47 protein-coding genes, 1 tRNA gene and 1 other RNA gene are annotated in these 44309 nt (G+C 71.9%); 16 read left to right on the top strand and 33 right to left on the bottom strand.

What is annotated here, in order from left to right; all coding sequences use genetic code 11:
- Together AOK03_RS13570 and ffs are read right to left on the bottom strand one after the other, a co-directional pair.
- Positions 1-1374: DNA polymerase III subunit gamma and tau (locus AOK03_RS13570; RefSeq protein ID WP_157868940.1), on the bottom strand; the 1374-nt coding region annotated here is incomplete at its 3' end.
- Positions 1375-1418: 44 nt separating this feature from the next.
- Positions 1419-1517, bottom strand: an RNA gene (ffs, locus tag AOK03_RS40280) — signal recognition particle sRNA small type.
- Positions 1518-1637: 120 nt separating this feature from the next.
- Here ffs and AOK03_RS13565 point away from each other — a divergent pair.
- Positions 1638-1722, top strand: a tRNA-Ser gene (locus tag AOK03_RS13565).
- A gap of 82 nt (positions 1723-1804) precedes the next feature.
- On the opposite strand, the gene AOK03_RS13560 is transcribed toward AOK03_RS13565, so the two are convergent.
- Positions 1805-2185 (bottom strand): STAS domain-containing protein, encoded by a 381-nt coding sequence (locus AOK03_RS13560; protein WP_055565484.1) that lies wholly within the window; start codon positions 2183-2185, stop codon positions 1805-1807.
- A 293-nt stretch (positions 2186-2478) separates the two neighbouring features.
- Here AOK03_RS13560 and AOK03_RS13555 point away from each other — a divergent pair, with 293 nt between their 5' ends.
- Positions 2479-2988 carry a phage tail sheath protein gene (locus AOK03_RS13555; protein WP_055565483.1) on the top strand — a complete coding sequence of 170 codons (510 nt, stop codon included), beginning with the start codon at positions 2479-2481 and terminating at the stop codon, positions 2986-2988.
- A 113-nt stretch (positions 2989-3101) separates the two neighbouring features.
- Positions 3102-4877, top strand: a complete 1776-nt coding sequence (locus AOK03_RS13550; protein WP_055565482.1) for a SulP family inorganic anion transporter — start codon at positions 3102-3104, stop codon at positions 4875-4877.
- A gap of 23 nt (positions 4878-4900) precedes the next feature.
- Here AOK03_RS13550 and AOK03_RS13545 read toward each other — a convergent pair whose 3' ends face one another.
- A complete protein-coding gene (locus AOK03_RS13545; protein WP_055565481.1) occupies positions 4901-5278 on the bottom strand; it encodes an SHOCT domain-containing protein in 378 nt (125 codons plus the stop codon).
- 185 nt (positions 5279-5463) lie between these two features.
- Between AOK03_RS13545 and AOK03_RS13540 the strand changes: the two genes are divergently transcribed.
- The gene (locus AOK03_RS13540) at positions 5464-6294 is read left to right on the top strand and encodes a YhjD/YihY/BrkB family envelope integrity protein (RefSeq protein WP_055565480.1); all 831 of its coding nucleotides are present in this window, start codon (positions 5464-5466) and stop codon (positions 6292-6294) included.
- Here the strand turns inward: AOK03_RS13540 and AOK03_RS13535 are convergent.
- Positions 6272-7678, bottom strand: coding sequence for a DUF2252 domain-containing protein (locus AOK03_RS13535; protein ID WP_055565479.1), 1407 nt, complete (start codon positions 7676-7678; stop codon positions 6272-6274). The two genes, AOK03_RS13540 and AOK03_RS13535, sit on opposite strands and share 23 nt — an antisense overlap.
- Before the next feature lie 194 nt (positions 7679-7872).
- Here AOK03_RS13535 and AOK03_RS13530 point away from each other — a divergent pair, with 194 nt between their 5' ends.
- Complete coding sequence (locus AOK03_RS13530) at positions 7873-9297, top strand: diacylglycerol/lipid kinase family protein (protein ID WP_341845802.1); 1425 nt, start codon at positions 7873-7875, stop codon at positions 9295-9297.
- On the opposite strand, the gene AOK03_RS13525 is transcribed toward AOK03_RS13530, so the two are convergent.
- Positions 9200-9637 (bottom strand): DUF7144 family membrane protein, encoded by a 438-nt coding sequence (locus AOK03_RS13525; protein ID WP_055565478.1) that lies wholly within the window; start codon positions 9635-9637, stop codon positions 9200-9202. The two genes, AOK03_RS13530 and AOK03_RS13525, sit on opposite strands and share 98 nt — an antisense overlap.
- A gap of 188 nt (positions 9638-9825) precedes the next feature.
- On the opposite strand from AOK03_RS13525, the gene AOK03_RS13520 reads away from it, so the two are divergent.
- A complete protein-coding gene (locus AOK03_RS13520; RefSeq protein WP_055565477.1) occupies positions 9826-10107 on the top strand; it encodes a hypothetical protein in 282 nt (93 codons plus the stop codon).
- A gap of 77 nt (positions 10108-10184) precedes the next feature.
- Complete coding sequence (locus AOK03_RS13515; protein WP_055565476.1) at positions 10185-10718, top strand: helix-turn-helix transcriptional regulator; 534 nt, start codon at positions 10185-10187, stop codon at positions 10716-10718.
- 22 nt (positions 10719-10740) lie between these two features.
- Here the strand turns inward: AOK03_RS13515 and AOK03_RS13510 are convergent, their stop codons facing one another.
- The 3 genes from AOK03_RS13510 to AOK03_RS13500 form a co-directional block, all read right to left on the bottom strand.
- On the bottom strand, positions 10741-13053 hold the full coding sequence (locus AOK03_RS13510) for a winged helix-turn-helix domain-containing protein (protein ID WP_079074694.1): 2313 nt from the start codon (positions 13051-13053) through the stop codon (positions 10741-10743).
- Between the two features lie 166 nt (positions 13054-13219).
- Positions 13220-13705, bottom strand: coding sequence for a DUF1269 domain-containing protein (locus AOK03_RS13505; protein WP_055565475.1), 486 nt, complete (start codon positions 13703-13705; stop codon positions 13220-13222).
- Positions 13705-14304 carry a hypothetical protein gene (locus AOK03_RS13500; protein WP_063792498.1) on the bottom strand — a complete coding sequence of 200 codons (600 nt, stop codon included), beginning with the start codon at positions 14302-14304 and terminating at the stop codon, positions 13705-13707. Before AOK03_RS13500 ends, AOK03_RS13505 begins: the two co-directional genes overlap by 1 nt.
- 131 nt (positions 14305-14435) lie before the next feature.
- Here AOK03_RS13500 and AOK03_RS13495 point away from each other — a divergent pair, with 131 nt between their 5' ends.
- From AOK03_RS13495 to AOK03_RS13480, 4 genes are read left to right on the top strand one after another with little or no spacing between them, the layout of a single operon-like run.
- Positions 14436-15920, top strand: coding sequence for a hypothetical protein (locus AOK03_RS13495; protein ID WP_055565474.1), 1485 nt, complete (start codon positions 14436-14438; stop codon positions 15918-15920).
- Positions 15917-18631: an MGH1-like glycoside hydrolase domain-containing protein gene (locus tag AOK03_RS13490; RefSeq protein WP_055565473.1), complete on the top strand. Its 2715-nt coding sequence runs from the start codon at positions 15917-15919 to the stop codon at positions 18629-18631. Before AOK03_RS13495 ends, AOK03_RS13490 begins: the two co-directional genes overlap by 4 nt.
- Complete coding sequence (locus AOK03_RS13485; protein ID WP_055565472.1) at positions 18628-20115, top strand: alpha-amylase family protein; 1488 nt, start codon at positions 18628-18630, stop codon at positions 20113-20115. The genes AOK03_RS13490 and AOK03_RS13485 overlap by 4 nt, the downstream gene beginning before the upstream one ends.
- Positions 20116-20132: 17 nt before the next feature.
- The gene (locus tag AOK03_RS13480; RefSeq protein ID WP_055565471.1) at positions 20133-21548 is read left to right on the top strand and encodes an MFS transporter; all 1416 of its coding nucleotides are present in this window, start codon (positions 20133-20135) and stop codon (positions 21546-21548) included.
- A 163-nt stretch (positions 21549-21711) separates the two neighbouring features.
- Here AOK03_RS13480 and AOK03_RS13475 read toward each other — a convergent pair whose 3' ends face one another.
- From AOK03_RS13475 to AOK03_RS13410, 15 genes are all read right to left on the bottom strand, one after another.
- Complete coding sequence (locus AOK03_RS13475) at positions 21712-22305, bottom strand: RDD family protein (protein ID WP_063792497.1); 594 nt, start codon at positions 22303-22305, stop codon at positions 21712-21714.
- Positions 22302-22862 carry a hypothetical protein gene (locus tag AOK03_RS13470; protein ID WP_055565470.1) on the bottom strand — a complete coding sequence of 187 codons (561 nt, stop codon included), beginning with the start codon at positions 22860-22862 and terminating at the stop codon, positions 22302-22304. The genes AOK03_RS13475 and AOK03_RS13470 overlap by 4 nt, the downstream gene beginning before the upstream one ends.
- A gap of 79 nt (positions 22863-22941) precedes the next feature.
- Positions 22942-23409 carry a DUF7144 family membrane protein gene (locus AOK03_RS13465; RefSeq protein WP_055565469.1) on the bottom strand — a complete coding sequence of 156 codons (468 nt, stop codon included), beginning with the start codon at positions 23407-23409 and terminating at the stop codon, positions 22942-22944.
- 83 nt (positions 23410-23492) lie between these two features.
- Entirely contained in the window at positions 23493-26228 is a 2736-nt protein-coding gene (locus tag AOK03_RS13460; RefSeq protein WP_055565468.1) for a cation-translocating P-type ATPase, read from the bottom strand.
- The gene (locus tag AOK03_RS13455) at positions 26225-27280 is read right to left on the bottom strand and encodes a polyphosphate kinase 2 family protein (protein WP_055565467.1); all 1056 of its coding nucleotides are present in this window, start codon (positions 27278-27280) and stop codon (positions 26225-26227) included. The genes AOK03_RS13460 and AOK03_RS13455 overlap by 4 nt, the downstream gene beginning before the upstream one ends.
- A 57-nt stretch (positions 27281-27337) precedes the next feature.
- Entirely contained in the window at positions 27338-27757 is a 420-nt protein-coding gene (locus tag AOK03_RS13450; protein WP_055565466.1) for a DUF7144 family membrane protein, read from the bottom strand.
- Between the two features lie 179 nt (positions 27758-27936).
- The gene (locus AOK03_RS13445) at positions 27937-28191 is read right to left on the bottom strand and encodes a hypothetical protein (protein WP_055565465.1); all 255 of its coding nucleotides are present in this window, start codon (positions 28189-28191) and stop codon (positions 27937-27939) included.
- Positions 28178-28405, bottom strand: a complete 228-nt coding sequence (locus tag AOK03_RS13440; RefSeq protein WP_055565464.1) for a hypothetical protein — start codon at positions 28403-28405, stop codon at positions 28178-28180. Before AOK03_RS13440 ends, AOK03_RS13445 begins: the two co-directional genes overlap by 14 nt.
- 43 nt (positions 28406-28448) lie before the next feature.
- Positions 28449-29303, bottom strand: a complete 855-nt coding sequence (locus tag AOK03_RS13435) for a peptidoglycan-binding protein (RefSeq protein ID WP_055565463.1) — start codon at positions 29301-29303, stop codon at positions 28449-28451.
- A 25-nt stretch (positions 29304-29328) separates the two neighbouring features.
- Complete coding sequence (locus AOK03_RS13430) at positions 29329-29964, bottom strand: hypothetical protein (RefSeq protein ID WP_055565462.1); 636 nt, start codon at positions 29962-29964, stop codon at positions 29329-29331.
- Positions 29965-30014: 50 nt separating this feature from the next.
- Positions 30015-30188, bottom strand: coding sequence for a hypothetical protein (locus AOK03_RS42530; RefSeq protein WP_157868939.1), 174 nt, complete (start codon positions 30186-30188; stop codon positions 30015-30017).
- Positions 30185-32560 carry a hypothetical protein gene (locus AOK03_RS13425; protein WP_055565461.1) on the bottom strand — a complete coding sequence of 792 codons (2376 nt, stop codon included), beginning with the start codon at positions 32558-32560 and terminating at the stop codon, positions 30185-30187. The genes AOK03_RS42530 and AOK03_RS13425 overlap by 4 nt, the downstream gene beginning before the upstream one ends.
- Positions 32547-33365, bottom strand: coding sequence for a hypothetical protein (locus tag AOK03_RS13420; protein ID WP_055565460.1), 819 nt, complete (start codon positions 33363-33365; stop codon positions 32547-32549). The genes AOK03_RS13425 and AOK03_RS13420 overlap by 14 nt, the downstream gene beginning before the upstream one ends.
- A 39-nt stretch (positions 33366-33404) precedes the next feature.
- Positions 33405-34517 carry a hypothetical protein gene (locus AOK03_RS13415; RefSeq protein WP_055565459.1) on the bottom strand — a complete coding sequence of 371 codons (1113 nt, stop codon included), beginning with the start codon at positions 34515-34517 and terminating at the stop codon, positions 33405-33407.
- A gap of 41 nt (positions 34518-34558) precedes the next feature.
- A complete protein-coding gene (locus tag AOK03_RS13410) occupies positions 34559-35113 on the bottom strand; it encodes a hypothetical protein (RefSeq protein ID WP_055565458.1) in 555 nt (184 codons plus the stop codon).
- Positions 35114-35140: 27 nt separating this feature from the next.
- On the opposite strand from AOK03_RS13410, the gene AOK03_RS42525 reads away from it, so the two are divergent.
- Complete coding sequence (locus tag AOK03_RS42525; RefSeq protein ID WP_157868938.1) at positions 35141-35719, top strand: hypothetical protein; 579 nt, start codon at positions 35141-35143, stop codon at positions 35717-35719.
- A 14-nt stretch (positions 35720-35733) separates the two neighbouring features.
- Here AOK03_RS42525 and AOK03_RS13400 read toward each other — a convergent pair whose 3' ends face one another.
- The 7 genes from AOK03_RS13400 to AOK03_RS40805 all read right to left on the bottom strand — a co-directional run bounded on the left by AOK03_RS13400 (position 35734) and on the right by AOK03_RS40805 (position 38950).
- A complete protein-coding gene (locus AOK03_RS13400) occupies positions 35734-36132 on the bottom strand; it encodes a hypothetical protein (protein ID WP_244177599.1) in 399 nt (132 codons plus the stop codon).
- Positions 36133-36140: 8 nt separating this feature from the next.
- Complete coding sequence (locus AOK03_RS13395; RefSeq protein WP_055565456.1) at positions 36141-36431, bottom strand: hypothetical protein; 291 nt, start codon at positions 36429-36431, stop codon at positions 36141-36143.
- A 121-nt stretch (positions 36432-36552) separates the two neighbouring features.
- Positions 36553-37161 (bottom strand): phage tail tube protein, encoded by a 609-nt coding sequence (locus tag AOK03_RS13390; protein ID WP_055565455.1) that lies wholly within the window; start codon positions 37159-37161, stop codon positions 36553-36555.
- Positions 37162-37264: 103 nt separating this feature from the next.
- A complete protein-coding gene (locus AOK03_RS13385; protein ID WP_055565454.1) occupies positions 37265-37666 on the bottom strand; it encodes a hypothetical protein in 402 nt (133 codons plus the stop codon).
- A 245-nt stretch (positions 37667-37911) separates the two neighbouring features.
- Entirely contained in the window at positions 37912-38094 is a 183-nt protein-coding gene (locus tag AOK03_RS13380; protein WP_107097993.1) for a helix-turn-helix domain-containing protein, read from the bottom strand.
- Between the two features lie 20 nt (positions 38095-38114).
- The gene (locus AOK03_RS13375; protein WP_055565453.1) at positions 38115-38630 is read right to left on the bottom strand and encodes a hypothetical protein; all 516 of its coding nucleotides are present in this window, start codon (positions 38628-38630) and stop codon (positions 38115-38117) included.
- Complete coding sequence (locus tag AOK03_RS40805) at positions 38630-38950, bottom strand: WhiB family transcriptional regulator (protein WP_107097992.1); 321 nt, start codon at positions 38948-38950, stop codon at positions 38630-38632. Before AOK03_RS40805 ends, AOK03_RS13375 begins: the two co-directional genes overlap by 1 nt.
- A gap of 405 nt (positions 38951-39355) precedes the next feature.
- Between AOK03_RS40805 and AOK03_RS13370 the strand changes: the two genes are divergently transcribed.
- From AOK03_RS13370 to AOK03_RS13355, 4 genes are all read left to right on the top strand, one after another.
- Positions 39356-39712, top strand: a complete 357-nt coding sequence (locus tag AOK03_RS13370; RefSeq protein WP_055565485.1) for a transcriptional regulator — start codon at positions 39356-39358, stop codon at positions 39710-39712.
- Positions 39713-39766: 54 nt separating this feature from the next.
- Positions 39767-40258, top strand: coding sequence for a hypothetical protein (locus tag AOK03_RS13365; protein WP_055565452.1), 492 nt, complete (start codon positions 39767-39769; stop codon positions 40256-40258).
- A gap of 207 nt (positions 40259-40465) precedes the next feature.
- A complete protein-coding gene (locus AOK03_RS13360; protein WP_055565451.1) occupies positions 40466-41200 on the top strand; it encodes a hypothetical protein in 735 nt (244 codons plus the stop codon).
- A complete protein-coding gene (locus AOK03_RS13355; RefSeq protein ID WP_055565450.1) occupies positions 41136-41882 on the top strand; it encodes an ankyrin repeat domain-containing protein in 747 nt (248 codons plus the stop codon). The genes AOK03_RS13360 and AOK03_RS13355 overlap by 65 nt, the downstream gene beginning before the upstream one ends.
- Positions 41883-41904: 22 nt before the next feature.
- Here the strand turns inward: AOK03_RS13355 and AOK03_RS13350 are convergent, their stop codons facing one another.
- Both AOK03_RS13350 and AOK03_RS13345 read right to left on the bottom strand, forming a co-directional pair.
- On the bottom strand, positions 41905-42462 hold the full coding sequence (locus AOK03_RS13350; RefSeq protein ID WP_055565449.1) for a GNAT family N-acetyltransferase: 558 nt from the start codon (positions 42460-42462) through the stop codon (positions 41905-41907).
- A gap of 93 nt (positions 42463-42555) precedes the next feature.
- Positions 42556-44157, bottom strand: a complete 1602-nt coding sequence (locus tag AOK03_RS13345; RefSeq protein WP_055565448.1) for an ABC-F family ATP-binding cassette domain-containing protein — start codon at positions 44155-44157, stop codon at positions 42556-42558.
- Positions 44158-44309 lie beyond the last annotated feature (152 nt).

Genomic DNA, 44309 nt, shown 5'->3' with positions numbered 1-44309 from the left:
CTGCTGGGGTGTGGGTGCGCCCGCGCCCCGTACCGCCGCACGCGCCGCCGCCGGGCCCCCACCGGGAGGTACCGGCGGCCCTTGCGGGGCGTGTGGGGCCTGCGCGGGTCCGCCCTGCGGCATGGGCGCCCCGGGCTGCTGCACGCCCGCGTGGGCCTCGGGCCCGGGGACGTAACCCATCGCAGGACCGGGGCCCTGGCCGCCGGGCACGAAGTTCCCGCCGCGCTCCAGGCGGTCGAGGCGGGCCATGACCGAGCGCTCGTCGTCGTACGCCGCGGGGAGCAGCACGCGCGCGCAGATCAGCTCCAGCTGGAGCCGCGGGGACGTGGCGCCGCGCATCTCCGTCAGGCCCTCGTTCACGAGGTCGGCCGCGCGGCTGAGCTCGGCGCCGCCGAAGACACCGGCCTGCGCCTGCATCCGCTCGACGACGTCGGCCGGGGCGTCGATGAGCCCCTTCTCGGCGGCGTCCGGCACCGCGGCGAGGATCACGAGGTCCCGCAGCCGCTCCAGGAGGTCGGCGACGAAGCGGCGCGGGTCGTTGCCGCCCTCGATGACGCGGTCCACGACCTCGAAGGCCGCGGCCCCGTCCCCGGAGGCGAAGGCCTCGATGACGGAGTCGAGCAGCGAGCCGTCCGTGTACCCGAGGAGGGACGTCGCCATGGCATACGTCACACCGTCCTCGCGCGCACCGGCGAGGAGCTGGTCCATGACGGACATGGAGTCACGCACGGAACCGGCACCGGCCCGCACGACCAGCGGGAACACCCCGTCCTCGACGGCCATGTCCTCGCGGCCGCAGACCTCGGCGAGATAGTCCCGGAGGGTGCCGGGGGGCACCAGCCGGAAGGGGTAGTGGTGGGTGCGCGACCGGATCGTGCCGATGACCTTCTCGGGCTCGGTCGTCGCGAAGATGAACTTGAGGTGCTCCGGGGGCTCCTCGACCACCTTCAGGAGGGCGTTGAAGCCCGCCGAGGTGACCATGTGGGCCTCATCGATGATGTAGATCTTGTAGCGACTGCTCGCCGGGCCGAAGAAGGCCTTTTCGCGCAGGTCACGGGCGTCGTCCACACCACCGTGCGACGCCGCGTCGATCTCGATGACGTCGATCGAACCCGGCCCGTTCCGCGCCAGGTCGCGGCAGGACTGGCACTCGCCGCAGGGCGTGGGAGTGGGACCTTGCTCACAGTTGAGACAGCGGGCCAGAATGCGCGCGCTGGTCGTCTTGCCGCAGCCGCGCGGGCCACTGAACAGGTAGGCATGGTTGACCCGGTTGTTCCGCAGCGCCTGCTGCAGCGGGTCGGTCACATGCTCCTGCCCGATGACCTCGGCGAACGACTCCGGGCGATAGCGGCGATACAAGGCGAGAGACGACACGCATACGAGGTTATAGGCGACCACCGACAACCAGGACCGCCCCAACGCAAAGCGCCCCCCACGCACCCGCCAGAGCCGACCTACCCTTGCTGCCTTCCGGCCCTGGGGGAGTTCAGTCAGATAGCGCCACGTGAGGGGCTGGCCCCCACAGTAGCGGATCCCGGGGCGCGGAAGCGACGCCGGGAGGAACCGTTCCGACCTCGGGAGCCCGCCGAGCCGATCGTGTTCGCGAGCACTCCCCAACGTCTTGTATTGTTTGCGGCGGAGGATTCGCCTAGTGGCCTAGGGCGCACGCTTGGAAAGCGTGTTGGGGGCAACCCCTCACGAGTTCGAATCTCGTATCCTCCGCACCCGCCCGCAAGGGCAGACGAAGGCCCCCACCGGTTCGCCGGTGGGGGCCTTCGTCGTTCTCCGTCGCGGATGGCTCGGCTCAGCTCAGTTCACGGGCCGGTCGGCCGTCGCGCAGGGCGTCGGTCAGGGTCGGGGCCGGGCGGAACCGGGCGGTGAGGCCCAGGATGCGCAGCATCCGCAGGATGAGGGGCTGGGGGCAGACCAGGAGCAGTTCGCCGCGCCGTGCCTCCAGGCGGCTGCGGGCCCTGCAGAGCAGGGCCAGGCCGGAGCAGTCGAAGAAGGTGACCGGCGTGAGGTCGATGACGATCAGCGTCTCGTGCGGCGCGGTCGCAGCGTCCAGGACCGGCAGGATCGTCAGCGCCGCCGCGATGTCGATCTCGCCGTGGAACTCGATGACGGTGCGGCCGTGGGCCCGGTAGCTGCACAGATGCCCGGCAGGGGGCGGAACGCCGTGGTTCATGGCGGCATCCTCACTGCGAACGGCCCGCCTCCTGGGGGCAGGACGGACGGGTAGGACGGAGGGCCACCGGGGTCCCGGGCGACGATGTGGAGAGAACGAAGAGCACGCAGGGAGCAGAGGGGTGGAGCCGGAGGGGGAACCAAATCCGCGGGTGACGGGGCGAAGAAGCGGTTCCTACCGAGTGAGATGCCCCGATCGGGGTGATGTCCAACATAGCGCCTTGACAGAGCCTGGGAGCCAAGTCGGCACGCATGACGCCGAGTTGAGGCGCCGGAGTCTGCTGGGAGGACGCAATGGGACAGACGGTCCGGATCGAGGCACTGCCCCACGCCCGGAACTACGACGCCGAGCGGGCGGTGCCGGTCGAGGCGCTCTTCTCCCTGACGATGGAGACCCGGCGTCTTGAGGGCAGTTACCAGGCCGTGGGTGATACGGCCTGCGCGGTCCTGGCGATGGTCGGCGTCCCGGCCTGGCTGGTCAAACGCATGGGGGACGCGACCCGCGTGGCCGCGCACTACGTCATCGGGCACAGCAGCGCACCGAGCTACCGGCTGCACGTGACGGTCGACAGCACCAGCATCGACATCGTGGTCACCGACTTCGACGACCGGCCCGTGGCCGGGGCGCCCGCCTGGCTGCAGGTGGGGCGGGACAACACCCTGCAGGCCCCCGGGGCGCCACCCGGCACCGATTCGCTCACCGGCGAGCCGGGCGTCTCGGACGGGCTGCGCCTGCACCGCACTCCGGACGGCCACGTCCGGCTCGGCTGCCGGACGTCCTGGTACGGCCCGGCCGACGGGTGAGCCGCGGCTTCGCGTGCCGCCCCTCGGACCGGGCGGCGGCAACCACCCCTGCGGGGTGATCCCGTCCCCGCCGCCCTGGCCGACCCTGGGCGGAATTCGGCGGGAGGACACCCATGAGGGCAACCGGGCGCGGCGGTGGCGGGCGGCTCGTGTCGTTGGTCCAGCGCGTTCCCGGGGGCCGCGCGGTCATGACGTACCGACGCGAGTGGCTGACGAAGGACATCGTGGCGGGGGTCGTGCTCACGACGCTCCTCGTGCCGCAGGGCATGGCGTACGCCGAACTCGCCGGGCTGCCCGCCATCACCGGCCTCTACACGTCGATCCTGTGTCTGCTCGGCTATGCGGTGTGCGGGCCCTCGCGGGTCCTGGTGCTCGGTCCCGACTCCTCGCTCGGCCCGATGATCGCGGCGACGGTCCTCCCGCTCGTCGCCGCCGACGGCGATCCCGACCGGGCCGTCGCCCTGGCCTCGATGCTGGCGCTGATGGTCGCGGCCATCATGATCCTCGCGTCGATGGCGCGCCTCGGTTACGTCGCCGAGCTGATCTCCAAGCCCACGATGATCGGCTATATGAACGGCCTGGCCGTGACGATCCTGATCAGCCAGTTGCCGAAGCTCCTCGGGTTCAAGGTGGATGCCGACGGGCTGATCGACGAGTGCGTGGCCGTGGCCGAGGGGCTCGCGGACGGGAAGGCGGTCGGCGCGGCCGTCGCGATCGGGTGCGGCGGGCTCGTGCTGATCCTGGCGCTGCAGCGGTGGCTGCCGCGGGTGCCCGCCGTCCTCGTCATGGTGGTCCTGGCGATCGGCACGGTGGTCGCGTTCGACCTGGGGGACCACGGGGTGGCGCTCGTCGGTGTGCTGCCGGAGGGATTTCCGCCGCTGACGGTTCCGGACGTGGCGTTCGACGACTTCGGCCCGCTGCTCGCCGGTGCCCTCGGCATCGCCGTCGTCTCCCTCGCCGACACGATCTCCAACGCGTCGGCGTTCGCGTCCCGCACGGGGCAGGAGATCCGCGGCAACCAGGAGATGGCGGGCGTCGGCGCGGCGAACCTGGCCGCCGGGCTCTTCCAGGGCTTTCCGGTGAGTACGAGCGGGTCGCGTACGGCGGTGGCGGAGCGGGCGGGGGCGCGCACCCAGCTGACCGGTGTGGTCGGGGCGGCGCTGATCGTGCTCATGCTCGTCCTGGTGCCGGGGCTGTTCCGGCACCTGCCGCAGCCCGCGCTGGCGGCCGTGGTCATCACCGCGTCGCTCTCCCTGGCCGACGTCCCGGGCACGGTGCGGCTGTGGCGGCAGCGCAGGATCGAGTTCCTGCTGTGCGTCGCGGCGTTCCTCGGGGTCGCGCTGGTCGGGGTGTTGCAGGGGATCGCGGTGGCCGTGGCGCTCTCCGTGCTGAACGTGTTCCGCCGGGTCTGGCGGCCGTACGGGACGGTGCTCGGCCGGGTGGCGGGCCTGCCGGGCTATCACGACCTGCGCTCCTACCCCGGCGCCGAGCAGATCCCCGGAATGGTCGTCTACCGCTTCGACGCCCCCTTGATCTTCGCCAACGCCAAGACCTTCCGCGACGAGGTGACGCGGCTGTCGCGGTCGGACCGGGCGCCGGTCTGGATCGTGATCGCGGCCGAGCCCATGACCGACGTGGACACCACCGCGGCCGACGTGCTCGAAACGCTCGACGAGTCCCTCAACTCCCGCGGCGTGCATCTCGTCTTCGCGGAGCTGAAGGACCCGGTGCGGCGCAAGATCGAGCGGTACGAGCTCACGCGCACCATCGACGAGCGCCATCTGTTCCCCACGCTGGAGGCCGCCGTCGCCGCGTTCCGGGACCGGGTCGACGGTGAGGACGGCACCGCGGACCCGTCCGGTCCGGCCGGTCGGCCCGGCCCGCGGTGACGGCGGCAGGGGCCCGGCCCGGCCTACATGGGCAGGGCGTGGTGCTTGGCGCGGGCGTACTCCGCCTCGGTGAGCGCGCCGGACCGGTGCAGCTCCGCGAGCCGCTCCAGTTCCCCGGCGCTGGCGGCCGTCGACGACCCCATGGGGTGGTTGCCGAAGGCCGACATCCGGGTGGCGGTGTTGCGCCGGCCCATCCCGGAGCCCTGCGAGATGACGTAGACGAGCACACCGAACAGGGGCAGGACGAGCACGAGGAACAGCCACAGGGCCTTGCGCACGCCGCTGAGGTCGTCGTTGCGGAAGATGTCCACAACGATGTGGATCACGATGGCGAACCACATCACCCACAAGAAGAAGGCGAGCATGGTGAGGAAGACGTCAAACATCGGGTAGTCGTCCACGGCAACCCTCCCGTCGGTCCGATGGGAACCACCTTCGGGGGCGACGCCCGGGGCCGTATCACCCTTGCAGGGCGAACCGGTCGGGTGTCGCCCGTGTCGCCCGTAGTGGGCGACGTGCGGGGGCCCGCGCGGTGCCAGAGTGTCCCGCAGAGGGCCTGGCGTCACAGCTGCGAGGGGGCACCGTCATGCTGACCGCCGTGCGCGCCCGGCCGCTGCCGACCCGTGTCGTCCGGCAGCTCGCGGCCGTGAACATCCTGGACCTCGCCACCCGTCTCGCGGCGCAGGCCTTCCTCGCCGCGCTGCCGATGCTCATCGCGATCGCGTCCTTCTGCCCGCCCGGCTGGCGGCACGAACTGCGCAGGTCGCTGCGGTCCTTGTTCGGTTCGGACGGGGACCGGTCGGCGATGCTCGACCAGATCTACGCGGGCGAGCAGCAGGCGATGCACAGCTGGGGAGCGGTGAGCTTCCTGGTCGCGCTGCTCTCCGCCACCGCCTTCTCCAGGGCCCTGCAGCGGCTGTGCGAACGCTCCTGGCACCTGCCGCCGTCCGGCGTGCGGATCCTGCTCTGGCGCTGGGCCCTCTGGCTCTTCGTGTGGCTGACCGCCCTGTTCTTCCAGGGCCTGCTGCACGACGGGTTCGGCGCGGGTCCGATCCTCGGGATACCGCTGCAGGCCATCGGTGCGGTGCTGATGTGGTGGTGGACGCAGCACCTGCTGCTCGCCGGGCGCGTGCCGTGGCGTCCGTTGCTGCCCGGGGCCCTGCTCGCGGGCACGGGCGCGGTCGGGTTCTCACGGGTCGCGGCGTTGTGGCTGCCGGTGGCGCTGCAGCGCAGTGTGGAGCGGTACGGGCCGCTCGGCTCGGTCTTCACGCTCCTGTCCTGGCTGATCCTCTTCTTCACGATCGTCGCGCTCGGCATCGCCCTCGGCCAGGTGTTCGCCCAGGAGCCGCTGGTGCGGCGCGTGCTGCGGATCACCGCGGTGCCGTCGGACGGTGTCACGCCGTCGACGACGCGGTGACCCGGCCGTGGACCACCGCGTCGGCCAGGGCCCGGTGATCGCGTTCGTTCTGGTCCGCGTACCGCTCGGCGAACTCCGCGAGGGCGCGGTCGAACCGGTCGGAGCCGCCCAGGTACGCCGCGATGGCGATGCGGTCCCCGGAGCGGGCGTGGGCGCGGGCCAGGGTCGCCCCGGCCAGCCGTCCGAACATCCGCATGACCTTCGGCGTCATGCCCTCGGCCTTGGGGATGGCCTTCCAGTCGCGCAACTGCCGGATGTAGAAGTCCCGTTCCCGCCCGTCGAGGCCGGACACCCGCTCCCACCCGAGGAACATGTCGCTGGTGGCCTGCATCATGCGCTGCCCGGACACGACGCGCTCCCCCTGGTTCGGATAGGCGCTGGCCCCGCAGTACGGCGCGAGCGCGGACTCCTCGGCCTCCTTGGCCTGCAGGAACAGGGGGTCGTCGGCGTCCCGGCCGAGGAGCAGGAGCACCCAGCAGCGCGTTCCGACGCTGCCGACGCCGACCACCTTGCGTGCCATGTCGACCACCCGGTACTGCGTGAGGAGCGCGCGCCGGTCGGACGACAGCGTCAGGCTGTAGCGGTCGACGAGTTCCCTCAACTGCTGCTCCAGCTCGGAGCGTTCGACCTCCGGGAGGAGATCGGAGAGCGGCGTCACGAGCGGCGCGTCGGGAGCGATCCGCAGGTCGTCGCCGACCCGGTGGACGAGCTTGTCCAGGGACTGGAGGTGGTCGCGGCCCTTGGCCTTGGACAGGGTGCGCGACAGGCGGCGCTGGGCCCGGGGGCGCAGCTCCGCGGCGAGCCCGGCGTAGAGGTCGTCGGCGTCGATCCGGGCGTACCAGACGTCCAGGTTGCGCATGCGGGCGAAGCCGCGCATCGCCTCGCGGTAGGAGCGCACCGTCTCGCGGATCACCCGGGCCCGCTCCGGCGCGCTGAACCCGTTGGCGCGGCCCGCGATGGCGAGGCTGGCCGACAGCCGCTTGACGTCCCACTCCCAAGGGCCGGGGAGGGTCTCGTCGAAGTCGTTGACGTCGAACATGAGGTGGCGCTCCGGAGAGGCGAGCAGCCGGAAGTTCAGCATGTGCGCGTCCCCGCACAGCTGGGTGGTGATGCCGCTCGTCGCCGTCGTCGACAGGTCCATCGCCATCAGGGCGGCGGCCCCGCGGAAGAAGCGGAACGGCGATTCGAGCATCCGCCCGTACCTGATCGGCACCAACTCCTGGAGCCTGCGCGCGGACTGGCGCTCGATCACCTCGACCGGGTCGGTCCGGTCCGGTGCCGGGGCGAAGTCGGCGTGACCGGAGCGCGGCACCGTGGTGCGTGCGGCCCGGCCGCGGGCGGCGCGCTCGTGCGGCGTGGGTGGTTCGTGCCGACCCTCGGTCATGGCCCACCCCTCTCTTCCGCGGCCGGTACTGGGCACGGAACCGATCCTCGGGCCGACGCCCTGCCCCGGCGTCACCCCGCAGGTGTGAGACGGGCGCGGCGGCGGGCCGTACCGCGGGATCACGCGCGAAGGACCGGGCCGAACCACCTTCCGGGGGTGAGGTGGTCCCCGTCCGCGCCCTGCACCGTGGCGCCATGAATCCGACGCTGGCGCAGCGCCGATGGCTGGCGCGTGCGTCCTTGGCATCGATCCTCGTCGCGGGGCTGACCCTCGGCGTGTTCGCCGGCGCGCGGGCCATCGGGCTGCTGGCCGTCGGCCTCGTCGGCCTGGTGCTCGTGGCCGCCGGACTGTGGTGGAGCCTGGCCCGGCAGGGCACCCTGCGGGTGCTGGCCGTGCTGCTGACCCTGGGCGCGCCCGTGTGGGTTCTCGTCGCGTACACCCGCGCCCATCTGACCTGGGTCGCGGTCCTCGCGGTCGCCCTGTGGCTGGTGGCGGTCGGCACGGGCCGGGCGGCGCTCGCACGGGACGAGGGGCCCGCCACGATGCCCGAGCATCCGGCTCCCCGCGTGCGCCACCCCGTACTGATCATGAATCCGCGCTCCGGGGGCGGGAAGGTCCGCCGTTTCGAACTGCGGGAGCGCGCCGAGGGGCTCGGCGCCGAGGTGCTGCTCCTGGAGTGGCGCGACGGGAGCGATGTGGCCGACATGGCCCGCAAGGCCGCCGCCGAGGGCGCCGACCTGCTCGGGGTCGCGGGCGGCGACGGGACGCAGGCCCAGGTCGCCGAGGTCGCCGCCGCGCTCGGTCTGCCCTTCCTCGTGATCCCGGCGGGCACCCGCAATCACTTCGCCCTGGACCTGGGGCTCGACCGCGACGATCCGGCGAAGGCGCTCGACGCCCTGCGCGACGGTGTGGAACTGCACGTCGACCTCGGCAGCGCGGGCGGCCTCCCCTTCGTCAACAACGTCTCGTTCGGCGCCTATGCCGAGGTGGTGGCGAGTCCCGCGTACCGGGACGACAAGACGCGTACGGCGCTGCGGCTGCTGCCCGACATGCTGGCGGGCCACGAAGGGCCCCGGCTCTCCGCGCGCGCGGGTCGCACCGTGTTCGCCGAGCCGCAGGCCCTGCTGGTCAGCAACAACCCTTATGGCACCGGGGACATCGCCGGTCTCGGCCGCAGGTCCCGGATGGACGGCGGGGAGCTGGGCTGCGTCGGGGTCAAGGTGACGAGCGCCGCGCAGGCCGCCGGGCTGCTGCGCGGACGGCGCGCCACCGGTCTCGTACGGGCGACGGCGAGGCGATATCCCTGCGGGTGCCCGTGCACTGCGAGGTGCGGCCGCTGGCCCTGCGGGTGCTGGTGCCGCGCCACCGGCCGGGCGTGCGCCGGGCCCGTCCGCTGCTGGACTGGCGGCACATCGGCAGGCTGGCGCTGGGGCGCTCCCGCCGCCACGGTTCCGGGGCCGACCAGGACGATTGAGCGCCGAGGACCGTGGAGCGCCACGGGCCGTAGAGCGCCGACTCGTCTCAGCGGGACGGCCCGTCCACGCCCAGGAGCTTGTGGGACACGGGACGCGCGTACCGGACCAGGGACCAGATCACGAGCACGTCGAGCGCGATCATGATGACGCACCACACCGGGTAGTACGGGGCGAAGAAGTAGCACTCCAGTGCGCTCAGCAGCGCGACCACGACACCGACGGCACGCGCCCACAGGTACCCGCTGAGCAGGGTGAGCGCGGCGGCGAGGACGATCATGCCGACGATCAGGTGGAGCCAGCCCCAGGCCGTGACGTCGAGTGCGTAGGGGTAGTGGTCCGGCTCCACGAAGAACGCGTCGTCGATGATCGCCGCGAAGCCCGCGACGGCGTGGTAGCTGCCGACGATCGTCAGCACGCACACGGAGAACACCACGGTGGCGACCGCGAGCCGTCCGGGCTCCTCGGGCCTGGCCTGTTCAGCCATGACTGCTCCCTCCCCTTCTTCCCCTTCCGGTGGGGTTGGAGCGTGGCCCCGCCCGTCCCCGAGGCGGTTCACCCACGGCAGGCGAGATGCGGGAGCGGGCCGGGACACAGTCACCTGGCCGGGGTGAGGCCGCTCCCGGCAGGCCCGGAAGAATGGCCGCACGGGCAGGAACCGCAGGAGGTGATGCCATGGGCACCGCTCAGCCGGGCGCGGGCTCCGGGCGATCCGAACCGCTCCCCGAGGGCGGCAGGTTCGAGATCCGGGTGCGCGGCACGCTCGGTGAGGGCCTCCGGTCGGCCTTCACCGAACTCACGGTCACGCTGCGACCCGCAGAGACCGTCATGTACGGGGGCGGTATCGACCAGAGTGCGCTGTACGGCATTCTCGACCGCATCCAGGCGTTGGGGCTCGAACTCCTCGAGGTACGCGGTCTGCCCCCGCCCACTAGGGCCGAAAAGCCCTCCGGATAGGCGGTCCGGGCCCTTCCCGAAGCCGCGGAGAACGGTCACGTTGGGTATGTGCTGCCTGTCGGCAGGAAGGTGAGGACATGCCCGCGGTGACGGCGTTCCCCATGTCCGCGGCCCACGACGGCCGGTCGCCGACGGTACGGCTGTCGGCCCTGCGCCGCAGGGCCCGGTTGCGCAGGGCCCTGCGCGCGTCGGGGCGCGCCGCGAGCGGCTCGGACGCCGTGGAGACGGCCTGCCTCGTGTGGCTGGCCGGGGTGCTCGTGGAGATCGCCGCGGCGACGGGCGACGCACGTACCGCGAGGGTGCTGGTGGACGAGGCGTCGGCGACCCTGGCGGCGCTGCCCGGCGGAGCGCCGCGCCCCACCGGGGCGCCGCGGTCCGCCGGACCCGCCGGGGCGGCCCTCCTGATCGCGCCGCTCACCGTGCCGCTGACGCAGCGTGAACTCGTCGTGCTGCGGGAGCTGAGGGCGAACCTGCCGCTGCGCGGGATCGCGGAGAGCCTGCACGTCTCCCTCAACACCGTCCGGAGCCAGACCCGCTCCGTGTACCGCAAACTCGGCGTGGGCTCGCGCGCGCAGGCACTGCACCGGGCGCGCGAGCTGGGGCTCCTCTGATACGTGTCGCATCTGATACGTGTCACAGCAGCTGGAGTTCTCGCGCGCGCCGGACCGCGGCCGAGCGGCGGGACACGGAGAGCTTGCGGTAGACGCTCTTCAGATGGGTCTTCACCGTGTTGACCGAGAGGTACAGATCCTCCGCGATCTCTTCGGTGGTCATCATCTGCGACAGCCTTCCCAGTACGTCCTCCTCGCGGGCGGTGAGCCGTTCGACCGGTACGTCGGCCGTGCCGACGCCGTCGGCCACGACGGAGTGGTGCGCCCTGGCGCAGGGCGTTTCGAGCGAGGCCGCGCAGGCCCTCGTCAGGGGCTGCCGCAGCGTCGGCGGCAGCCAGGGTCCGACGGTGCCGAGGAGTGTCTCGGGCGCCGCGGGCAGGCCCTGTTCGGCGATGTTGGCCAGCCGTCCGACCAGGGTCGCGACCCCGGTGGTGAAGGGGTCGGGCAGCGCGTGGAGCGCGGCCCTGACGTGCCCCAACTCGCTGCGGGCCAACGTCGGTTCGCCGCGCGCGAGGCCGACCCACGCCCGTACGACCAGCAGCGTGGCGTTGGAGCTGTCCCGCGCGGTCCAGGTGGGCAGGGGCGGCCGGGTCGCGAGCGTGGCGAACTCACCGGCCGCCCGGAAGCGTCCGCGGAGCGCTTCGAGCAGGGCGAGCTCCACCAGGCAGCCCCGGCGCAGGGCGCCGTTCTCGGTGGCCCCCGCGGCCTTGAGGCCGCTCGTGAGCAGGGGCTCGGCCAGCTTCAGGTCACCGGCGCGCAGCTCCGCGCGCCCCAGTACGAACATCGTCAGCGCCTTGATCTCCGGCCGCTCGGCCAGCGGATGCGCGGGCAGGCGTGCGCACAGGGTCCTGGCCTCGGCGGCCGCGTCCCGCGCGGCGCCGAGGTCCCTGGAGTGCTCCGCCGCCATCCGGATCACCGCGTGGGTGAGCCGGCACCTGAGCACCCGGTCGGACCCGTCGTCCGGCAGCCGGTCGATGAGCCGGGCCGCCTCCTCCAGCGTCCCCGGGACCGCGTCGGGGTCCGCGTGCTGCGCGGCCGCGGCGACGAGCACCGGCTCGGGGTCTTGCGTCCGCACCTCCGCGGGCGCCCACGGACCCAGCATGTCCGGCAGCCGCGTCGCCGTGAGGCCCAGGAGCTGCCCGATCCCTAGCTGTTCGACCACCAGACGGCTGGCGTAGTGCCAGTCGTCGGCCGCGAGGGCGTGGCCCACCCCCGCCGCGAGGAAACCGTGTTCGGCCAGCCAGGCCGCGGCCCGCCGGTGCACACCGGCGACGCTGCCCGGCAGCTCGTGCTGGAGCCTCAGCTGGAGCACGTCGGCGAACATCCGGTGGCAGCGGAACCACCCCTGCCCCAGGGGCTGCAGGAAGGAGTTCTGGCGTACGAGCGTGGCGAAGTACCGCCCCGCCTCGGCGCCCGCGACCTCGGTGGCCAGCTCCGCGTTCACGTGCTCCAGGACGCTGGTCGTCAGCAGCAGATGGCGCATCTCCGGGGACTGCGCGTCGAGCACCTCCTCCACCAGATACGTCACGATCGCCTCGTCGTCACCGGCGAACCGGGCGATGAACTGGTCGGGATGGAGCTGCCCCTGCATCGACATCGCGGCCAGCCGGATGCCCGCCGCCCAGCCCGCGGTACGCCGCCGCAGCGCCCGGACCACGTGGCGGGCGACGTCCAGGCCGTGCTGGGAGAGCAGCGACGCGGTCTCCGCGTCGGTGAACGCCAGGTCGGCGGTGCGCAGTTCGGTGAGTTCGCGGGAGAGCCGGTAGCGGTGCAGGTGCAGCGGCGGGTCCCGGCGCGAGAGCACGACCACGCGCAGCATGGACGCGGTGTGTCTCAACAGGCTGACGACGCCCTCGGCCACCGGTGAGCCCGGCTCCGGCTGGAAGTCGTCGAGCACCAGCACGACCGGTGTGCCGCGCAGCGCGAGTTGCGCGGACAGGCGTGCGACGAGCAGTTCGTTGACGGGCACGTCGTGGAACTCGGGAAGGTCCACTCCGGCGTCGTACAGCGCGGCGAGGATCCGCGGCCAGAACACGTCCGGCCGCTCCTCGCGCCCCTCGCACCGCACACAGGCCACGGGACCGGGTGCGCGGCCGGTGTGCAGCCACTCCGTGGCGAGTGCGGACTTTCCCGCACCCACCGGCCCCACGACAACGGTGAGCGGCCCGAGAACACCGCGCGAGAGCCTCTCGGCGAGCCGGGGGCGGGGTACCAGCCACCCGGGCAGGTCGGGCACGGCCGTGCGGGGCTCGGGCACGGCCGTGCGGGGCTCGGGCACGGTTGCTTCGGGTGCGAAGACGCTCTCGTCAAGCAGTTCCCCCAGGCGTTCGTCCATCGACGGCACCTTCCCCTCGGGTCGGGTGGTGCTGGGAAGACGAGTCTGGGACCGGCCGGTGGGACGGCACCCTCGGGGGGCGCCATCTCACCCGGGTGAAGTTTCCGTGCGTCCGGCGCGTGCACGCTCTCCTGCAGGGGAACGGGCACGGCGCCGGACACCGGGCTCACTTGGCCTGGAGCGCCTCGATGAGCTCCTCCTCACGGTCCTTGGTGAGCGAGGTACGCAGGACGGTGGGGTTGAAGGGGCGTAGGACCTCTCGTACCCGGTCCGGTGTGGAGCGGCGGACGAGCGCGAAGACCGCGGCCTTGCCGGGCTCCAGCGTGTTCGCGACCTCCTTGATGAAGGCGTCGCTGACCCCGATGTCGGAGAGCTTTCCCGCGACCGCGCCCGTGGCGGCGCCGACCGCGGCGCCGAACACCGGCATCAGGAAGAGCAGGCCGAACAGCGTCCCCCACAGGGCGCCGCCCGCCGCTCCGGCCCCGGTGAGGCTGTAGCTCTGGCGCACATGGACCTTGCCGTCCATGGTCCGCCAGGCGAGTGCGGCGTCCTCCAGGTCGAGCAGTTCCTGGCGCGACAGCTCCTTGCTGAGCCTCAGGACCGCTTCGGCCTTGTCCTTGTCCGTGAAGCCGAGCACGACTAGATCGGCCATCATTTCCTCCTGATCCTGGTCTTGTTCTTGTTCTCCGGTTTGTTCTCCGGTTCTTTCGCGGTCGTCTCCGGTGCGTGCGCCGTGCGGTCCCGGGAGGAGACGGGGTCGCCCCGCTGGTCCGCCGCGGCGACGAGCTCCGCCGCGATGGGCAGGAGCGCCTCCTCGGTGAGGAACCCCTCGGCCACGGGGACGCCACCGGCATTGCGGATGGCGGCCCTGAGGTACTTCGCCCACACGTGCTCGAAGAGGATGAACGCCGCGGCGGTGCCCGGCTCCAGTTCCTGGGCCGTCTCCCTGATCTCGGCGCGTGTGAGACCGAAGGCGTTGCCTTCGGACACGGACGGATAGAGCTCTTCCGCCCCCCGCATGCTGTCGCGGGAGATGCCGAGCAGCGCGGCGACGGTGTCGCCCATGTCCTCGGCCTGGTAGTCGAGGGCGATCAGCCGTCCGTCGATCTCCTTCTGCACGAAGAGCATGTCGAGCACGCGGATCTGCCCGTTCGACTCCAGGATGATCAACTCTTCGATGACCCGGCCCTCGAACTTGGCGGAGGGGCCGAACGCGACCGTCAGCAGTTGTATGGGCCCGATGGTGCCCATCGAGACTCCCTTCCTCGAAAATCGACGGTTCGCTCTCATCAGGCCGCGCCCGGCCCCGCCCCACGTCACCCACCAGAGGTGAAGGTCGCGCCACGCCCCTGCCCGACAGTGGGCGCCGGAGGTGCGACGCCATGGCCCACGAAGAAGCTGCGGACGACCGCACGACCACCACCGCGCCCGGCGCCGGGGAGGAACTGGAGCGGCTGCGCGCGGAGGTCGCGGACCTACGGGCCCGCGCCGGGGCCCGACGGAGCAAGAAGGCCCGGCTCCTGGTCGTCCGGCGCGTGACGGCCGCCGTACTGATCGCGCTGGCGGCCGTCCTCACGGTGACCTCGGTCATCGGCGTGTGGGCCTCGCGCACGACGCTCAGCACCGGGCGGTGGGTCGACACGGTGGAGGACCTGCCGAGCCACCCGGCGGTCAACAAGGCCGTGTCCGCCTATCTCACGGAGCAGATCTTCGACCGGCTCGACGTGGAGCAGCGGCTGTCGGAGTCCCTGCCCGACCGGGCCTCGTTCCTCGCCGCGCCGGTGACCGGGGCCGTGCACGACTACGTGCGCACCTCGATCTCGAAACTGCTCGCCACCGACGAGTTCCAGAACCTGTGGAGCGCCACCAACCGCTCCGCCCACGAGCGGATCGTCGCCATCCTGGAGGACCGCAACAAGAACGTGCGGGCCGAGGGCGACACGGTCACGCTCAATCTGCTCCCCATGGTCAACAACGTCCTCAACACCCTGGAGGACCGGCTTCCCACGCTGTTCGGCAAGGAGCTCGACCTGCCGCGCATCACCTCCGGCGAGATACCGCCCGGGCTGCACGACCGGATCGAGAAGGCGCTGGGCGTGACGCTGCCGGAGGACTTCGGCCAGGTGCGGCTCTACGACCGCCACGAGCTGGGCCAGGTGCAGGATGCCGTGCTGCTGTTCAAGCGGGCGGTGTGGGGGCTGGTCATCGCCGTACCCGTCCTGCTCGCCCTCGCCCTGTGGGTCTCCCCGAACCGCCGGCGCACCGTGCTCCAGTTCGGTCTCTGGCTGGTGGCGGCGGTCACCGTGCTGACCAGCGTGTTGCGGGCGGTGCGGGACCAGCTCCTGAACCAGGTGCAGCCCGGCGCCTACCGGGAGGGGGTGCGCGACGTGCTGTGGACCGTGTTCGAGCAGCTGCGCGAGCGCGGCACCCAGCTGCTGTGGATCGGTGTCGCCATCGCGCTGATCGCCTATCTCGTCGGGCCGGGACGGCTGCCCGTGTGGCTGCGCCGCACCGTCGCCCGGGGCGGCCGGGCCTTCGGCGGGCTCGTCGCGCGGGCCGCGCACCGCGGCGCGGGTGCGCGGACCCGGCAGTGGATCCGCGGGCACGCCGACGTGCTGCGGGTCGGCGGGCTCGTCGTGGCGGCCCTCGTCGCGCTGCTCCTCGCCTCGTGGACGGCGCTGCTCGTGGTGGCCCTGCTGCTGCTCGCGTACGAGGCGGGGGTCACGCTCCTCGCCCGTGGCGGGGCCGGACCGGACGGGTCCGAAACCCACCAGGACGCCTCACCCACCGCAGGTGAGGCCGGGCCGGAGCCCGCCACGGAGACTGACGCTGCCCAGGTCACCCCGCCGCAGGGAGGGAACCCATGAGCACACGCAAGAGCGCCGGGCAGATCGGCCCGCAGGGCGATGAGGAAGGCCGGTGGCGGCTCTGGGGCCCCTACCTGAGCGAGCGCCAGTGGGGCACGGTCCGCGAGGACTACAGCGACAACGGCGACGCGTGGTCGTACTTCCCGCACGACCACGCACGGTCCCGGGCCTACCGCTGGGGCGAGGACGGCCTCGGCGGCATCTGCGACGAGAAGCAGCGGCTCTGCTTCGCCCTCGCGCTGTGGAACGGCCGCGACCCCATCCTCAAGGAGCGCGCCTTCGGCCTCACCAACGGCGAGGGCAACCACGGCGAGGACGTCAAGGAGTACTACTTCTACCTCGACAGCACCCCGAGCCACTCCTACATGCGCTACCTGTACAAGTACCCACAGGCCGAGTACCCCTACAACGACCTCGTGGCCACCAACCGGCAGCGCGGGCGCGGCGACTTCGAGTACGAACTCCTGGACACCGGGCTGTTCGACGACGACCGCTACTTCGACGTGAGCGTCGAATACGCCAAGGCCGCGCACGACGACGTCCTCGTCCGCGTCACCGTCGACAACCGCGGACCCGACGAGGCCACCGTGCACGTGCTGCCGACCCTGTGGTTCCGCAACACCTGGTCGTGGTCCGAAGGCGCCGGGGGAGCCGAGCTCGCCGGGGGCACCGACAAGCCCCGGATCGGCGTCGGCGGCAGCCCCCGCGGCACGGTGGCCCTCACCGCCGCGCACCACGAACTCGGCAGCTACGACCTGCGTTTCGGCGAGGCGGTGCCGCTCCTCTTCACGGAGAACGAGACCAACAGCGAGCGGCTCTTCGGCTCGCCCAACGCGTCGCCGTACGTGAAGGACGGCATCGGCCGCCATGTCGTGAACGGGGAGACCGAAGCCGTCAACCCGGCGCAGGAGGGCACCAAGGCGGCCGCCCACTGGACCCTCACCCTGCCTCCGGGCGGCTCGACGACCCTGCGGATGCGGCTCGCCCCCACCGGCGCGCAGCTCTCGCTCACCCGCGACTTCGACTCCGTCTTCGACACCCGGATCGCCGAGGCCGACGCCTTCTACGACGCCCTGGCGCCGGAGCGCGCGAGCGACGACGAACGGCGCGTGATGCGGCAGGCGTTCGCCGGGATGCTGTGGAGCAAGCAGTACTACTACTTCGACCTGGAGACCTGGCTGGCCGAGCACGGCCTGGCCCCGTGGAGCCTGCCGCGGGGCGGCACCCGCAACCGCGAGTGGTTCCACATGGTCAGCGACGACATCATCTCCATGCCCGACAAGTGGGAGTACCCCTGGTTCGCCGCCTGGGACCTGGCCTTCCACGCCGTCGCCCTGTCGATGGTGGACGTCCGGTTCGCCAAGGAGCAGCTGGAGCTGCTCACCCGGGACGCCTATCTGCACCCCAACGGGCAGCTGCCCGCGTACGAATGGAACTTCAGCGACGTCAATCCGCCGGTGCACGCCTGGGCCGCGTACTTCGTCTACACGATGGAGGAGAACGCCACAGGTCACGGCGACCGTGCGTTCCTGGAGCGCACCTTCCAGAAGCTCCTGACGAACTTCACCTGGTGGGTCAACCGCAAGGACCCCACCGAGCGCAACGTCTTCCAGGGCGGCTTCCTCGGCCTCGACAACATCGGCGTCTTCGACCGCAGCGCGCCCCTGCCGACCGGCGGCCAGCTCGAACAGGCCGACGGGACCGCCTGGATGGCCCTGTACTGCCAGGCCATGCTGCAGATCGCCCTGGAGCTCGTCGAGCACAACCCCGTCTACGAGGACCTGGTGCTCAAGTTCGTCGAGCACTTTCTGTGGATCTCCGCGGCCATGGACCGCGTCGGCGACCTCGACGACGGCATGTGGGACGAGGAGGACGGCTTCTACTACGACGTGCTGCGGCTGCCGGACGGCCAGGCGGTCCGGCTCAAGGTGCGCTCGATGGTCGGGCTGCTGCCGCTGTGCGCGTCGACCGTCTTCCGGCCCTCCCAGCTGGCGAAGGTGCCCGGACTGCGCGAACGGCTGCACCGCTTCGCGACCCGCCACCCCTCGCTCTCCGCGCCGCTCGCCGCCGCCGCGGCAGGCTCGACGGGCGGTCCGCGGCTGCTGTCGGTGATGGACGAGAAGAAGCTCCTCAGGGTGCTCGAACGCCTGCTGTCCGAGGACGAGTTCCTCGGCCCGTACGGCATCCGCGCGCTCTCCCGCCACCACGCCGAGCACCCGTACACCTTCTGGGTCAACGGCGAGCAGCACCAGGTCGGTTACGTGCCGGCCGAGTCGGACTCCGGGATGTTCGGCGGCAACTCCAACTGGCGCGGGCCCGTGTGGTTCCCGGTGAACGCCCTCGTCATACGGGCCCTGCTCAACCTGTACGGCTTCTACGGCGAGGACCTCACCGTGGAGTGCCCCTCCGGCTCCGGCGTGCGGATGACCCTCTACGAAGTGTCCGAGGAGATCTCCCGCAGGCTCGGCTCGACGTTCCTGCGCGGCCCCGACGGGCGCAGGCCCGTCTACGGCGGCCAGGAGAAGTTCCAGAGCGACCCGCACTGGCGCGACCTGATCTCGTTCCACGAGTACTTCCACGGGGACAACGGCGCCGGGATCGGCGCCGCCCACCAGACCGGCTGGACCGGCCTCGTGGCCCCGCTGATGATGATCTTCGGGAGTCTTGCGCCCCGGGACTTCCTGGCCGACCCCGGGGAGGAGACCTCATGACCGGGCTGCCCGCACAACCCGTCGTGCACGAAGTGAACACCCGCGTGTGGCTGCGCGAGATCCAGCGGCGCACCGGCTCGCGCACCGGCCTCGCCGACGTGCCCAAGGACGCCTGGGACCGGCTCACCCCGCACGGCGTCGACGCCGTCTGGCTGATGGGGGTCTGGGAGCGGAGTCCGCAGGGCCGCTCCATCGCCCTGCGCGACGCGTCGCTGCGGGACGCCTTCACCCGGGCGGTGCCGGACATCGCCGACGACGAGATCGCGGGCTCGCCCTACTGCATCCGCCGCTACGAGGCCGACGCGGCGCTCGGCGGCGCCGAGGGGATCGCGGTGGCGCGCACCGAGCTCGACCGCCGCGGCGTCGGGCTGCTGCTCGACTACGTGCCGAACCACGTCGCCCCCGACAGCCCCTGGGTGGCGGAGCACCCCGAGTACTTCGTACGGGGCACCGAGGAGGACCTGCGGCGCGACCCCGCCGCGTTCCTCGGCACCGGGTCCGAGGTGTACGCGCGCGGCCGGGACCCGTTCTTCCCGCCGTGGCCGGACGTCGTCCAGCTCGACGCCTTCGCGCCCGCGCTGCGCGCCGCCACCGCACAGGTCCTCACCGACATCGGCGGTGTCTGCGACGGCGTGCGCTGCGACATGGCGATGCTGCTCATGAACGACGTCTTCGCCCGCACCTGGGGGCAGTACGCCGGGCCGCCGCCCCAGCAGGAGTTCTGGCCCACCGTGCTCGCCGAGGTCCGGCGCCACCACCCGACGATGCTCTTCTTCGCCGAGGCGTACTGGGACCTCGAATGGGCGCTGCAGCAGCAGGGGTTCGACTTCTGCTACGACAAGCGGCTCTACGACCGCATCGTGCACGAGGACGCGGAGTCCGTCCGGCAGCACCTGCGGGCACCCGTGGACTACCAGCGCCGCCTCGTACGGTTCCTGGAGAACCACGACGAGCCGCGGGCCGCGCACACGCTGCTCGCGGACAAGGAGCGCGCGGCGGCCGTCGCCATCGCGACGCTGCCCGGCGCGACGCTGTGGCACGAGGGCCAGTTCACCGGGCGCCGCACCCAGCTGCCCGTCTTCCTGGACCGCCGCCCCGACGAGGAGCCCGACGCCGCGCTGCGCGCCTTCCACGAGCGGCTGCTCGCCGCCGTCCACAAGAGCGGGATGCGCGGCGGCAGTTGGCGGCTGCTCGACAGCGAGGGCTGGCCCGACAACCCGAGCCACCGCTCCGTGCTCGCCTGGTGCTGGACCGGCGCCCACGGCCGGTTCGCCGTGGCCGTGAACCTGTCCGGGCAGCCCGCGCAGGCCAGGATCCGGCTGCCCTGGCCCGAACTGGGCGGCCGCGCGACCCGGCTGACCGACCTCCTGGACGGCTCGCGCCACGAACGGTCCGGCGACGAGCTGCACGACCCCGGTCTGTACGTCGCCCTCGGGCCCTGGGGCACCCATGTGTTCGCCGTGACCGCCGACAGCGGCACCTGACCGGCCGGCGGGCACCCATGGCCGACCACACCGTCCCACCGGGACCCGACGCCGGCGGACCGCGCCACGTCCTGCTCCCGCTGGCCCTCGCCCAGTTCATCTGCAGCTTCGCCGGCTCCAACATGAACGTGATGATCAACGACATCAGCGAGGACCTGGACACCACCGTGCAGGGCGTCCAGACCGCCATCACGATCTTCCTTCTCGTGATGGCGGCGCTGATGATCCCCGGCGGCAAGCTCACCGACCGCTACGGCCGCAAGCGCTGCTTCCGGATCGGCCTCGCCGTGTACGGGGTCGGCGCGCTGCTCAGCGCGTTCGCCCCCGGCCTCGGCGTGCTCATCGTCGGCAACTCCGTCCTGGAGGGCATCGGCACGGCCCTGCTGATCCCGCCCGTGTACATCCTCGCCACGCTGCTGTTCACCGAGATGACCTCGCGGGCCAAGGCCTTCGGCGCCATCATGGCGATGGGCGGCATCGGCGCGGCCGCGGGGCCGCTGATCGGCGGGCTCATCACCACCGCGATCAGCTGGCGTGCCGCCTTCGTGTTCCAGGCCCTGATCGTCGCGTACATCCTCGTGCTGAGCCGTCGCGTGCCCGACCCGCTGCCCGCGGATCCGGCCGCGTCCTTCGACATCCGCGGCGCGGTGCTGAGCGCCGTCGGGCTGATCGTCCTGGTCACCGGCATCCTGGCCGTCGACGACAACGGCTGGCTGGCCGCCGGGCTCCTCGCCGCCGGGGCGCTGGTCCTCCTCTGGTTCTTCCGCTCGGCGCGCGCCATGGAGGCGGCGGGCAAGGAACCGCTCCTGTCGGCGGACCTCTTCCGCAACCGCACCTCCAACCTGGGCCTGATCACCCAGCACGTGCAGTGGCTGGTCCTGATGGGGACGTCGTTCGTGGCCGCCGCCTACCTCCAGGTCGTCCGCGGCTACAACGCCATCGAGACCGGCCTGATCTTCACGGCGGCCACCGTGGGCCTGCTCGCCTCGTCCCTGGCCGCCGAGCGCTTCGCCAGGCGCCGGGCCCAACGGACGCTCATCATGGCCGGGTTCGTCCTCACCGTGGGCGGCATCGTCGTCCTGCTCGTCATGGCGGGCGGCACCGCGGACGCCTGGACCTCCACCCCCGGGCTCTTCCTCATCGGAGTGGGCCTCGGGGTGATGCTGACCCCGTCGGTCAACATCGTCCAGTCGAGCTTCGCCGAGGACGAGCAGGGCGAGATATCCGGGCTGTCCCGCAGCGTCTCCAACCTCGGCTCCTCCGTGGGCACCGCCGTCGCGGGCACCATCCTCGTCGCCGATCCGGCGCACGCCTACGCCGCCGCGATGATCACCCTCGCCGCGCTCGGCACGGTCGGGCTCGGCGCCGCGACGCTGCTCCCCGGCGGCACCGCCCCGAACGTGGCCACGACGCGGACGGCCGGGGCGGGTTAGGGCCTGTCCGGCGGATCAGGGCGCGGAAGGGGGGCGGCAACGCGATGGGGCCCCTGCTCGGGCGAAGTCTCGGGCTCGGGGGAGTCGACAGCCGACGACAACGCGGCAGATGGGCGTGGCGTGCCAGACCCCGCGGCCCGCGCCATGATCCGCCGGACGGACCCTAGGGTCCGTCCGGCGGCGTGGGCGTGCTCCTGCGGTACGTCCTGCGGTACGCGGAGGCACTCGGGCGGCCGTTGCGGTACGCGGAGACGCCCGGGTCGCGGGGCGTCCAGTCGTAGACCACCCTGCTCCGCACCAGGAGGTCCTGGACGGACGCGGAACGGCGGCTCAGGGGGATCCACAGCAGCCCCGCCGGGAGGACGAGGCAGAGCGCGGCCCGCAGCACCGCGGGCGCCACCCCGAGCAGCCGCCCCGAACGGGCGCTCACCCGCAGCCCCATCACCGTGTCCCCGGCCGTGCGCCCGGTCGTGACCCAGCTGCCCGCCGCGTAGCCGAGGGCGATCGCGGCGCCGCACGCGGCCGTCACCCAGGAGGGCGGGTCGAGGGGCCTGAACGGGGGCCCGGTCACCACCAGGACGGCGGCGGACGCCCCCAGGTGCAGGAGGACGCCGAACAGCGCCACCACCAGTGCGTCGATTCCGGCGGCGAGGAGGCGCGAGACGAGTCCGGCCGCCCTTCCCTGGGCCTGCCACGGCTGCCCCGCCGCCTTCCCGGCCGCCGGGCCCGAACCCGGCAGCCCCGCGCCGCCGTTCACACCGGCCGTACGTACGGTGGCGGCGCTCCGGCCCGCTCGTCACCCGCCCGGCGCAGCAGCCGGTCGGCGAACCGGCCCACCAGCTGGTCGGCCCGGATGCCGCGCTCCCGCACCGCCTCGACGGTCTCGCGCGTCATGCCGCTGCCCGCCTCCCTGGCGATGTACTGCACGTCGATCTCCGCCAGGACGTCGACGACGAGGGTGACCAGGTCGATCCGGGCGATCACGGCGTCGATGTCGAGCCGCCGGGCGATGGCGTCGACGTCGACCCGTTCCACGACCCGGTCCACGTCGACCCGCCGCACGACGTGGTTCACGTCGACGCGGGACACGATCCGGTCCACGTCGACGCGCTCCACCACCCGGTCCACGTCCACCCGCTCCACGACCCGGTCCACATCGACCCGGGACACCACGTCGTCGAGTTCGACGCGCCGCACGACGGCGGCGAGCACTTCTCGTACGACCGTGTCGAGACCGGCGCCGGCGGCCCTGAGCACCAGGCGCGGCACGATCAGCAGCGTGCCCACGATGTCGGTGCCTCTGCATGCCTTCACCCCGACATCGCACCGGACTCCGGGGCCGCCGCCCTCCTCCCTGACGGGTGAGTTCACGCCGCCGCCGGCCCCGCGCGGCTCACATCGGCGCGCCGTAGGCCTTGTGCGCCTCGCGGTGGCCGTAGGTGGCGAGGGACCAGATCACCAGGACGTCGAGCAGGATGATGAGGGCCGACCACACCGGGTGGTACGGCGTGAAGAAGAAGTGCTCCATCGCGCTCAGCCCCGCGATCACGATGCCGACGACACGGGCCCACGTGCGGCCGGAGAAGAGGCTCAGCGCCGCGGCGAGCACCACGACCCCGGTGAGCATCTCGACCCAGCCCCTGGTGTTGACGTCGAAGTCGTAGGAGTAGTTGTTCTGCGTCTCGTAGTAGTTGTCGCCCAGGATCGCGGAGAGCCCCGCGATGACGTGGTACGCGCCGACGAGGCCCAGCACGCACGCGGCGAACACGACGCCGCCGAGGGTGACCACGCTGACGCGGTGCTCCGGCTCGGGCGGTGGTGCGGCGGGACCGGCCTGGCCCCGGGGGTACTGCTCAGCCATGTCGAACCTCCTCCTCGGCACATCACGATGCGACCCGAACATCCGCCCGCCTCCGCCCCGCCGGTTCACCCGCAGCGGATGAGCTACCGCGCGTGCCGCCGTCGGCGGGCGACGAGTTTGCCCAGCTCCCACAGGCCCAGCAGCGCGAGTGCGGGCAGCAGCGCCCAGCCGAACTGACCGACGGTCAGCGGTGTGGTGTCAAGGAGCCGGTTGAAGACGTCCGTCTGGGTCACGACGACGGCGAGCGCGAACTCCCCGAGGAGCGTCCAGTTCAGCTGCTTGCTGTCGAAGGAGTCGGCGGTGAAGACCGTGCCCGTCTGGCTGCGGCATTCGAGGGCGGCGACGAGCAGACAGAGCGCGAACGTCGTGAAGGCGATGGAGTTGCCCACGGCCGGGCTGTCGTACCGCGACTCGCCGAGCTTGATCATGCTGAGCAGTCCGGCGGTGAGGACCGTGCCGACGAGACCGACCGTGAGCATCAGGCCCGGGGTCATCACGGGTTCGCCGCGGGGGCGCGGGCGGCGGTTCATCAGGCCCGCGCTGACCCGGTCGAAGCCGAGGGCGAAGCCGAACGCCGCGTTGACGAAGAAGTGGATCCACAGCACCTGCGCGGGCGTGAAGGGCTCGCCGTCGGCGATGTCGAACAGCGTCGCGCCGAGGAACGTCAGCACGAAGGCGACGAGCAGCACGAGCACGAACCGGATGTACTTGGTGAGGTTGTCGTAGATCTTGCGGCCCTGCTCGACCGCGTGGACGATCGTGGCGAAGTTGTCGTCGGCCAGGATCATGCGTCCGGCGTTCCTCGTGACCTCCGTGCCGGACCCCATGGCGATGCCGATGTCGGCGGCCTTGATGGCCGGGGCGTCGTTGACCCCGTCACCGGTCATGGCGACGACGTCGCCCTTCTTCTTGAGGGTCTCGGCCAGCAGCACCTTGTGCTCGGGGGCCACGCGCCCGACGACGCCGATGTCGTCGATGCGGGCGAGCCGCTCCTCCTCCGGCAGGGCCGCGAACTCGGCGCCGAGGATCGCCTCGCCCGGGATGCCGATCTGCTCGGCGACCGCGGCACCCGTGACGACGTCGTCGCCGGTGACCATGCGGACCCGGATGTGTGCCGCCTGCGCCGCCGCCACGGCGTCCCGGGACTCGGTGCGCGGCGGGTCGACCATGCCGACGAGGCTGGTCACGGTCAACTCCGTCATCAGGGACAGGAGATCGCCGTCGGGAGTGAGGGCCGCGGGATCGAGGTCGCGGGTCGCGGCGGCCATCACCCGGCGTCCCGCCCGCTCCATCCGCTCCATTTCGCCCTGCGCCCGCTCGCTCAGGACCTTGTCGAAGGGGACGGCGGCGCCGCCCGACAGGGCGGTGGTCGCGCGGGCCAGCACGGCCGGTGCCGCTCCCTTGACGAAGCAGCGCACCACCGTCCGCCCCTGCGCGTCCCGCGCCTCGTGGAAGGTGGCCATGAGCTTGTACGCGGGGTCGAACGGCAGCGTGGCGAGCCGGGGGAACCGGGCGCGCGTGCCGTCGACGTCGAGCCCCGCCTTGTGGCCCAGCACCAGCAGGGCGCCCTCGGTGGGGTCGCCCACCACCTTGCCCTCCACCAGCGAGGCGTCGCTCGCGACGAGATACGGCAGGATCGCGCTCTCGATGCTCGCGGTCGTCCCCGCGGCATGGTGGATCCGGCCGTCCAGGCCGTAGCCGGTGCCCGAGACCGTGTAGCGGTCGTAGGGATCGACGACTTCCACCACGGTCATCTGGTTGAGCGTCAGTGTGCCGGTCTTGTCGGAGTTGATCGCCGAGGTGAAGCCGAGGGTCTCGACGGAGGGCAGGTCCTTGACGATCGCGTGCCTGCGGGCGAGTTCGAGGCCGCCGAGGGAGAGGATCGTCTGCGTCACCGTGGGCAGCGCCTCGGGGACGGCGGCGATCGCCAGGGAGACCGCGCTGATGAACAGGGTGTCCCACGGCTCGCCCCGCTCCCGGCCCAGGACGAACATCATGAACATCGTCAGGCCCGCGGCCCCCACGATCCACAGCGTCAGCCGGTTCAGCTCGCGGGTGAGGGGCGACTCCTCGCGGGGCGTGGTCGACAGCATCCCCGCGATCCGGCCCAGTTCGGTGCCCGCCCCGACGGCGGTGACCACGAGGACGGCGCTGCCGTGCGTCACCGGGGTGTTCATGAACGCCATGTCCGTCAGGTCGGCCGGCGTCGGCTCGATGTCCGGCGACAGCCGCACCGGCGCGGCGTCCTTGGCGGCGGGCACGCTCTCCCCGGTCAGCGCGGACTCGTCGATCTGCAGGGCGTTCGCCTCGATGAGCCGCCCGTCGGCGGGGACCTCGTCCCCCGCGGTGAGGAGGACGACGTCCCCGACGACGAGTTCCTCCGCGGGGACTCTGGCCTCGGCGCCGTCGCGCCGCACCCGGGCCGTCGCCTTCGTCATCGCCTTGAGGGCGTTCATGGCGCTCTCCGCCTTGCCCTCCTGGCGTATCCCGATGACCGCGTTCAGCACGGTCAGGGCCGCCAGCACCACCGCGGTCCCCCACTCCTGGACGGCGAGGGACACCACCGCGGAGCAGACGAGGATGATCTGCATGTACGAGGTGTACTGACCGAGGAAGCGCTGCCAGCCGGACGGCGGCTGCTCCTCCGGCAGCGCGTTGGGGCCGTCCTCGGCGAGCCGCTCGGCCACCTGCGGGGCGGCCAGGCCGACCGCCGGGTCGACGCCGAGCCGCGCGGCCACCGCGTCCGCGGGGTCCGCGTGCCAGGCGGCGGCCCTGGCGACGGGCGGCCGGTGTCCGGGGGCGGGTGCGGGTGCCGTCATCGGTGCCGCCTCCCGTCGCTCCTGCCGTGCCGCGCGCGCCGCTCGTTCTTGCGGCCCTTCGGCTCGCCCTTGCGGCCCTTCGGCCCCGTGGTGACCGACGCCTCGTACGGGTCGGGAGCCGCCCCGTCCGGGGCCTCGCTCTCCAACAGGACCTTTTCCCGGGCCAGTTCGCGTCGGCTCTTGTCGCCGATCTCCGGATAGCGCGGGTCGATTCCGATCAGGGTGTCGGCGAGGACCGCCGCCGCACAGATGCGTGCGAACCACTTGCGGTCGGCCGGCACGACGTACCACGGCGCCCACGGGGTGCTCGTGGCGGCGAGCATCTCGGAGAACGCGGCCTGGTAGGAGTCCCAGAAGGTGCGCTCACGGGCGTCGGCCGCGGAGAACTTCCAGTTCCGCTCCGGGACGTCGATGCGCCGCAGGAAGCGGGCGCGCTGTTCTTCCTTGGACAGGTTGAGGAACAGCTTGACGACCTTGAAGCCGTTGTCGGCCAGATACCGCTCCCAGTCGTTGATCTCCCGGAAGCGCCGCCGCCAGACCGCCTTCTCCCCCTCGTCCGCGCCCGGTATCCGCTGCCGGCTGAGGAGTTCGGGGTGCACCCGCACCACCAGGACCTCCTCGTAGTGCGACCGGTTGAAGATGCCGATCTCCCCGCGCCGCGGCAGCCTGCACGCGTAGCGCCAGAGGTAGTCGTGGCCGAGCTCCTCGGCCGAGGGCACCCGGAAGTTGTTCACGTGCACGCCCTGCGGGTTCACCCCGCTCATGACGTGCCGGATGGTGCCGTCCTTGCCGCCGGCGTCCAGCGCCTGCAGACACACCAGCACCCCGTGCGTGCCGTCGGCGGCCAGCCGCCGCTGGTAGTCGGCCAGCAACTCGACGCCGACGCGCAGCAGTTCCCGGCCGGCCGCCTTGTTCTTGATCCCCGCCTTGTGGGCGGGGTCGAAGTCCTTCGACAGGTTCACCTTCGCTCCGGGCTTGACCCGGAGCGGGGCGATGAACTCCGCGATCCGTCGGGCCTGCTCGTCCGACGTACGTTCCCGTCCGGCCTGCATGGCCCCTCCTGACGGATGGCAGATCAGCTGCTGCTTCCCGCGGCTCCCGGCCGTCGCCTAGACGTCTTCGCGGCGCACCACGCAAAGCCCCCAGATGATGAAGCCGTTCACGGCGATCAGGGTCAGGGACCAGAAGGGGTAGTACGGGATCGACAGGAAGTTGGCGATCATCAGCAGCCCGGCGATGATGATGCCGAGCACCCGGGCCCACGCCATCGCCTGGAACAGACCGGCGCTGACCCCGATCGCGACGACACCGAGGACCAGGTGGATCCAGCCCCAGGACGTCAGGTCGAACTGGAATACGTAGTCGCGCGTCGTGAGGAACACATCGTCCTCAAGGATGGCCATCAGGCCGCGGATGAATCCCAGGATGCCGGCGATCATCAGCATCACGGCCGCGAAGACGGTCAGCCCGGCGGCGGCCGCCTGCGCAGTGCTGCCCGAACGGTGGTGCACAGGGGTCGAGGTGGCCATGACAGGACCTCCAAGCTCAGGGAGAGTGCCGGTTGCACCGTTGTGCTTCGAGTTTTCCCCCTGGCCGGAGCGCTGGTGGTCACCCTCCGGGGGTGATAGCGGAGCCGCGTGTCCCGGTCCGCCACAGCGGAAGAGGGCCCCGGCCGCCGAGGCGGCCGAGGCCCTCTTGGTTCAACGCCTCACCTGCCCCCCGCCTGCCACAGGGTGACGGCCAGGGCGGTGCAGGAGGTGATCGCCGCCAGGGAGGGCAGGGGCCAGCGGCTGCGTTCCAGGGCGTCGAGGCGGTCCTCGTGCTCGGAGAGGGTCTTGTCGGTCTGGTCGGCGCGCTGGAGCAGGAGGGCGAGATCGCCCCGTGTGGTGGCGAAACCGACGTCCACGGAGCGGCGCAGCCGCTCCAACTCCAGGGGGATGCTCCCCGTGTCAGCTCCCGCCATCGTCCGCCCCCTTCCGCCGCAGCCACGGGGGCAGCAGCGCCTCCACGGCCGGTACGGCCATCAGGCGGCTCAGTGCCGTCGCGAACCCCACGAGGCCCGCGAGCACCGGGATGTCGGCGATCCCCGGGGCGGCCGCGAGCAGCGGCACGGCGGCGATCAGGGTGAACAGCGCCTGTACGGCGGTGCGCAGGCCTCTGCGCGTGGCATCGGTCATGGTCGTCCTCCCAGGACTCGGGACCGGGACTCGGGACTCGCCGTCAGGACCGCGGCACGCGCAGCCGGTCCCAGCTGGCCCGCCCCGGTATCCCGTCCGCGTCGGCGCCCCGGTAGCCGAGCTTGTGCTGCCAGGCGGCGTACGAGGCACGGTCGGCCTCGCTCCACACCGGCCCGGGGCCGACGGCGTACCGTCCGCAGCCCTCCTCGACCAGGCGGCGTCCGACCGCCGTGAACATCCCGGCCCGCCGCCCGATCGCGAAGTACGCGGCACCGGGGAACGCTTCGTACGCGGTGTGGTCGTCGCCCGGCGCGTCGGAGCCGAGGCGTGCCGCGACCCGGCCGCGCATCACCGGCATCGAGAAGGTCGGGTCGATCTTGCGCCGGGTCCACTCCTTGTGGCCGATGACGCTCGCCCCCGACCAGCCGTGCGCCCGGCACAGGGCCGCCGACAGGCGCTCCACCGTGGCGAGCTGGGCGGCGGGGAAGGGGTCGCTGCCGTTGCCGAGGTTCTCGATCTCGAAGCCGTAGAAACGGGCGTTGCCGTCCACGGCGTCGGGACCCGGCCGGGACGGCAGCACCTTGGACGCGCGGACCGCGTCGAGCACCGCCGTCGAGCCGTTGCCCGCGTGGTTGGTGCGGCCGTATCCGACGAGGTGGAGCGTGCCGTCCTTGGTGATCAGGCCGATGCAGAGCGGGCCCGGCAGGTCGGGGGTGCCGCGGCGGCACAGCGCGAGACTGTCGCGGCCGGCGGTGTGGTGCAGCATGACGCCGTGCACCGGTCCCCAGGATCCCTTGTGATTGCGGTTGTGCGTCCTCCAGTTGCCGTGCTCTCTCATGCGGACGCCCTCGCCGCGCAGGGCGCGGACGAGGGCGTCGGGGGACAGAGGTGTGGCCATGGGGGCCTCCTCGGTGCGTCGGATCTCAGATCATGTGGGTGATGGTGAGGAAGCGGTTGGCGAAGGCCGTCGAGGTGGCGGTCGTCCGGAAGGCGCCGGTCACCGTGTGGGCGGCGCCCGGGGTGAGCCCGGTGAGCGGGAACACGCTGCTCGCCGAGGTCGAGGTCGTGCCGCCCACGACGGCCGCACGGGTGTCGGCGGCGGCGCTGACCACCCTGGTGCCCTGCTTCACGGAGGCCGAGAAGTACGCCGTGCCCGCCGCGCTGTTGTTCACCCGGGCGCCGACCATCAGGAGCGAGGTGCCGGACGGCGGGGCGATGAACGTGACGGCGAAGGGCTCGGTGGCGCCGGTCAGCGTCTCCACGTACGAGGACGATCCCGTCGTACCGCTCAGGGAGCTGAACCAGGCGATCGGGCCGGGGGCCATCGGGGTCCACTGCTTGGCGGCGGTGAAGTAGTAGTGGTGTCCCGGGTTGTTGAGCCAGGCGATCATGCCCGGTATCGGGTCGGTCACCTTCGCGTCGCGGGCCGCCGCGTCGGCGAACCGCAGCACGGTGCGGCCGTCGACGGCCTCGGCGAGGGACTGCAGGTGGACGGGGATGTCGGCGTTGTCGGCGGGCTGCGGGTAGGGCAGGCTGCCGAGCGGGGTGAGTGCGACCATGGGAGCGAGTCCTCCTGGGAATGGGACGGAAGTGGTGGGGCGGCCGCGGATCAGCCGTCCAGGGGCAGCGGAAGCATCTGGCTCGGGTCGGGCCCTTCGTCGTCCGCCGCCACGAGGGGATCGTCGATCTGGATGGGTCCCGGCGGCGGCTCGTAGCCCTGGACGGCAGCCTCGTAGCCGTCGGCGGGCGGCTCCTCTTCCTTCATGCCGGCCTCCCGGTTCATGCCGTGGCTCCCGGTGTCTCCAGGATCGTTCGGTAGGTGATCGCCTGCGTCGTGAGGGCGCCGAGCGTCGCGTACTGCGCGGCGAGCCGCTGGTACGTGCGCTGCTGTCCGTAGGCGGGGTCGACCGGGGCGTCGGGGGCGAGCCCGGCGTCGGCGGGCACGCCGTTGAAGGCGGTCCCGCGCAGCGTGAGCGTCTGCTCCGGCGCGCTGCCGGCCGCGTGCGTGGTGCGGATGCCCACCACCCAGGCGAACGTGTCGAGTTCGGCTCCCGCGGTGTCGACCACCCTGACCACGTCGCCGAGCTGGATGCGCGGATCGTGCAGGACCTCGACGTCGCCGAGGAGCGGCACGGGATAGCGGCCCGCGTTGATCATGGCCTTCGTGAGGGCGACAGCGGCCTCGGCCGTCTGCACCCAGTCGGCGGAGGGCGCCGTGTACTGCTGCTTGCCGTAGTACCTCTGGCTGGTCGAGTTCATCAACGCGTACGTGCGCAGCTTCGGGTCGGCCGAGCGCTTGAGCGGCTGGAGCCGCACGGAGGGCTTGCCATCCTTCGTCACCGTCCACACGCTGGCCGCACTGTGGTTGGCGAACCGCACGTAGTACGTCGGCCCGTCCCGCCAACAGCCCACCGTGACATCGCCCTTGACCGACACTCCACCGGTCTTGGCGCTGCCGAAGCGCACCTGGTGCCCCTTGCCGACGACGGTGTCGTCCAGGACCACGGGCGGACCGACTTCGGTGTCGTCCTCGGCCATGGCGTACTGCACGACGATCGCCGAGTTCGGCTTGATCTCCCGTACCACCGTGTCCTCGATCGGCTCGCCGGGCACCGCCTTGATGCCGTTCCAGTCCTGGTAGGGCTGCTCGCAGTAGTTGCGGCAGGCGTCGATCTCCTCGGTGACGGTGAGCGAGGAGATGTCCCGGCGGGTGGTGACGGTCAGGTCGGGGACCGCGGGCACCTTGGCGAACCGCGAGGGACCCCGCCAGCGGAAGACGCCCTGCTCGTCGAATTCGGCGGTGGACATGCTGGCCCGCGCGATCTCGGTGATCGCGTCCCACTGGGAGCCGGACACCTTCGGGATGTCGAAGAGCGGCAGTTCGGGGGTGTCGAGGACGGCACCCTTGGTCCACTGACCCCGCTGCTCCCACTCCTCCCACGGATAGGAACCGGTGTCCGTCCACACCCGGTCGGTGACCTGGAGGCACTCGACGGCCATGTCGGTCTTCAGGTCGATCTGCTGCAGCTCCGAGACCGGCTGCCAGGCGATCTCCTTGTCGAAGGTGACCTTCACACCCACCCGGTTCCTGCCGTCGGGCTGGGTGAGGCGGGGCTGCACGCTCGGCGCGACGACCGAGCCGGTCGAGGACGTGTCCACCGTGAAGCCGAGGTGCCAGACCCCCCGCAGGGAGGCCAGCGTGTCGATGGTCCAGGGGTTCAGCGTCTGCTCGCCGACACCGTTGGTTCCGGCCGTGGTGTACACCTTGCCGGCGGCGATGTCGAAGGAGATCTTGATGTACCCGGTCCGCGTGCCGTTCTGGTCGAACACCGCCGACATCTCGATCGTGTTGCCGCGCGCCATCGCCGTATTGACCCAGCACTCCACCTGGAAGACCTTGCCCGGCAGGGCGAACCGCGAGCGCGGCATCCAGGAGGCGGTCAGCCCGGCCGCCTTCGGCATGAGGGCCATCTCGAAGGGCGCGCCCTCACGGATCCAGTCGTACGTCGACGGGCTCGGCACGTCCTCGGGCTGGCCGTGCGTCGCGTTGAAGCCGCCGTGCAACGAGGCGTAGAGCGCGGTGAACGGCTTCGTGTCGGTCGGATCGACCGCCGGGGCGCGCGGCGGCGGACAGCTGTGGATGCCGCCCTGGCGCAGGAGTTCGTCGACGCACCAGGTCGCGGTGGCGACCGGGCGCCCCCAGTAGTAGCCGTGGTACGGCCTGGGCAGCGAGGCAGGTCCCCGCAGCCGCTCCGCGCCGTCCAGGGCCTGCACGGTGACGGTGTCGCTGCCGGAGGCCGCGGTCCGGGAGCGGACGGTGCCGCGGAAGGCGGGCACGGTGCGGCCGGCGGCGCCCGCCGTGTGGACGACGGACTGGCCGGGGCGTACGAGGTCGCCCGTGAGGCGGTCCGCCCACGCCGAGTAGAGCCGCGGGGCGGGGACGCCCTCCGCGCCGCCGAGCAGCAGCTCCAGCTGGGCCGACGCGCTGCCGGAGACGGCCCTCATCGCCTCGGGGAGGTCCGTCGCGTACGCCCGCTCGACCTTCCACGACTGGACCTGCGGGCCGACCTCCTTGCCGCCGAGGCGGGTGGAGTGGGACGGCACGCGCTCGGGTGCGCTCAGGGCCCGGTCGAGTGCCTCGTCAGAGCGCTGCATCGCGGACCTCCACGAGGTCGATGCTGACGTTGCGGTACGGGAGGCGGGCCGACGGGACGTCGGTGTACGCGGTGACGACCATGGCCGGGCAGCCGTCGCCGAGGACGTGCGCGACCGGCTCCTCTTCGAGGGTGAGGCAGCCGCCCGCGAGCCCGAACAGGCCGACGGCGCCGGGCCGTCCGACGGGCGTGACGAAGGCCGCCCCCGCGGGGGCGGTGGCGGTGACGGAGCTCCCGGCGGCGGGGCTGGTGCTGAGGTAGCTGCCGTCCCCGGCCTTCCAGTCCAGCTGGGCGGTGGCGGTGGCCGGGTCCCAGCCCGCCGGGAGCAGCCACGACACCCGCATGCCCGGCTGCACCGGCCACCCGGACCAGACCCCGTGGATCCACCCGACGGCGGCGGCCGCGTCCCGGCAGTCGACGGTGGTGATGCCGTCGGCGCCGCGGGCGAGCGCGATGTCGCCGTTCATGGTGAACCAGTGGTCCCAGCCGCCGGGAATGTCCGACTGCCCGGCCGCCTGATAGGGGTCGAGCAGGTTGACGGAGGCGGGGTCGAGGACGACGAGGGGGCCGCGTCCGGCGCCCACGCGGCGGGCGAGCTGCGCGAGGTGCTGGGCGTCCGCGGGCTCCAGCCACTCGAAGGAGAGCTTGAGGCGGCGGGCGGTGCGGGTGGGCGCGAAGGTCGTGACGCGCCCTTCGAGCGCCTTGAACTCGGTGACGTTGAGCTCGGCGGTGCGGTCCCAGCTCTTCGCCGCCTGACGGATTTCGCGGAGCCGGCCGGGGGCTCCGATCCACAGGTTCCTGGCCATGAACTCCTCCTGTTCTGTTGTGGCTCGAAAGAGCGGGGGCTAGCGCCGCGCCAGGGCGCGCCGGCCCGCGAAGACGGCGCGGGCGATGGTCTGCGAGTCGACGTCGACGTGCACGGGCCGGGCGGCGAGGCGCTCCACGGCCTCGGCGAGACGGCGCAGGGCGACGGCGTTGCCGCCGCCGTTGCTGATCATCCGCTCCAGCCTGGAGAGCGGGATGACGGCCTCGCTCTCGCCCGCCTCGCCGACGAGCGCGAGCGTGCCGCCGTTGCGGGCCTGGACGATGCCGCCCTGGGCGAGGTGCGGGACGGGCACGTGGAGCCGCGGGAACCCGAAGGACTTGCCGCCCCACTTGGGCACCCAGCCGGGGATGGAGATCTTGATCCCGGCGAGGACGCCGAACACGCCGTTCAGGGCGGTCGCGAGCCCCTTGATCGGCGTCAGGATCAGATTGCCCAACCCCTTGACCAGCGGCTTGATGAAGTCGACGGCCGCGCGGGTGCCGGTCTTGATGCCCTTCCAGGCGGCGTTCATGCCGCGCTTCAGGGCGGCGGTGACCTTGTCCATCTTCACGAACTGGGCGATCAGCGGGGCGGCGAGCGTCATGATCAGCCCGAACGGGCTGCCCGCCATGGCGAGGTTGAGCCCCTTCTGCGCGGCGCTCGCCCCCTTGAGCCCCTTCCCCAGCTTGCCCATGGACTTGCCGCCCTTGTCGGCGTTCTTGCCCGCCTTGCCGACGGACTTGTCCACGGCGTCGGCCTGCCGCTTCACATCACGCAGGGCGGTCTTGGCCTTGTTCGCGGCGCCACGGAGCTTGTCCAGCGAACTCTTGAACTTGTCGGACCCCTTGCGGGCCTTGCCGAGGGATCCGTCGGCGGAACGGAGCCCGGAGTGCAGCTGCTTGACCGCGCTGCTGCCGCTGTTGGCGGACGTACGCAGCTTGCCCACGGCGGTGGCGGCGGAGCCGGTGGACTTGCCGAGCTTGCCCACGGCGGTGGCGGCGGACCCGGTGGGCCGCCCCAGCTTGTTCACGGACCCCGCGGCGGAGCCGGTGGACTTCCCCAACTTGCCTACCTGGGTGGCGGCCTGGCCCGCTGCGCTGCGCATGCGGCCGAGTTGGGTGGCCGCGGTTCCTATGGATTTGTTCAGTGCCATGAGTTCCTACTCCTCAGGAATTCCACTCCTCGCTCACCGCGTCAGAAGCGGGAATTGAGCCGGGCGATCTCGCGCTCGAGCTGCTGCACGTTGGCGCCGGCCCGGGTCGCCTCCCGGCCCAGCGCCCTGACTTGACTGTCCCGGAGCCCTTCGAGCTGACGGTTCTGCTGGCTGCTGGTCTGCCGGAGCGCGGAGAGGTCGGCCTTGCGGTTGATCTTGCGGTTGAGTTCGCGGGAGAGTTCGGTGATGCGCTGGTCCGCACGGTCAGCTTTGGTCGATGCCTCGTCGGCTTTCTGCTTTGCCTCGGCACCAGCGCGCTTGAGTGCGACGGGATCCTGCCCCTCACGCTCAAGTCGCTTCTTCTCGAGATGGGAGAGCAGGTCCCATTCGAAATTCAGCAGCTTCGCGCCGCCAGAAATAAGAGTTGCCTCACCCGACACACCTGTGAGGGAGCCGGAGGCGCCCGTCGCCGTGCCCGCCGCACCGACCGTCTCCCCCTTGGCCCAGCCGTGCTCGAACTTTGTCGTGAACTCCTGGATCTGCCCCTCCAGGTCTGCGACTCTCTCCTTGAGTGGCTTTACAGAACCATCACTCATGATGCTTACCTCCCGAAAGGCTGTTAAATGTCCGGATCGACTTCAGGGCTCTTTTCCGGCCGCGGCAAGTCGGAATTCGACGTCCCGCCCGCACTGACCGGGCGTCCCCTGCTCGCGGAGGCATGGGGCAGGCGCCTCGGCAGGTCGTTCGACGTCGAAGGTGAACGCACGGTGGGGAACGTGGTCCGCTGGGAATACATCGGCGGTTCCGGGTGGGGTGCGGGAAGATCCCACATCGTGATTCCTCCGCATTACTCCCGGCTCGCCATTACCAAGGGCGTTCACAAACCGAAGCGTTGGAACGTATTTATCGGCGAACTGTCGACGGCCCCCGCGATAGAGGCCGAGAACGCGGGAACGAACTCCCGCGTCTACGCCCACCACGGGGACGAGACCGAAGCGAAGGTCGACTTTGAAGGGCACGGAGCCGTTTGGTTCTACAGCTTTCAGTGGGAAAACGGGCGTGAACTCATTTCACATACCGATGCGTTCCGCGGAGCCATCACCATCCCGGGCCCCGGGCTCGTCGCCGTGGGCGCCGCTCACCTGGGTGAGCCGGGGTGGGGCACACTGCCGCCCTGGAAGATGACTCTGCGCACGGCGTGACCGCCCGTTTCCCGTCAGGAGAAGAAGGCGGCCAGCTGGACGGCCGTCGGGTTCAGGTCGACAGGGGCAGGGGGTTGTTCGTCCCCGGCGTCCAGGAGAGAGTCCGCACCCGGCCGCGCCAACGGCGTCGGCGGGTCCAGCGGATCCGCGTCCTCGTCCTGGTTGACCGTGGCGAACATCCAGTTCGCCTGGGCCAGTTGGTCCACCGCGTGGGCGAGCAGGTAATCCCCGACCGACCAGTCCGCCGCCTCACCCTCGGTCTCCCGCGCCACCGCCCCGTCCCGCGGCAAGTGACGGATCAGGACCGCGAGGCGGCGGGAGGAGAGGCGGCCGCGGTGCCAGTCCAGGAGGTCGAGGCCGTAGAAGCGGAGCAGGTCGGCCTCCAGAGCCTCGGCGTGTTCGTCGACGAACACGCCGAGGCTCAGCCTTCCCCCAGGCCGAGCCCGGTCTCCTTGCCGTACGCCTCCAGGATCGCCGCGATGTCCTGCATCGTGACCTCGTGCCGCTCGAAGCGGGCGAACTGCGCTTCCCCGAGGAGGAGTTCGAGCAGCCCGTCCACATCGTTGTCGTCGAGGTCGCGCAGTTTGCGCGCGGTGGCGCGGGTCAGCTCGGTCGGCAGCTCGAAGCTGTCGGAGTCGAGCTCGAAGGTCCACGCGCGGCCGAGCGCTTCGAGGCGCTGGGCGCGGGCGGCATTGACGTTGAAGCCGGACACGGGTCTCTCCTTCGGCAAGGCGACGCCCGGCCGTGCTGGGGGCACGGGCCGGGCGTCGCTGGGATCCTATGAGGTCACGCGCAAGCGCAACCGGTGATTTCGCGCAATCAATCAGTAGGGCTTACGAGTAGGACGTGGCCAGTTCCTTGATGCGGAAGCTGGCCAGCGGCGCGCTGTCGCTCTTGGCGAGCGCCGTGAACGTCACGCCCAGCTTCACCGCACCGGTCCGGGTCAGACCGATCTCCTCGGTCTCGGTGACCTGTCCGCGCGGCACGACGAACCGGTAGATCGACGCGCCGTCGGTGAACTCGATGCCCAGCGCCCGCTCGTCCGCCACCGGGGAGTTGGCGAGGTCGTACGTGAACTCCTTCAGCTCGGGGTCCACCTGGGCGTCGAGCCCCGCCGGCGGGGTGGCCGCCGCCTTCACCGCGCCGCCGCCCATGAAGAAGGCCAGGGTCGCCTTGTTCAGCTGCAGCAGCTGGAACTTCACCGTGAGGTCACGGTCGGAGTAGATGAACCGCGCCGGGCTCACCGACTGCCAGGTGTCGACCGGGTCGATCTTGTCCTTCTTGTTGAACTTGATGCCGTCGGTCGTGGTGTAACCGAGGTCGGTCCACTTCGCCTTGTCCCACTCGGTGCCGATGGTGGCCGGGGCCTCGGTGTCGACGGGCGCGATCAGAACGCGTCCGGTACCGGCGACGCGGATTTCCTTGCCGTTGTTGCCTGCCATGCGTACTCCTCAGATCTCGGTCGGTACGGCTGATACGACGAAGGCCCCGCCGGGTCGGCAGGGCCTGTGGTTCTGGTGCGGCGTGCGGGGAGGCACGAGGTGCTCACTCGGGGCGGATCGAGATCCGCACCGTCGACAGGTACCGGTTGCCCGCCGGCCGGTTGTAGTCGGGCAGCCAGCGCGGCCCGTCCGCCTCGGCGACGTCGGTGACGACGGCCCCGCCGTACGAGGTGCCGGCCAGTTCGAGCACACAGGCACGGGCGGCGAGGGAGATGCCGTGCGCGGTGGACTTGTCCGGGCCGTAGACCTCGAGGTCGAGCAGCGGCTGGTCGAGATGCCGGTCGTCGACCCACGCGCCGCCGACGCGGGAGACGAGGACGGCCTTCTGGGTGCCGTCGAACCCGGCGGGCGGCCTGTTGTCGACGACCGAACCGGCGAGCTCCGCACGGTTCTTGAGGAAGTCGACGACGAGCCGTTCCGCGTCGGGAAAGGTCAGGATGGACACATGGACACTCCCTGTCAGTCAGAAGGGACATGAGTGAGGGCAACACGAAGCGGCAGGTCCGCCGCCCCGGTGCGGGGCGCAGCTCTGCCGCTGCTTCAAGTGTGATCCAGGGCCCCGGATCCCGCAACTGAGTGCGGAACAGCCTCTGTTGAGGCGTACGGGAACACGCGAAGGGCCCCGCACCACCCGGTGCGGGGCCCTTCTCCGTACGAGCGACGTACGGGCGCCGTACGACCGCCGTACGACTACGTGCGCGCCCCTCGTACCAGCCGCTCGGCCGCGAACACGTCCTCCAGCCGGTACATCGAGCGCCGCCCCTGCCGCCCCGCGGCCTTCAGATGGCCGAGCTGCACCCACTTGCGGATGGTCGCGGGCGAGACGTCGGCCTCGGTGGCGGCGAGGTCTCCCGAGATCAGCGGTGTGTTCATGAGTGTCTTCATGGCTGTGTTCACGCCGCCTCCTCGTCGAGTACGTGCCGACAGGGCGGGTTCACGCACATCGCGACCCCTCGTTCGGGAAACGCCCGCAGCGAGACCGAGTCGCAGGCCGGGCAGCGCCCCGGAAGCCGCACCAGCTGCTCGGGGTCCCCGAGGGCGCGGGCGCAGCGGTGCGCCATCCGGCGGGTCTCCTCCTCGACGTGGGCCGCGAGATCGGGCATCTCCCGCAGTGCGTCGAGGAGTTCGGCGAGGCGGCCGAGGCGGACGGGCACGGGGGCGGCGGAGATGCGGCGCAGGCCGAGCCGGTCCCGTACGGCCTCCTCCAGCTCGACCACGCCGTCGCCGATGTCGCGCAGGGCGTCGGAGACGTAGAGGCGTACGGGCGCGCGGGCGGCGGCGGCCGGGCCGCCGCCCCGCACCTCGCGGAACGTCCGTCCCGTGCCGGGCGCCAGCTCCTCCAGGAGCAAGGGGTACCGGCGCCGCAGCGAATCGATCCACAGGGCCGCACGCTCGACCGCACCGCTCATCACGACCTCCCCTTGGCCGACTTGCGCGGCTTGACCTCACGGCCGTTGCGCCAGAGGCGTCCTCCGCTGACCCCGTCGAACCAGGTGTGCGAGGGATCGACGATGGCTTCGCACTCGCGCCGGATCGGACACTGATTGCAGGCGCGCAATACCGGCGCCGCCTCGGCGGGGGTCCGAGTGAAGACGTACTGCTGGGGGAGATCCGCGCAGGCGGCGTTCCTACGCCAGTCGAGAGCTTCGTCCGGACGGGGCCCGGAGACTTGTGTGCCAGTGAACGCACTGTTCAGAGCAGGTGCGAGCAGAACTGTCCGATTGAGCATGCGCAACCCCTCCGCAGGTATGCGAACATAAGTTCGAACACGTCGATGCGTGATCAGAGTTCCACGCTGCGTGCGCATGCGCAACTAAAAACAGAGAGGCGTGAGGTCGGAAGGGACGTAAGGGGTGGCTGGAAACAACCGCCGCGACAGGCCTGTCGGGCGCTCGGGCGCCCGCCTGCGCGGGATCTTCACAACAACGTGCGAGCGCGCACATATTTCGGTGCGCGCACGATCGGTACCCTCGCTCTGCGACGAGGGGAGAACGACGACATGGTGTCCAGCCCGCGGGCCAGCGCCCGCAGCGAACAGGGGTACCGACCCGGGAGCGACCACGAGCAGGTCCGGGAGGGTGGCCGAAACCGAGCGGACGAACTGGAGGAGTTCGCCGAGTGGATCGAGGGCGTGATGCGCGAGCGCGGCTACGACATCGACAGCCCGCGCGGCGGCGGCAAGTCGAAGCTCGCCGATGACGCGGGCGTGCACCGGGCCGCCGTCAGCCGCCTCATCCAGCGGCAGAGCATGCCCGATCTGGAGACGATGCGGCGTCTCGCCGCGGTGCTCGGCGTCCCGCTGCGGGACATGCTGATCCGCTCCGGCCGACTGTCCGAGAACGACCTGCCGATCGCGGCGGGGCGAGGCGGGGAGACCGATGCCCCCCGACTGCTGAGCCCCGAGGAAGCGGCCCGGAGAATGGGGGTGCCCCCAGAACTGCAGGCGGTCTTCGTGAGGGTCACGAAGGCGTTCCTGCCGCAGGTCGAGTAGTCGAACAGCTGGGGGCCGACTTACGCAGCCCGGGGGCACAGAGGGAGTGCGAACATGCCGACTGACGAAGCGGAGGGACCGTCCGGAGGCGCACGGCGTCGCGGCGCGGGACGCCATGACGTCGAGAGCGGGACGAGGGCGTCGGAAGAGCTGGCCCACCTCGTCGGCGGGCTGCTGATCGAACTCGGCTCGAAGATCCAGGAAGCGGGCATCGACGGCGTCCGGATCCTCACCGAGGAGGAGGCGCAGCAGACCCAACTGCGCTGGTTCCGCGAGGGCTGGGCGGAACACGCCCGCGCCACGGAGCACGCCCGCACGTCCGACGCCGATCCCGACCCGGGTCCCGGGCCCGGCACACCGGCGGGCCACGTGGACGTGGAGCCGCCGTCCGCGAGGCTGCTCCGGTTCCCCTCGGACGCGCCACGAGGCACGCACCCGCTCCCGATCGTGGGCACGGACGAGGCCCGCGGAACAAGGGACTTGATGGCGCACCGGCCGCGCCGACGGCGGGACGACGGCCCGAAGCGCCCCGGACCCGACGAATAGACCGGATCCCCATGGACGGGATCCCATGGACCGGATCCCATGGACCGGATCTCCTCCGCCGCACCGCCCCCACCTGTCACGTATCCTCCGCATTCGCCCGTCCGGGCGAAGAAGCAGAAGAAGGATGGACAGCTGGTGTCACTGGGGTCACTGGTGTCGCGCCCGGCCAGGTGGTGCCGGAATGCCGTGCTCCATGAGTGGCGGAACGTGGTCGCGGGCCCGTGCCGCAAGCTCTGGGAGCGCGGTCCCCTGGGGGTCTCGCTGGCCGTCCTCGCCACCGTCGCCGTGATCGGCCTGCACGAGTTCCAGCAGACGGCCGCCGGTGCGGGCGTGGTGCGGGTGATCAGTGAGGTGCGGGCCGACCAGCCCCTCTGGCTGTCCCTGCTGCGCACGCCCGTCTCGGTGTTCGTGCCCGCCGTGGACCTCCCGGCCTGGGGCGGCCTGCCCCGCCTGTTCCTGGCGTTCGCACTCGCCGAGCTCGCCTTCGGACGCGTACGCACGTTGGTGGTGGCGTACGCCGTCACGCTCGCCGGAACCCTCGGGGCACGCGTCATGATCGCGCTCGGCCCCGACCGCCTCGGTCTCCCCGCGGAGGCCGCGCACACGGTGGACACGGGGGCCTCGGCGGCGATCGTCGGCCTCTTCGCCTACACGGCCGTGGCCCTGCGGGCGCCGCTGCTCTTCCTCGCCGCGGTCGTCCCGACGGTGGCCGGGTCGATCGCCGAGCCGAACCTCGCGGGCCGCGAGCACCTGGTCGCCGTGGCCGTGGCGATGATCCTCGCCGTCGTCCTGCACGGACGGGCGGGCGCGGCACACCACGGCCCGCCGTGTCAGTGGCCGCTGACAGAATCGGACGGAGTCGATCAGGAGGTCGGGCATGACGGTTCTCGACGCGGGCGACCCACTGGCCGTCGCGGTGACCGGAGCGATCCGGACCGGTGACGTCCCGGCGCTGCGCAAGCTGCTCGACGCGCACCCCGGGCTCGCCGCCGCGGGCATCGAGCGACGGGGCGAGGCGGCGGGGACGCGCAGCCTGCTCCACATCGCCACGGACTGGCCCGGCCACTTCCCCGCCGGGCCCGAGGTCATCGCGGTCCTGGTCGCGGCCGGCGCCGACCCCGACGCCCGCTTCGTCGGCGCGCACCACGAGACTCCGCTGCACTGGGCCGCGAGCAACGACGACGTCGCGGCGCTGGACGCGCTGATCGCGGCCGGTGCGGACATCGAGGCGACCGGGGCGGTCATCGGGGGCGGCACACCCCTGGCGGACGCGCGCGGCTTCGGGCAGTGGCGGGCGGCCCGGCGGCTCCTCGCACACGGTGCGCGGACGACCTTGCAGGACGCGGCGACGCTGGGGCTCCTGGACCGGGTCGCGTCGCTGGTCGAGGGCGGCGCGGCGGGGACGGACGCGCCGGACGCCGCCGACATCACCAGCGCCTTCTGGGGCGCGTGCCACGGCGGACAGCGGGCGACCGCCCGCCTCCTCCTGGAGCGCGGCGCCGACCTCGACTGGATCGGGTACGACGACATGACGCCGCTGGACATCGCCGTCGAGGCCGGAGCCGATGACGTCGCGGCCTGGCTGCGCACCCAGGGCGCAAGAACCCGCCGGGAGTTGACGTGACCACCGACGTGCCGTCGATCTGCTACTCGGCAGGGGCGGCGTAACAGTGCAGGGCGACCCGCTGCCCCGGCTCCCACTCCTGCTCGACGACGGCCAGCAACTGCCACCCCATGCGTTCGTAGAGCGCGGCCGCCGAGCTGTCGGTGGACACCACGTCCAGCACCGGATGCAGTCCGCGCGCCCGCGCCTCCCGCACGGCCCGCCCCATCAGCAGGGCACCGATCCCATGGCCGCGGGCGTCCGGCGCGACGAAGAGGCGGCTCACCACCGCCGTCGCGTCGGCTCCATCGGCCCCCGCCCGCTCGCCCCAGAGCGCGGGCGCCTCGTCCCCGGCCCCGGGCCGGGACAGCCCCACGTGCCCGACGACCCGCCCGTCGAGCTCGGCCACCCAGGCCCCGAAGGCGTCGTCGCCTTCCAGCCAGCCGCCGGGCTCCGACGGCCAGTTGACCGGATAGCCGTCGGATTTGTGGACGGCGGCGAGCACACCGACGCAGGCCTCGAGGTCACGCTGGCCGGAACGTTCCCGCAAGCGCAGGACGGGGTGGCCGTCTGCCGCGTCGGCGGCCCGGTCTCGTCTCATCGCAGCATCGAATCACAGCGGCCGACCGCGTACGTCCCGCACGCCCAAGTAGACACTCCGACAACAGCGTTACCGGCTCGACCGCCCCGCCCGTCAGGCGAGCGCGACGAGCTCCCGATAGCCGGAGCTCCACAGATCCTCCTCCCCGTCCGGGAGCAGCAGCACCCGGTCCGGCCGCAGGGCATCGATGGCGCCCTCGTCGTGCGTGACCATCACGATGGCTCCGGGATACGTCCCCACAGCGCCCAGGACCTCACCCCTGGACGCCGGATCGAGGTTGTTGGTGGGCTCGTCGAGGAGCAGGACGTTCGCACCGGAGTGGACGAGCCCGGCCAGGGCGAGCCGCGTCTTCTCGCCGCCCGAGAGGACCGAGGCGGGCTTGTCCGCGTCGTCGCCGCCGAACAGGAACGACCCGAGCACGCGCCGCACCTCGCCGTCGGTCAGGTGCGGGGCGGCAGCCGCGAGGTTCTCCCGGACGGTCCGCGCACCGTCCAGGGTGTCGTGCTCCTGCGCGAAGTACCCGAGCCGCAACCCGCTCCCGGCGACCACCCGTCCCCCATCGGGGAGTTCACGCCCGGCGAGCAGCCGCAGCAGCGTCGTCTTCCCGGCCCCGTTGAGTCCGAGGACGACGAGCCGGCTCCCCCGGTCGACGGCCAGATCGACACCGTCGAGCACGCGATGGGATCCGTACGCCTTGGTCAGCCGGACCGCGCCGAGCGGCATGCGGCCGCACGGCACGGGCTCGGGCAGCCGGATCCGCGCCACCTTCTCGCCCCGCCGCACCGGCTCCGTCCCGGCGAGCATGCGCTCGGCACGCCGGTCCATGTTCTTCGCGGCGGTGGCGGTGGCGACGTGGGAGCGCATCTTGTCGGCCTGGGCGCGCAGCGAGGCGGCCTTGCGCTCGGCGTTGGCGCGCTCACGGGTACGCCGCCGCTCGTCGGCGGCGCGCTGGGCGCGGTAGGCCTGCCAGCCGGTGTTGTGGACGTCGATGGCGGCACGCGGCGCATCGACGTGCAGGACACGGTTGACCGTGTCGGCAAGCAGCCCGACATCATGGCTGATCAGCACGACGCCACCCGGATACCCGGCCAGGTAGGCGCGCAGCCAGGCCACGGAGTCGGCGTCCAGGTGGTTGGTCGGCTCGTCGAGGAGCACGGTGTCGTGCCGCGCGAACAGGATCCGCGCGAGCTCGACGCGACGTCGCTGGCCGCCCGACAGCTCACCGACGGGCCGGTCCATCACCCGCTCGGGCAGCCCGAGCCCGGCGGCGACACGGGCGGCCTCCGCCTCCGCGGCATACCCGCCGCTCGCCTGGAACCGGTCCTCCGCGCGGGCATAGGCGGCCATGGCCCGCTCCTGCGCGGCCGTTCCCACGGCGTCCGCCATGGCGCCCTCGGCGGTACGCAACGCGGCGACGGCCTCGTCCAGCCCGCGCGCGGACAGGATGCGATCGGTGACGGTGACGGCGGGATCGGCGGCGCCGGGATCCTGGGCGAGATACCCGACGGAGCCCGTCCGGCTGACGTCGCCGTCGGCCGGGACGTCCCGGCCCGCGAGGATCTTCATGAGACTGGTCTTGCCCGCGCCGTTGCGCCCGACCAGGCCGACGCGGTCGCCGGGGGCGATGTGGAAGGAGACTCCGGACAGCAGAAGGCGGGCACCGACGCGCACGTCGACACCTCGAAGGGTGATCATGGGGTAACGCTCCGCACTGGCGAGTGGACACACGGGTGACGTGAAGGCGTGTGTCCTGGCTAGGAAATGCGAGGCGTAGACATCCCCCGAGGCTAACGCCGCGGACCGCCCCCGCGCACCCGATTTCCCGGCCGCGCCCTGCCCCTACTTCC

It is taken from the genome of Streptomyces atriruber (genome assembly GCF_001418325.1).
Taxonomy (GTDB): Bacteria; Actinomycetota; Actinomycetes; order Streptomycetales; family Streptomycetaceae; genus Streptomyces; species Streptomyces atriruber.
Note: the sequence above shows the minus strand (reverse complement) of the source record. Positions and strands in the feature narration are given on the sequence as shown.

Excerpts from the sequence above, each read along its gene's own strand:
- AOK03_RS13560 (WP_055565484.1), bottom strand. The coding sequence starts at position 2,185 with ATGAACCACGGCGTTCCGCCCCCTGCCGGGCATCTGTGCAGCTACCGG.
- AOK03_RS13555 (WP_055565483.1), top strand. The coding sequence starts at position 2,479 with ATGGGACAGACGGTCCGGATCGAGGCACTGCCCCACGCCCGGAACTAC.
- AOK03_RS13550 (WP_055565482.1), top strand. The coding sequence starts at position 3,102 with ATGAGGGCAACCGGGCGCGGCGGTGGCGGGCGGCTCGTGTCGTTGGTC.
- AOK03_RS13540 (WP_055565480.1), top strand. The coding sequence starts at position 5,464 with ATGCTGACCGCCGTGCGCGCCCGGCCGCTGCCGACCCGTGTCGTCCGG.
- AOK03_RS13535 (WP_055565479.1), bottom strand. The coding sequence starts at position 7,678 with ATGACCGAGGGTCGGCACGAACCACCCACGCCGCACGAGCGCGCCGCC.
- AOK03_RS13530 (WP_341845802.1), top strand. The coding sequence starts at position 7,873 with ATGAATCCGACGCTGGCGCAGCGCCGATGGCTGGCGCGTGCGTCCTTG.
- AOK03_RS13525 (WP_055565478.1), bottom strand. The coding sequence starts at position 9,637 with ATGGCTGAACAGGCCAGGCCCGAGGAGCCCGGACGGCTCGCGGTCGCC.
- AOK03_RS13520 (WP_055565477.1), top strand. The coding sequence starts at position 9,826 with ATGGGCACCGCTCAGCCGGGCGCGGGCTCCGGGCGATCCGAACCGCTC.
- AOK03_RS13515 (WP_055565476.1), top strand. The coding sequence starts at position 10,185 with ATGCCCGCGGTGACGGCGTTCCCCATGTCCGCGGCCCACGACGGCCGG.
- AOK03_RS13510 (WP_079074694.1), bottom strand. The coding sequence starts at position 13,053 with ATGGACGAACGCCTGGGGGAACTGCTTGACGAGAGCGTCTTCGCACCC.
- AOK03_RS13505 (WP_055565475.1), bottom strand. The coding sequence starts at position 13,705 with ATGGCCGATCTAGTCGTGCTCGGCTTCACGGACAAGGACAAGGCCGAA.
- AOK03_RS13500 (WP_063792498.1), bottom strand. The coding sequence starts at position 14,304 with ATGGGCACCATCGGGCCCATACAACTGCTGACGGTCGCGTTCGGCCCC.
- AOK03_RS13495 (WP_055565474.1), top strand. The coding sequence starts at position 14,436 with ATGGCCCACGAAGAAGCTGCGGACGACCGCACGACCACCACCGCGCCC.
- AOK03_RS13490 (WP_055565473.1), top strand. The coding sequence starts at position 15,917 with ATGAGCACACGCAAGAGCGCCGGGCAGATCGGCCCGCAGGGCGATGAG.
- AOK03_RS13485 (WP_055565472.1), top strand. The coding sequence starts at position 18,628 with ATGACCGGGCTGCCCGCACAACCCGTCGTGCACGAAGTGAACACCCGC.
- AOK03_RS13480 (WP_055565471.1), top strand. The coding sequence starts at position 20,133 with ATGGCCGACCACACCGTCCCACCGGGACCCGACGCCGGCGGACCGCGC.
- AOK03_RS13465 (WP_055565469.1), bottom strand. The coding sequence starts at position 23,409 with ATGGCTGAGCAGTACCCCCGGGGCCAGGCCGGTCCCGCCGCACCACCG.
- AOK03_RS13460 (WP_055565468.1), bottom strand. The coding sequence starts at position 26,228 with ATGACGGCACCCGCACCCGCCCCCGGACACCGGCCGCCCGTCGCCAGG.
- AOK03_RS13455 (WP_055565467.1), bottom strand. The coding sequence starts at position 27,280 with ATGCAGGCCGGACGGGAACGTACGTCGGACGAGCAGGCCCGACGGATC.
- AOK03_RS13450 (WP_055565466.1), bottom strand. The coding sequence starts at position 27,757 with ATGGCCACCTCGACCCCTGTGCACCACCGTTCGGGCAGCACTGCGCAG.
- AOK03_RS13445 (WP_055565465.1), bottom strand. The coding sequence starts at position 28,191 with ATGGCGGGAGCTGACACGGGGAGCATCCCCCTGGAGTTGGAGCGGCTG.
- AOK03_RS13440 (WP_055565464.1), bottom strand. The coding sequence starts at position 28,405 with ATGACCGATGCCACGCGCAGAGGCCTGCGCACCGCCGTACAGGCGCTG.
- AOK03_RS13435 (WP_055565463.1), bottom strand. The coding sequence starts at position 29,303 with ATGGCCACACCTCTGTCCCCCGACGCCCTCGTCCGCGCCCTGCGCGGC.
- AOK03_RS13430 (WP_055565462.1), bottom strand. The coding sequence starts at position 29,964 with ATGGTCGCACTCACCCCGCTCGGCAGCCTGCCCTACCCGCAGCCCGCC.
- AOK03_RS42530 (WP_157868939.1), bottom strand. The coding sequence starts at position 30,188 with ATGAACCGGGAGGCCGGCATGAAGGAAGAGGAGCCGCCCGCCGACGGC.
- AOK03_RS13425 (WP_055565461.1), bottom strand. The coding sequence starts at position 32,560 with ATGCAGCGCTCTGACGAGGCACTCGACCGGGCCCTGAGCGCACCCGAG.
- AOK03_RS13420 (WP_055565460.1), bottom strand. The coding sequence starts at position 33,365 with ATGGCCAGGAACCTGTGGATCGGAGCCCCCGGCCGGCTCCGCGAAATC.
- AOK03_RS13415 (WP_055565459.1), bottom strand. The coding sequence starts at position 34,517 with ATGGCACTGAACAAATCCATAGGAACCGCGGCCACCCAACTCGGCCGC.
- AOK03_RS13410 (WP_055565458.1), bottom strand. The coding sequence starts at position 35,113 with ATGAGTGATGGTTCTGTAAAGCCACTCAAGGAGAGAGTCGCAGACCTG.
- AOK03_RS42525 (WP_157868938.1), top strand. The coding sequence starts at position 35,141 with ATGTCCGGATCGACTTCAGGGCTCTTTTCCGGCCGCGGCAAGTCGGAA.
- AOK03_RS13390 (WP_055565455.1), bottom strand. The coding sequence starts at position 37,161 with ATGGCAGGCAACAACGGCAAGGAAATCCGCGTCGCCGGTACCGGACGC.
- AOK03_RS13380 (WP_107097993.1), bottom strand. The coding sequence starts at position 38,094 with ATGAACACACCGCTGATCTCGGGAGACCTCGCCGCCACCGAGGCCGAC.
- AOK03_RS13375 (WP_055565453.1), bottom strand. The coding sequence starts at position 38,630 with ATGAGCGGTGCGGTCGAGCGTGCGGCCCTGTGGATCGATTCGCTGCGG.
- AOK03_RS40805 (WP_107097992.1), bottom strand. The coding sequence starts at position 38,950 with ATGCTCAATCGGACAGTTCTGCTCGCACCTGCTCTGAACAGTGCGTTC.
- AOK03_RS13370 (WP_055565485.1), top strand. The coding sequence starts at position 39,356 with ATGCGCGAGCGCGGCTACGACATCGACAGCCCGCGCGGCGGCGGCAAG.
- AOK03_RS13365 (WP_055565452.1), top strand. The coding sequence starts at position 39,767 with ATGCCGACTGACGAAGCGGAGGGACCGTCCGGAGGCGCACGGCGTCGC.
- AOK03_RS13355 (WP_055565450.1), top strand. The coding sequence starts at position 41,136 with ATGACGGTTCTCGACGCGGGCGACCCACTGGCCGTCGCGGTGACCGGA.
- AOK03_RS13350 (WP_055565449.1), bottom strand. The coding sequence starts at position 42,462 with ATGAGACGAGACCGGGCCGCCGACGCGGCAGACGGCCACCCCGTCCTG.
- AOK03_RS13345 (WP_055565448.1), bottom strand. The coding sequence starts at position 44,157 with ATGATCACCCTTCGAGGTGTCGACGTGCGCGTCGGTGCCCGCCTTCTG.